Source organism: uncultured Tateyamaria sp. (assembly GCF_947494755.1).
Taxonomy (GTDB): Bacteria; Pseudomonadota; Alphaproteobacteria; order Rhodobacterales; family Rhodobacteraceae; genus Tateyamaria.
Window position 1 is genome coordinate 1 of sequence record NZ_CANLVZ010000020.1, and the last position, 57,323, is coordinate 57,323.

43 protein-coding genes and 1 pseudogene are annotated in these 57,323 nt (G+C 60.7%); 15 read left to right on the forward strand and 29 right to left on the reverse strand.

Annotated features, from left to right (window positions below; translation table 11 throughout):
• Positions 1–20: 20 nt before the first annotated feature.
• The 4 genes from Q0908_RS18495 to Q0908_RS18510 all read right to left on the reverse strand — a co-directional run bounded on the left by Q0908_RS18495 (position 21) and on the right by Q0908_RS18510 (position 5,041).
• Positions 21–1,712: a ShlB/FhaC/HecB family hemolysin secretion/activation protein gene (locus tag Q0908_RS18495; protein ID WP_299288154.1), complete on the reverse strand. Its 1,692-nt coding sequence runs from the start codon at positions 1,710–1,712 to the stop codon at positions 21–23.
• A complete protein-coding gene (locus Q0908_RS18500) occupies positions 1,709–2,236 on the reverse strand; it encodes an invasion associated locus B family protein (RefSeq protein ID WP_299288156.1) in 528 nt (175 codons plus the stop codon). The genes Q0908_RS18495 and Q0908_RS18500 overlap by 4 nt, the downstream gene beginning before the upstream one ends.
• The gene (locus tag Q0908_RS18505; RefSeq protein WP_299288158.1) at positions 2,236–3,024 is read right to left on the reverse strand and encodes a tetratricopeptide repeat protein; all 789 of its coding nucleotides are present in this window, start codon (positions 3,022–3,024) and stop codon (positions 2,236–2,238) included. The genes Q0908_RS18500 and Q0908_RS18505 overlap by 1 nt, the downstream gene beginning before the upstream one ends.
• A 409-nt stretch (positions 3,025–3,433) precedes the next feature.
• Positions 3,434–5,041: an RtcB family protein gene (locus Q0908_RS18510; RefSeq protein ID WP_299288161.1), complete on the reverse strand. Its 1,608-nt coding sequence runs from the start codon at positions 5,039–5,041 to the stop codon at positions 3,434–3,436.
• Positions 5,042–5,216: 175 nt separating this feature from the next.
• Here Q0908_RS18510 and rtcR point away from each other — a divergent pair, with 175 nt between their 5' ends.
• The 5 genes from rtcR (at position 5,217) to Q0908_RS18535 (ending at position 9,070) form a co-directional block, all read left to right on the forward strand.
• On the forward strand, positions 5,217–6,791 hold the full coding sequence (gene rtcR, locus Q0908_RS18515) for an RNA repair transcriptional activator RtcR (RefSeq protein ID WP_299288163.1): 1,575 nt from the start codon (positions 5,217–5,219) through the stop codon (positions 6,789–6,791).
• A 143-nt stretch (positions 6,792–6,934) separates the two neighbouring features.
• The gene (locus Q0908_RS18520) at positions 6,935–7,660 is read left to right on the forward strand and encodes a metallophosphoesterase (RefSeq protein ID WP_299288166.1); all 726 of its coding nucleotides are present in this window, start codon (positions 6,935–6,937) and stop codon (positions 7,658–7,660) included.
• Positions 7,661–7,787: 127 nt separating this feature from the next.
• A complete protein-coding gene (locus tag Q0908_RS18525) occupies positions 7,788–8,459 on the forward strand; it encodes a sugar transferase (protein WP_299288169.1) in 672 nt (223 codons plus the stop codon).
• An 87-nt stretch (positions 8,460–8,546) separates the two neighbouring features.
• Positions 8,547–8,777, forward strand: coding sequence for a type II toxin-antitoxin system CcdA family antitoxin (locus Q0908_RS18530; protein ID WP_299288172.1), 231 nt, complete (start codon positions 8,547–8,549; stop codon positions 8,775–8,777).
• The gene (locus Q0908_RS18535) at positions 8,777–9,070 is read left to right on the forward strand and encodes a CcdB family protein (protein ID WP_299288174.1); all 294 of its coding nucleotides are present in this window, start codon (positions 8,777–8,779) and stop codon (positions 9,068–9,070) included. Before Q0908_RS18530 ends, Q0908_RS18535 begins: the two co-directional genes overlap by 1 nt.
• Here Q0908_RS18535 and Q0908_RS18540 read toward each other — a convergent pair.
• Positions 9,067–10,164, reverse strand: coding sequence for a glycosyltransferase family 1 protein (locus tag Q0908_RS18540; RefSeq protein ID WP_299288177.1), 1,098 nt, complete (start codon positions 10,162–10,164; stop codon positions 9,067–9,069). The genes Q0908_RS18535 and Q0908_RS18540 overlap by 4 nt on opposite strands.
• Entirely contained in the window at positions 10,161–11,309 is a 1,149-nt protein-coding gene (locus tag Q0908_RS18545; protein WP_299288180.1) for a glycosyltransferase, read from the reverse strand. Before Q0908_RS18545 ends, Q0908_RS18540 begins: the two co-directional genes overlap by 4 nt.
• A 145-nt stretch (positions 11,310–11,454) precedes the next feature.
• On the opposite strand from Q0908_RS18545, the gene Q0908_RS18550 reads away from it, so the two are divergent.
• From Q0908_RS18550 to Q0908_RS18565, 4 genes are read left to right on the forward strand one after another with little or no spacing between them, the layout of a single operon-like run.
• Positions 11,455–12,150, forward strand: a complete 696-nt coding sequence (locus Q0908_RS18550) for a sulfotransferase family 2 domain-containing protein (protein WP_299288183.1) — start codon at positions 11,455–11,457, stop codon at positions 12,148–12,150.
• Positions 12,151–12,153: 3 nt separating this feature from the next.
• Positions 12,154–13,446, forward strand: a complete 1,293-nt coding sequence (locus tag Q0908_RS18555; RefSeq protein ID WP_299288186.1) for a hypothetical protein — start codon at positions 12,154–12,156, stop codon at positions 13,444–13,446.
• Complete coding sequence (locus tag Q0908_RS18560; RefSeq protein WP_299288189.1) at positions 13,443–14,459, forward strand: acyltransferase; 1,017 nt, start codon at positions 13,443–13,445, stop codon at positions 14,457–14,459. Before Q0908_RS18555 ends, Q0908_RS18560 begins: the two co-directional genes overlap by 4 nt.
• Positions 14,456–15,826, forward strand: a complete 1,371-nt coding sequence (locus Q0908_RS18565) for an oligosaccharide flippase family protein (RefSeq protein WP_299288192.1) — start codon at positions 14,456–14,458, stop codon at positions 15,824–15,826. Before Q0908_RS18560 ends, Q0908_RS18565 begins: the two co-directional genes overlap by 4 nt.
• A gap of 20 nt (positions 15,827–15,846) precedes the next feature.
• Here the strand turns inward: Q0908_RS18565 and Q0908_RS18570 are convergent, their stop codons facing one another.
• The 5 genes from Q0908_RS18570 to Q0908_RS18590 form a co-directional block, all read right to left on the reverse strand.
• The gene (locus tag Q0908_RS18570) at positions 15,847–17,187 is read right to left on the reverse strand and encodes a hypothetical protein (RefSeq protein ID WP_299288195.1); all 1,341 of its coding nucleotides are present in this window, start codon (positions 17,185–17,187) and stop codon (positions 15,847–15,849) included.
• Positions 17,187–17,456 (reverse strand): hypothetical protein, encoded by a 270-nt coding sequence (locus Q0908_RS18575; protein WP_299288198.1) that lies wholly within the window; start codon positions 17,454–17,456, stop codon positions 17,187–17,189. Before Q0908_RS18575 ends, Q0908_RS18570 begins: the two co-directional genes overlap by 1 nt.
• Positions 17,457–17,559: 103 nt before the next feature.
• Positions 17,560–18,495, reverse strand: a complete 936-nt coding sequence (locus Q0908_RS18580) for a ParB/RepB/Spo0J family partition protein (RefSeq protein ID WP_299288201.1) — start codon at positions 18,493–18,495, stop codon at positions 17,560–17,562.
• Entirely contained in the window at positions 18,495–19,790 is a 1,296-nt protein-coding gene (locus tag Q0908_RS18585; protein ID WP_299288204.1) for a ParA family protein, read from the reverse strand. The genes Q0908_RS18580 and Q0908_RS18585 overlap by 1 nt, the downstream gene beginning before the upstream one ends.
• 37 nt (positions 19,791–19,827) lie before the next feature.
• A complete protein-coding gene (locus Q0908_RS18590; RefSeq protein ID WP_299288207.1) occupies positions 19,828–20,799 on the reverse strand; it encodes a helix-turn-helix domain-containing protein in 972 nt (323 codons plus the stop codon).
• A 604-nt stretch (positions 20,800–21,403) separates the two neighbouring features.
• Between Q0908_RS18590 and Q0908_RS18595 the strand changes: the two genes are divergently transcribed.
• Positions 21,404–23,341, forward strand: a complete 1,938-nt coding sequence (locus Q0908_RS18595; protein ID WP_299288209.1) for a polysaccharide biosynthesis tyrosine autokinase — start codon at positions 21,404–21,406, stop codon at positions 23,339–23,341.
• 90 nt (positions 23,342–23,431) lie between these two features.
• Positions 23,432–25,048, forward strand: a complete 1,617-nt coding sequence (locus tag Q0908_RS18600) for an alpha-glucosidase (RefSeq protein ID WP_299288211.1) — start codon at positions 23,432–23,434, stop codon at positions 25,046–25,048.
• On the opposite strand, the gene Q0908_RS18605 is transcribed toward Q0908_RS18600, so the two are convergent.
• The 9 genes from Q0908_RS18605 to Q0908_RS18645 all read right to left on the reverse strand — a co-directional run bounded on the left by Q0908_RS18605 (position 25,045) and on the right by Q0908_RS18645 (position 41,339).
• On the reverse strand, positions 25,045–27,438 hold the full coding sequence (locus Q0908_RS18605) for a glycogen/starch/alpha-glucan phosphorylase (protein WP_299288214.1): 2,394 nt from the start codon (positions 27,436–27,438) through the stop codon (positions 25,045–25,047). The two genes, Q0908_RS18600 and Q0908_RS18605, sit on opposite strands and share 4 nt — an antisense overlap.
• A gap of 18 nt (positions 27,439–27,456) precedes the next feature.
• Positions 27,457–29,331, reverse strand: a complete 1,875-nt coding sequence (locus Q0908_RS18610; protein WP_299288217.1) for an alpha-amylase family protein — start codon at positions 29,329–29,331, stop codon at positions 27,457–27,459.
• Positions 29,332–29,335: 4 nt separating this feature from the next.
• Complete coding sequence (locus tag Q0908_RS18615; RefSeq protein ID WP_299288220.1) at positions 29,336–30,967, reverse strand: alpha-D-glucose phosphate-specific phosphoglucomutase; 1,632 nt, start codon at positions 30,965–30,967, stop codon at positions 29,336–29,338.
• A gap of 43 nt (positions 30,968–31,010) precedes the next feature.
• Positions 31,011–33,086: a glycogen debranching protein GlgX gene (gene glgX / locus Q0908_RS18620; protein ID WP_299288222.1), complete on the reverse strand. Its 2,076-nt coding sequence runs from the start codon at positions 33,084–33,086 to the stop codon at positions 31,011–31,013.
• Positions 33,083–34,516 carry a glycogen synthase GlgA gene (gene glgA / locus Q0908_RS18625; RefSeq protein ID WP_299288226.1) on the reverse strand — a complete coding sequence of 478 codons (1,434 nt, stop codon included), beginning with the start codon at positions 34,514–34,516 and terminating at the stop codon, positions 33,083–33,085. The genes glgX and glgA overlap by 4 nt, the downstream gene beginning before the upstream one ends.
• Positions 34,513–35,769 (reverse strand): glucose-1-phosphate adenylyltransferase, encoded by a 1,257-nt coding sequence (gene glgC / locus Q0908_RS18630; RefSeq protein WP_299288229.1) that lies wholly within the window; start codon positions 35,767–35,769, stop codon positions 34,513–34,515. Before glgC ends, glgA begins: the two co-directional genes overlap by 4 nt.
• 24 nt (positions 35,770–35,793) lie before the next feature.
• The gene (gene glgB / locus Q0908_RS18635; RefSeq protein WP_299288232.1) at positions 35,794–37,998 is read right to left on the reverse strand and encodes a 1,4-alpha-glucan branching protein GlgB; all 2,205 of its coding nucleotides are present in this window, start codon (positions 37,996–37,998) and stop codon (positions 35,794–35,796) included.
• A 221-nt stretch (positions 37,999–38,219) separates the two neighbouring features.
• Positions 38,220–39,644 carry a mannose-1-phosphate guanylyltransferase/mannose-6-phosphate isomerase gene (locus Q0908_RS18640; RefSeq protein WP_299288235.1) on the reverse strand — a complete coding sequence of 475 codons (1,425 nt, stop codon included), beginning with the start codon at positions 39,642–39,644 and terminating at the stop codon, positions 38,220–38,222.
• 150 nt (positions 39,645–39,794) lie between these two features.
• Positions 39,795–41,339 carry a mechanosensitive ion channel domain-containing protein gene (locus Q0908_RS18645; RefSeq protein WP_299288237.1) on the reverse strand — a complete coding sequence of 515 codons (1,545 nt, stop codon included), beginning with the start codon at positions 41,337–41,339 and terminating at the stop codon, positions 39,795–39,797.
• A 315-nt stretch (positions 41,340–41,654) separates the two neighbouring features.
• Here Q0908_RS18645 and Q0908_RS18650 point away from each other — a divergent pair, with 315 nt between their 5' ends.
• Positions 41,655–46,184, forward strand: coding sequence for a Hint domain-containing protein (locus Q0908_RS18650; protein ID WP_299288240.1), 4,530 nt, complete (start codon positions 41,655–41,657; stop codon positions 46,182–46,184).
• A 34-nt stretch (positions 46,185–46,218) separates the two neighbouring features.
• Here Q0908_RS18650 and Q0908_RS18655 read toward each other — a convergent pair whose 3' ends face one another.
• From Q0908_RS18655 to Q0908_RS18670, 4 genes are all read right to left on the reverse strand, one after another.
• Entirely contained in the window at positions 46,219–50,034 is a 3,816-nt protein-coding gene (locus Q0908_RS18655; RefSeq protein WP_299288243.1) for a hydantoinase B/oxoprolinase family protein, read from the reverse strand.
• A 328-nt stretch (positions 50,035–50,362) separates the two neighbouring features.
• A complete protein-coding gene (locus tag Q0908_RS18660; protein WP_299288246.1) occupies positions 50,363–50,554 on the reverse strand; it encodes a hypothetical protein in 192 nt (63 codons plus the stop codon).
• Between the two features lie 9 nt (positions 50,555–50,563).
• Entirely contained in the window at positions 50,564–51,181 is a 618-nt protein-coding gene (locus Q0908_RS18665) for a di-heme oxidoredictase family protein (RefSeq protein ID WP_299288249.1), read from the reverse strand.
• Positions 51,133–51,720 (reverse strand): di-heme oxidoredictase family protein, encoded by a 588-nt coding sequence (locus tag Q0908_RS18670; protein WP_299288252.1) that lies wholly within the window; start codon positions 51,718–51,720, stop codon positions 51,133–51,135. The genes Q0908_RS18665 and Q0908_RS18670 overlap by 49 nt, the downstream gene beginning before the upstream one ends.
• Positions 51,721–51,867: 147 nt before the next feature.
• Here Q0908_RS18670 and Q0908_RS18675 point away from each other — a divergent pair, with 147 nt between their 5' ends.
• Complete coding sequence (locus Q0908_RS18675) at positions 51,868–52,290, forward strand: hypothetical protein (protein WP_299288255.1); 423 nt, start codon at positions 51,868–51,870, stop codon at positions 52,288–52,290.
• 85 nt (positions 52,291–52,375) lie between these two features.
• On the opposite strand, the pseudogene Q0908_RS18680 reads toward Q0908_RS18675, so the two are convergent.
• The 4 genes and pseudogenes from Q0908_RS18680 to Q0908_RS18695 form a co-directional block, all read right to left on the reverse strand.
• Positions 52,376–52,624, reverse strand: a pseudogene (locus Q0908_RS18680) (imelysin family protein); the annotation flags it as partial.
• A 34-nt stretch (positions 52,625–52,658) separates the two neighbouring features.
• Complete coding sequence (locus tag Q0908_RS18685) at positions 52,659–53,123, reverse strand: hypothetical protein (protein WP_299288258.1); 465 nt, start codon at positions 53,121–53,123, stop codon at positions 52,659–52,661.
• On the reverse strand, positions 53,120–53,284 hold the full coding sequence (gene hemP / locus Q0908_RS18690) for a hemin uptake protein HemP (protein ID WP_299288273.1): 165 nt from the start codon (positions 53,282–53,284) through the stop codon (positions 53,120–53,122). Before hemP ends, Q0908_RS18685 begins: the two co-directional genes overlap by 4 nt.
• A gap of 328 nt (positions 53,285–53,612) precedes the next feature.
• The gene (locus tag Q0908_RS18695; RefSeq protein ID WP_299288261.1) at positions 53,613–54,632 is read right to left on the reverse strand and encodes an extracellular solute-binding protein; all 1,020 of its coding nucleotides are present in this window, start codon (positions 54,630–54,632) and stop codon (positions 53,613–53,615) included.
• Positions 54,633–54,878: 246 nt separating this feature from the next.
• Here Q0908_RS18695 and Q0908_RS18700 point away from each other — a divergent pair, with 246 nt between their 5' ends.
• Entirely contained in the window at positions 54,879–55,757 is an 879-nt protein-coding gene (locus Q0908_RS18700) for an IS1595 family transposase (protein ID WP_299288264.1), read from the forward strand.
• An 86-nt stretch (positions 55,758–55,843) separates the two neighbouring features.
• Here the strand turns inward: Q0908_RS18700 and Q0908_RS18705 are convergent, their stop codons facing one another.
• Positions 55,844–56,764 carry a hypothetical protein gene (locus Q0908_RS18705; protein WP_299288267.1) on the reverse strand — a complete coding sequence of 307 codons (921 nt, stop codon included), beginning with the start codon at positions 56,762–56,764 and terminating at the stop codon, positions 55,844–55,846.
• Between the two features lie 192 nt (positions 56,765–56,956).
• Between Q0908_RS18705 and Q0908_RS18710 the strand changes: the two genes are divergently transcribed.
• On the forward strand, positions 56,957–57,277 hold the full coding sequence (locus tag Q0908_RS18710; RefSeq protein ID WP_299288270.1) for a helix-turn-helix domain-containing protein: 321 nt from the start codon (positions 56,957–56,959) through the stop codon (positions 57,275–57,277).
• Positions 57,278–57,323: the final 46 nt, after the last annotated feature.

Genomic DNA, 57,323 nt, shown 5'->3' on the forward strand with positions numbered 1-57,323 from the left:
GAATTGCGGGTACGCATCCGTCAGAAGCTCACTTTCAAACCGATATAGCCGATGGTCTCGCTTGCCTCGAAGGCGGGCAAGGCACCTGGCGGATTGTCTTCGGGTCGGCTCAACGCCTGTGCGACCTGCACGGTGAGGGTTGCACGGTTGCGGATCGTGATGTCAGCCCCAACGCTCGCGCCAATCAGAAAATCCTGAGACCAGCTGCGCAGCTCGGAGGGCTCAACATAGCCGAAATCGAACCCGGCATTCATGCGCACCGCAATGGTCGGGTTCTCGAACGCGTCCCATTCCAGCGTGTTGCGCAGATAGAGCCCGGTATCCCCATAGATGCTGTCATCGTGAAACCCGCGCACATTGGACCAGCTGCCGATGCTCACCTGCTCCGTTCCCGGCAGGACATCGCCGGAATGCTGCGCCGAGAAAACACCCTTGTAGACCAGACCGCCTGGCCCCACCGCGCGCTGATAGTCCAGGCGGGCCTGAACCAGACGGAAAGTCGGATCAACAATGCTGGCATCCAGTACACCTGCCCCAAACGCATCCAGCCCGAACCTGCCGCCCACGGCCCACCCGAAGTATCCGGCAGGCAGATTGCGGTCGCCTCGCAATCCAAGGCTCAGCACGCTCAACCGGCGGCGCTGGCTTTCAATCTCGAACCCGTCAATGAAACTGCGTGAGCTGGACAGTTTGAGGTCTGCATAAGCCGCCAGCTTGGACACCTGACCACGCGCCAGCACCCGCTCGGCTGACAGCTGCACACTGTTGCCGCGCCCCTCGACCTCGAAGCTCTGATTGATGCCCTCCAGCGTGAACAGATACTGGCTGTAGCTGAGATCGAGACCAAAGCGCCAATAGCCAAACGGCGCTGTCCAATTGAGCGCCACCGCGTCAGAGAAGCGATCATCGCGCTGCTCAAACGGGGTCGTGACAAGGCTGAAGCGCAACTGGTCGTTGATGCCCAACGCATTGTCATACCCAAAATCAAGCGTCGCCTTTTCCTGACCCGTGCTGTCAAAGCCAAGAGTGTTGAGCGAGAATGACAGGTGCCAGGGACGCGTATCCTCAACCGCCACCTGGACAAGCGAGCCGCCAGCGGCAGCCCCGGGGATAAGTTGAAAACGCCCTCTGGCGGATTTAGGTGCGTTGATGGCCTCAAGGCCCTGCTCAAGATCGCGCAGGTTCAGCAGGCTCCCGCCGGGGCTGGGAAAGGCCGTGCTCAGACGTGCATCGGCAGGGCTGCCGTCGCCATAGACATAGCGTTCAACACGGCCAGGGACGATCGTGATGGCCAACGACCCATCCGCCACGTCCTGCTCGGGCACATAGGCGCGGGTCGTGATGTATCCCAAATCCTGATAATGCTGATTGATCCGATTGAGCGCAGCCCCGATATCCGCGGCGGTCGCACAGGTCCCCACAAGGGCCTGATATCCGGGCGGTGGCGTCTCAAACGGTTCAAACCCGCTCAACTCGACCGTTTCGATTTGAAAGCAGGGGCCACCGGCAGCGGGCGCAAACGGATCAGGTCCGGGTGGCGCCTGTTGCGGTGATACATCCGTGGGCCGCTGCTCGGCCGCGCGCTGATCGAGCCTCTCGCTTTGTTCGGCTTGCTGACGTTGAATTTCCTGCACGGCGTCCGCTGGCACATTTTGCGCCTGCGCACCCACGGCACTGCACGTCACAGCAAGGATCAGGGCGAGCGGTCTCATGGCGCGGTTTGTGCCTCGTAATGGGCCATGGCCGCACTGAACCCGCGCAACGAGACCGGAAACTCAACCGCTTTTTCCCGCCCTGTCCAAACGCGGACTTTCGCATCAAGTCCCTGGCGAAAGGCGGCAAAGACCGGACCGGCCAGCCGGAACCCGGCATAGCAGGCCCGTTGGTCGCAAATCTCGAACAGCACCTTGAAGGGTCTGCGTTCATCGACCTGAATTTCTATTCCGGGCACAAGATAGACGCCGAGAGGCACGGTGATGACCGCAAAGTCATCAGCCGCTGCGTCCGGTGTTATCGTCAGCAGAAACACATCCGCAGCCCCCGGTGCCGCTTGGGCGGCCTGCAAAAGCTGACAGGTTTTCGGGGCGTCGCCGGTCGAACAGACCACCCGCCAATCGGAAAACTGCTGCTCGTCAACAGAGGCGCTGACCGGAGTTGCCTGCGCCCAACCGCTGCCCGCACTCCCGCAGACCAGTGCCAGGGACAGGCACCACACCAAACCCTTTGAACGTGTCATTACTCTGGCTGCGCGATCTCAACTGCTGCCCAATCGCGCGCAAACCCTTGCGCTTGAGACAGGTCAGCTTCGTCCATTTGCTGCGTGAGAGCGTCGCGCAAAACGCGGGCCTCTTGCATGCCACGTGACGCGGCCAGATTTGCGTACCCATGGGCGCGCACCAAATCACGCGCCACACCGACACCGCCAGCATAGGCCTTGGCCACTTCGAGCAACCCCATCGGGTTGCCTGCCGCCGCCGTGGTCGAGAACTGTTCGAACGCCGCAACGGGGTCTTGCTCAAGACCGTCGCCCGCCTGATAGGCCAGCCCAAGATAGTTGATCGCGGCGACATGCCTGGCCTTGGCGGCTTCTTTCCAATAGCTCACCGCGCGGGGTTTTTCCTCGGTCACACCTCGGCCTTGGGCATACATCAGACCACAATTGAACTGACCATTCGGATCGCCCTGATCCGCTGCCGCACAAACAAGTTCGGCTGCGCGTTCGTAATCCTGCAATACAGTTTCGCCATTCAGGTACATCAGTCCAAGACGATTTTGCGCCAATGCGCTGTCTTTGGACACAGCCGCCGCATAAAGCTCGGTTGCGCGCCCCAAGTCCTTTTCGGTGCCCAGGCCCATTTCGAAAAGACGCCCAATATAGAATGCGCCATCCGCATCGCCTGCCGCATATGCCGCCTGAAACTCAGTCACGGCGCCAGCGACATCACCCGCTTCGAGTGTATCGATACCCTTTGCAACATCCGCCGCAGCAACACCCTGAAAACACAGATAAATACCTGCAGCCAAAACACCCCTGATAACGCGCACACTCACCTCCCGAATAAGCAATTCGCGAATACCGAGAACATTAACAACTGTAAATATATGTATCCGCAATTCAGGGTTGTGCTGTAAATGTGTGACACATCCACCGCCCTGGTGCGACATGGTGTGTCAGCTTTTGTTTTCAACTTGAGTCCGAAGCGGAAACGGCGACACACACATGACAGCGCCCTTTCGCCGCGATTACGTAGCAAAGGTGGTTCTGGCACACCAAGTTATCCCTGGCCAAACGCCTGGATGATCGCGTTGGGACTGGCTGGCAAGAATTGGAACCACGAAAGCGACGTTTCGAGAGACAAATCAGAACTATGTGTCCAAAAACACAAAACTATCTGTCATCTCACACCAAAACCCAGTATTTGGGAAACGCGCCTTACGCGCGTCTCCCTTTCTTTTTCCTGTTCCGCCAGAACGGCGGCACATCTCCGGCCATCATGCAGCCGTAAGGATCAATGTAGTCGACCACATCGGCCAACCCAAAGCTGTCTATCTGCCGCACAACCGACGCCGCGTTCTTGTAGGACGAGGGCAGTTCCGAGGCGTCAACACCTCCCGCGGGAAAGCGGATGTCGAGCCCTTTGGTTTCCGCTTCAAGCGCCTGCTCGGCGGTCATCTCACCCATCCGGCGCTTGTGTTCGGAGCGCGAAAAATTCCGCCCTGCGCCGTGCGGCGCGAACCCCAAGGCATGATCGGCGTCCCGGCCGCGCACAACCAAGACCGGTTCGGACATGTTCAGCGGGATCAAGGTAAGGCCGGTGGCATCACTTGCATAATCGCCCCAGGCCGGTGTGGCCCCTTTCCCGTGATAGAACAGATCATCCCGCTTGAAGACGAAGTTGTGCTCGTTCCAGAACCGCTCGCCCGGCGCGGCACCTGACGCTTCAACCGTCGCCTGATGAATGGCGTTGTGGTTGGCTTTGGTCCACTTGCGGATCAGTTGAAGCGCGGCCCAATACTCTTGCCCGTCCTCCGTATCCGCCGGGATCCAGGCATTCTGCTTGAGCGTGTCCGGCGAAAGCGTCTTGCGATACTTTTCAGCCACTTCCATCCCCAGCTTGTACAAGACCGCGCCCGGCCCGCGCGAGCCGTGGTGGGTCACGATGGCAGTGCGCCCGCTGGCCCGGGACGTGCCCACGAACAAAAAGTGGTTGCCGTCACCTTGGGTGCCCAAATGCTCCACGGCCATGCGCAGAATTTTGGGGTTGTTCAGAAACCGGTTGGCCCGAAACGCATCCATCAGGCTTTGCGACATGGTAAAGCGCTTGCCGTTCTGCCGACCGCCGGGGCCGAAATGTGTGACCTTCTCGGCGGCATCCAGCACCGTCTTGGGCGCAATTTCCCCCAAGTCGCTCATCATGACAGAGCAACAGATATCAGCCGAATGCATGCCGGGGTGGATCGCGTTTCTGGCCGCAACAACACCACCCACCGGGATCGTGCCCATTGGGCCCGCAGGGCAGGCATCCGGCATCACCGCCGCCGCCACGACCGTTGGGGTTCGGATCACAGCCGTCATCGTCTTGCGCACATCGGCAAGGTTGGTAATCTCGTCAGCATCGTCCGAGGCTTCAATGTTGAAGTGAAACGGCACATCGCCCGCCCGTTGCAACGCAAGCGTTGGTGGGGGTGGCGGTGGTTTCATCGCCTCCAGTTTCGCCTTGATCTGATCCTCTCCGTAGCCTGCGGTCGCAGCGGCTTGGGCGATTTCAAGCAACCGGCCAAAGTCCTTGCCGGGGACATGGCCCCAGTTCTTGAGCGTTTCGCCAGTGATTTCCATATGTTCCATCGTCATCTTCTTTACGTCTTTTGGACGGACACATTCCCCGTCCGTTTCTTGTGATAATAGGCCATCAGCCAACCGAACGGACTTCACTTCGTCATCTCCATCCATATCGGCGTAACGGTAAGCCGCTGCATGGGTCGTGTCCGAAACAGGAAGCAACCGGCCCTTGATCGGTGCAAACACGGATTTGTTTGCCATTGTCTTCATCCTTCACTTGGTTCGTGAAGACGTTTTGGCCGATATGGCGGAGATCTCACAGAAAAACTGATAATCAGGTAAATCATTGATTTTAATGCCTTAAATCGAATAGTCACCTTTGCATACTCAACTTTACGATCTTGCAATATACACTTTTATCCACTTAGATAGACGAATGAAAAAGAACGTCGTCATAGGCTTCCTTGGCACGAATCTCGACGCGGGCAAGAAGCGGCGGTGGCGCCCCTCTGTTAAGATTACGGAACATGCCGATTTTCCCATCGCGCGGCTCGAACTGATCCATTCGCGTCGGTGGAACGGGCTGGCCGCCAAGATCAAAGCCGATGTCGAAGCCATCAGCCCCGACACCGAAGTCCTGCTGCACCGCATCGAAATCGCAGACCCCTGGGATTTCGAAGAGATGTACGGCGCGCTTTATGACTTTGCGCGCGATTACGGCTTTGATGATGAGCGTGAAGAATACCACGTGCATCTCACCACCGGCACGCATGTCGCCCAGATCTGCTGGTTCCTGCTGACCGAGGCGCGGCACATCCCCGCCAAACTGCTGCAGGCCAGCCCCCCGCGCGGGGACGAACCTCATGCCGGGTCCCTTCAGGTCGTCGATCTGGACCTGTCGAAATTCAACGCTCTGCAACAGCGCTTCGATCTGGTCACGCAGGAATATAACACCCTGCTCAAGGGCGGCATCGACACGCGCAATGCCACCTTCAACGCGATGATTGACCGGATGGAGGTGGTCACCTCGAACTCCGATGCGCCCTTGCTGCTGAGCGGACCAACAGGGACCGGCAAATCCGATCTCGCGACCCGGCTCTATGAACTCAAGCTGCAACGCCGCCGCATCAAGGGGCGCCTTGTGCATGTGAACTGTTCGACCCTGCGGGGGGAACGCGCGCTTTCGACCCTGTTCGGGCATCGCAGGCAGGCGGTTGCGGGGGCTGGTGCGGACCGACACGGCCTGTTGCGCGAAGCGGACGGTGGCGTCTTGTTCCTCGATGAAATCGACGAATTGGGTCTGGATGAGCAGGCCATGATCCTGCACGCGATTGAAACGGGCAAATACTTCCCCCTTGGATCGGATTTCGAGGTCACAAGCCGGTTTCACCTGATCGCCGGCGCTGGCCGTGATCTGGCCGCCTTGGTCGCCGAGGGCCGGTTCCGCGCCGATCTCTTTGCGCGCCTCAATCTGTGGACATTCAATCTGCCCGCCTTGCGCGACAGACCCGAGGACATCGCGCCCAACATCGCATTCGAACGGGCGCGCGTCGAAAAACTGCTTGGCAGCCGGGTGACATTCAACGCCGATGCACAGGCCGCATATGAAAGGTTTGCGACCGATCCCGGCACCTTGTGGCCCGGCAACTTTCGCGATCTCGGCGCATCGGTACAGCGGATGTGCACGCTCGCCCCGCGCGGGCGGATCACGCTGCCCATGGTCGAAACCGAAATCGCAACGATCAAAGGGACGTGGGCCGCAGCCGATCGGGACCCCGATATGCAGCTTATCGCGAAATACCTTGGCGCGGAGGCCGCCCAGATTGACGAATTTGACCGCGTGCAATTGGCCGCCGTCATTCGGATCTGTCAGACAAGCGCCAGCCTCAGCGCGGCGGGGCGACGGCTGTTTGCGGCGTCGCGCGCGGCCAAGACCAGCCGCAACGATGCGGACCGGCTGCGCAAATACCTTGACCGCTTCGGGCTGGATTGGGCGACCTGCACAAATTGACGGCACCACTGCGTCAATCAGGATCGCCACAACATCGACAGCGCCGTCACACCCGCGCCACACTTCCATTCCAAAGTGACACGGCCTAAGACACGCAACAGGTGCCGCACCCCGCCGCAGCCCATCCTTTCTGAGAACCGCATATGATCAAACGCCTGTTTCAGAGATTTGTGGGCCAACCAGACATGCCGGACGTGGCCCCCGACAGCCCCTTTATCGCCGTGGGCGATATCCACGGGCGCGCAGACCTGCTGGCCCGGTTTCTGGACACGACACCGCCCCATCCGATTGTCTGCGTGGGGGATTACGTGGACCGCGGCGATAGCAGCGCCGAAGTGCTGCGGATGCTGCGCGCCCGCCCCGACATCACCTGCCTGTCGGGCAACCACGAAGTGATGCTGCTGGCCTTCCTCAAGAACCCCACCGGTGAAGGGCCGCGCTGGCTGCACAACGGGGGCTTGCAGACATTGGCAAGCTTCGGGATCGCAAGTGTCAGCCAAATCAGCGGGGCAGAGGCGCTGATGCGCGCGCGCGACCAGCTTTACGAGGCGATGGGGCCAGACCTGATCGCGTGGATCAACGGGCTGCCCGCCTATTGGCAGTCGGGCAATGTCGCGGTGGTCCATGCCGGGGCGGACCCGGTGCGCAAATTGGCGGATCAGCAGATCGACACCCTGCACTGGGGCCACCCGAACTTCATGAAAACGCCCCGCGTCGACGGCATCTGGGTCGTGCACGGCCACACCATCGTCGACGCCCCAAGCGCAACGCAGGGCCGTATCGCCATCGACACCGGGGCCTATGCCACCGGGCGGCTCACCACCGCTCTGGTTGCGCCGGGTAGGACCACGTTCACCGAGATCACCTGAGGCAGGCCGCCTCCGCCCCCTCAAATTAATTCAAAATCTCTATGTCGCGTTTACCATCTGTTAAGCGTGAAAATGCTTAAAGTTTCGTAACCGGAGTGTGGGTGGGATCACATGACGGAGCCTGCTTATGGCGCATCTTGATCTGCTGTCTGATCCACATGCCTCTACCCGTATCCTTGGCGCGCGGCGCCTCTATCGGCGGATCGGCAAACGCGCCCTCGATCTGAGCCTCGCCGTGATCCTGCTGCCTGCCCTCCTGCCCATTGTCGCGGTCCTAGTCCTGCTGGTCCGTCGCGATGGCAGCGCGGGGTTGTTCGCGCATACGCGTGTGGGCCGTCATGGCCAGACCTTTGCCTGCTGGAAAATCCGGACCATGCTGCCCGACGCCGAGGCGCGACTCGAACATCACCTGAACACCGACCCGGTCGCGCGCGCCGAATGGCACCGCACCCAAAAGCTGGAAAACGATCCGCGCATCACCCGTTTGGGTCACCTCCTGCGGCGCACCAGTCTGGATGAACTCCCCCAAATCTGGAACGTCCTGCGCGGCGACATGAGCTTTGTCGGCCCCCGCCCCGTCACCATCCCTGAACTTGAACGCTACGGGCCGCACAGCCATGTCTACCTGTCCCTGAAACCGGGGATCACCGGACTGTGGCAGGTCACGGCGCGCGCGAATGGGTGCTATACGCAACGGCTGCAACTCGACCAGACCTACGAACAGCGGATCAGTTTGTTGCAGGATTTGGGGCTGATCGCACGCACCGCTTTGGTGGTGGTGCGCCCCACAGGGCGTTAGCAGCTCAGCAACATACACAATCTATGCGCATATTTGACGCGCATAAACCTGCGCCCTATGCTATGCTCTGCTAAGAGAGGAACGCATATGCCATCCACCGTTCGCAAACCCACCAATCTCTCGCTTGATGCGTCCCTTCTGCAAGAGGCGCGCAGCCTCGACATCAATCTGTCCCGCGCCGCCGAGGACGGGGTTGCCCAAGCCGTCGCACAGGCCCGGACCGCACTTTGGAAACAGGAAAACGCAGCCGCCCTCAGCAGCTCGAACGATTGGGCCGCACGCAACGGATTACCGCTCGCCAAATACCGGAATTTCTAGTGGCACGCTTTGACGTGTTTGCCAGCGACAGCGGGCTGTTGCTGGACGTTCAGTCTGATCTGCTCGACGTGTTGACCACCCGTGTGGTGGTGCCGCTCATACCGCTTGATCAGGCCCCGACGCCCGCCCGCAGGCTCAATCCGATCTTCGACCTTGATGAAACGCAACTGCTGATGGCGACCCAGTTCATCGCAACGGTGCCCACCTCCATTCTTGGTGACAGGCACAGCAGCCTCAGCGCGGCGCAGGACGAAATCACAGCCGCCCTCGACATGCTGTTCACCGGGTTCTAGGCCGCCAGCGCCGCCTGCAATCTGACCCGTACGACAATCCCGGCCAGTCGTTGTGCACTCTGGTCCCATCGATACTGCGCGGCCATCGCCTTGCCAATCACCTGCATCGCGGTCCGCTCGGCCGGAGCCATCCGGGCAAAGCAGCGCAGGGCGCGGGCCATGTCAACAACGTCCAGCGGATCAAACCATAGCGGCGCATTGCCCAGCACTTCGGGCATCGCACCACTCTGGGCACATAAAACCGGCACACCCAACTGCATCGCCTCAAGCGGGGGAATCCCGAACCCTTCGTGCAGGGACGGAAATACAAAACCCGCCGCCCCTTCATAAAGCACGCGCAAATGACTGTCCGGCACCCGACCAAGGGCGCGCGCGCCCTGCCCCGCCTCCGCATGGGTCACACCCGGCACATCACCCCCGACCAAGACCAGCGGAGGCACTTCCGGGCCAGCAAGTTCATGGGCGGCAATCAGCGCGCCAAGGTTCTTGTTGGGACTTTGATTGCCCACACTCAGCAGGTAGCGCCCCCGTGTCAGCTCATAGGTGGCCAGCACGTCGGGGGCATGGGGCCAGCGCAAGACATGCTCGGCACTGTTGGACACGATGGTAAAGCGATCAGCAGGCACGCCCAGATGGTGGGACAAAACACCTGCAGAATGCTGGCTCACCGTCAGCAAAGCAGCGGCGCGCTGTGCAAGGGCCGGGCGCAGCAACCGATGCGCCACGCGATAGCGGCGACCAAAGGCCCGCGGGATTTCAAACAGGTTGGCATCATGCAGGCACAGGACATGGGCACGGTGGCGAAGCGGCCCGCTATTGCCCAGGCTGACCAGCACACCGTCCCTGCTGGCCTGGTACAAGGCCCCCTGCTCCCACATGTGCCCCTTGCCGCCACGCACCACGCGGACCCCAAGCGTGGACCACCCCTGCGCGGGAATGGCGCGCGGCACCAACACCTCGACCGGGCCAAGCCGCGCCTGCATGGATGGCGACGCCTCAAGGGTGGCGTCCAAGGCCCCCATCATTTCGCGCGCATAGCGCTGCACACCGGACACCGGTTGGGTCAGAAAACGGCCATTGATGTAAACAGTCATGCGACCTCCGACAGGGCCACGGGGGCCTGATACAGGACGGTGGTCCGAGCCCCCAAGTTGTCCAAAGCCCACGCGCTCAGATCCGTGGCGCGCGCACCCTGCCGCAACGCTGCCAGCCGCTCTGGGGATGCAAGGACCTCGCACAGGGTGCGCACGGCACCATCCATATCGTCCGGTGCCGCAATCACGCCATTGCGCCCATCCACAACGACCTCATCAAGGCCCGGCAGGTGCTGCACGACGGGCGGACAGCCCGCCGCGATGGACTGTACCACGACACGCGGCAGCCCCTCTCGTTCAGAGGTCAGAATGGACACATCCGCCAGCGCAAACAGCGCCTCGGGATCAGGGCGGTGACCGCAAAACACCACACGATCCCCCAAGCCCAACGCGGCCACCTCTGCGCGCACCCGCGCCTCTTCCGGGCCGCGCCCGGCCAGCAACAGTTTCAGATCTGGCAAGCGGCTCGCCACCTTGGCAAAGGCGCGCAAAAACGGGACATGGCGCTTGCGTGGCTCAAACGCGGCCATCATCAGTGCCACAGGCGGACGGGCAGCACCGGGGGGCACCCCCAACACAGCAGGCCAATCCTCAGGCAGCGGCGCGTCGCGAAACCGCGCCAGATCCATGCCCGAGTGGACACAATGCACCTGCCCGGCAATTCCCGCCTCGACATAGGCGCGGCCGACAGCCTCAGACACGGCGATGAACACATCGGTGCGGCGGGCCACCATCCGCTCTGCGGCTATATACAGCGCGCGCTTGGGATCACCGACACCCTCAAAGGGAATGATGTGGATGCCATGCGCGACAACCGCATCCGGCACCGCATCCGCCGCCAACCGGCCCAGAACACCGGCTTTGCTTTGGTGGGTATGGATCACGTCAGGGCGCAGATCACGGTAAAGCGCGCGCAGGCGGGCCACCGCGCGGGCATCCTGCACGGGACGGATGGGATGCACCATCTCGGGGACCGCAATGCGGGTCACACCACGGGGCAAATGATCATGCCAAAACGGGTCACACACATTGCCGTGGATCAGGCTGACACGATGACCTGCCGCGACCTGCCAGCGACAGGTGGCAAGTGTGTTTTCTTCGGATCCCGCACGCAAAAGGCGGGTAAGAACATGCGCGATGTGCATCAAATCTCCTTGGCCGCATCATCACCCCCATCACTGTTAAGCCCGCATTAACCATCGCGTGCGATCCTTACCAAATTCCTAATACGTGCAGAAAAAGACGGTTTTTCTCATGTGTTGACAGATGGTTAATCAGGTGGGAGCGCGCATGGGTCGCATCATCTACATTCACGTGCCCAAATGCGGCGGGTCCAGCTTTGGGGCGGCCCTGCGGTTGCGCTATTTCGCGTCGCAATCCACGATCAGCCTGGATCAGGGAGATACGACCCTGATGGGCGAGGCGCGGATCCTCAGCGACTATGCGGCGCGGCAGCGCGCGCTACACGCGCTTGTGGCCAGTGGCAAACGGATGATCGCGGGGCATGTCCAATATGATCCCGATTTCCACGACGGCCCCGCCGCTCGGTATCGCTTTGTGACCTTGCTGCGCGAGCCGGCCCTGCGGTTCGTCTCGCATTACCACTACTTGCAACGCAAACACCCCGACCCCGCCCGCGCCACCACCCTGCGCGGATTTCTGGTCAGCCCCGAGGCGCAGCGGATCGCCTCGCAATACCTGTTCTATTTTGCTGGACAGTGGCAACGACCGGGCGAGGACACCGGGCCGCTGATCCAACAGGCAATCCGCAATCTGGGGCGCTTTGACATCGTGGGCGACCTTGGGGCACCGGACGCCTTTGCCCGTGATCTGCGACGACTGACGCACACACCGCTGATCCGCTGGCACCGCAATGCTGCCCCCGTCCCCGTGACGGTGCCACCCGAGTTGCGCCCACAGATCGAGGCCCTTTGCGCGCCCGACATCGCCATCTATCAAAGCCAGTTTCTCGCGCAGGCCGCCTGAGCGATGCGGCACGCGCTTTCCCCTCTTGCGCTGGTGTTCTTATGCTGGGGGCTCACGGGCATTGGCGCGGGGTGGACGCTGGCGCAACTGGACCAGCTCGATCTGGTGCAGGCATTCATCATCCGCGAAGGGCTGCACCTGTCTGCCTTTGGTTGGGCCGGACTGTCATGGACGTTGCTCGGGCTGGTCATCTATCTGGTCGGGGACCTCTGCGCACGAATGATCCGGCACCCATTGCGGGCGCAGCCCACTGCCTTTGACCTCAGACGCATGGCGATCCTGACTGGGCTGGCCAATCTGGTCCTGCTAAGTGTGACTGCGCTGTGGATTTTTGGGGCGGCGGCCAATGCGGGCGGGCTGGTCGAGCTGGCAATGGCGGCCTATGCCGACAGCCTCACCACTCGCGACATCCTGCTCCAGAACAAACTCTTCACCGGCATGCGGCTGTTCTATGCGGCACTGCCCGCCACCGCCTGCCTTGCCGCAGCGCTTCTGGCCACAAACGCCCTGCCGCGCCAGGCCCGTCTGATGATGTGGAGCGTGCTGGCCGTGAACACCGCCGCCCTGTTCGTCCTGCCCATCGTGATGAGCCAGCGACTGCTTTTGCTGCAACTGGTGCTCAGCAGCTACATCGTTGCCTGCATCGTCAAACAACGGGTGATTGCGCTGCATTGGGTGGGGTTTGGCATCCTGCTGTTTCTGGCGCTTTGGACCGCGCGCGAGGCGATCACGAATCCGATCATCCAACGCCCCGCGCTCGATATCGCCACGCAAAAGCTGGCCTTCTATCTGGTGAACGACATGTTCAACGGCTTTGCACCCCTGTCGATCCCGATCCCGCACACATATGGCGGCGTTACGCTTGAGGGGCTGATGTTCATGACCTTCAGCGATGGCTATTTCCAAACCCTGCTTGCCAGCAAGATGCGAACGCTGGACGGGGTTCTGGGGGGCGGCGAGTTCCCATTTTTCACAGCAGGTTATGTGGATTATGGCCCCATAGGTGGGGCGATTTTCATCGCGATCTGCGCCTTTGTCTTTCGCCAGATTTTCATGCAGGCACATACATCACTTGGCTGGGCCGTGGTCTATGCACAGATCGGAGCGGCGCTGCTCTTTTCCAGCCATTCGCTCTATTTCACCCATCAGAACTTCTATTTTTCCATGGCGCTGATGGGCGGAATCATCTTCCTGTCCAGAAAACGACCAAGCGCAGAAGTAGCGCGCCCCGCCCCCCGCATCACCTTTCGCAGTCGGCGGCGCAGGCGGGCGCCCTCGTCACAGGTCCGCGCATGATCCCGGTCCGCCTACCGGGGCTGCAGGTCCTGCGCGCGTTCGCCGCCCTCATGGTCCTGATCGGACATGTGATGGCCGAGGCCGAACACTACTTTGGCCTGCCCCTGCCCGGCGACGCGGTGCCATGGACGCGTGGAGTCGACATCTTCTTCGTGATTTCGGGGTTCGTGATCACGCTGTCCGCCGGTCGGTTGATGGGCCAGCCCGGCACCTTCCTGTGGCGCAGACTGGTGCGGGTGGTGCCGCTCTACTTCCTGTTCACGACGCTGATGGTGGCGGTGCTGATCGTACTGCCCGGCGGGGCGAAGGACACCTCATTGGACCCCGCCCAGATCCTCAGCTCCTACAGCTTTATCCCCTACGAACGCAGTGACGGGCGGATTGCACCTGTGCTGTCCCTCGGCTGGACGCTGAATTACGAAATCTTCTTCTACGCGCTCGCCGCCCTCTGCCTTAGCCTGCCCCGCCCGTTTCTGGCACTGACGGCGCTGATGTGCAGCATCACGACCCTGGGCGCTTTCATCCCGTGGACCAGCGCGCCCCTGGTTTTCTGGAGCGATCCGATCATTCTTGAGTTCCTCATGGGCATCGGCCTTGCGCGGCTCTGGCAACGCGGCTGGCAGTGGCCGCACTGGGGCGGAGCGGTGACGCTCATGGCCATTGGGGCAGGCTTGCTGATCGCGCTTGATCCGACCCCCCTGCCCCGGTTCATCGCCGCAGGCGTGCCTGCCGCACTGATTGTCGCCAGTGGCACGCTGTTGTGCCCGCAACGCCACCTGCCCGGCCAGATATGGGGGGATGCGTCCTATGCGCTGTATCTGTCGCACCGCTTTGCCTTGCGGGCCGCAACGCTCCTTCTGTTGCCGCTGCTGCCCGCATCGCTCTTCGGGGCCGCGATCTATGTGATCAGCGTGTGCGCACTCGCGCTCGCTGTCGGGCTGCTGACGCATGTGTGGATCGAACGGCCCATGATGCGCACCCTGACGCCCCGTCCCAAGGCCCTGCCCGCATGACAACGCGTCTTTGGTCCTTCGCATTGCAATGGGCGCGGGTCGGCATCGCCGCTGCGGTGTTTCTCGTCGCCACCCGGTTCCTGACTCTGGCCGAGATCGGGCTTTTCGCCACCGCCATCGCACCCGTGCGACTGACCCAAGGACTGCACAAGGCAGGCATCGGCGAAGCAGTCATCATCCAAGGCAAATCCCAACGTCGCCGCGACGCGCTCTTTGCGATGGCCGTCATGTCGGGGTTGCTGCTGTCAGTACTGTTGGCCAGCGTCGGGTTCGCCTTGCAAACACACCTCTTGACCGCTCTGGCAGCCATACCAGCGCTCAACGGCTTCGCCGCTGTCTCCGAAGGGCTCCTGCGCCGCCGCCTTGCCCTGCGCGCGCTGGCGCTGCGCACGATAGCAGTGCAAACAATTGCTGCCACCATCACGCTCTGGTTGCTGATCTGCGGCGCCGGTGCATGGGCGCTGGCCAGCTTCGCGCTGCTCAACGCGGGGCTGTCTTGCGGCCTTTCGATCTGGTTGGCAGGATACCGACCCAAATCCTTACCCAACTCGCGATATCAGAGCCTACTAAGGCCACTCGTCATCCAAATCACCATCCGCGACCTGCTGACAAACGCACAATTCCCACTCGCGCAACTCGCGATCGGCCTGAGCCTGGGAATGACGGCGGCAGGGGCTTTCCAAATCGCCACACGTATGCTCAACCTGATCGAGGCGCTCACCCTCTCCCCCCTGCGCTTCATCGCCCTGCCCCAACTGCGTAGGGCAACCGATCTGCGCTGCACGCTGCGCCAACACTTACGTCTGAATGCAACGCTGGCAGCATGGATCTGGGGGGGCACGGTGGCAGCCGCCCCCAACATCCTCGCGCTGGTGGTGGGCACCGAACACGCCAGCGCAGTCAGCCCCATCCTGCGCGCCCTCGCACTCACCGGCCTCCTCGCTGCGCTCTGGATGCCAATGCTACAAGCCCTGACTGCAACCGGACACACGCGACTTGTGCTTAAGTACGCAACCGTCGGATCGACCCTCGCCGTCACGCTGGTCACACCGACACTTCTGCTCAATCCAACGCTCAGCGCGGCCAGCCTCAGCGTGGCGGCCCTGATCACCAGCCTTTGGTTTCTGCCCAACTGCCTGCGACCGCTACAGCTGACGTGCCGCAATCTCTCCCCCATCGCCGCGCCCCTCATCGCAGGGGGCCTCATGGCAGGTGGACTGCTGCTGATACCTGTGCTCAACCTCGCCACACAGGTCCTGCTTGGGACAGTCTTCTACGCAGCGGTGCTGTACGCCGGACGCAAAAAGGTCAATAAAACTGACACAACAGCACAAACAGCGCCCCGGAGACCCAGGAACGCTGTCTGACCATCCACAAGACCACCCCCTCAGAACGGGGTCACAGATCCGCCCGAATAGACCTCAATAGACCCTGATACAGGCTCAAAAACCCGGATAGAGACGGTTCCACCATTCGCCTCAATCGCGAAATTATCGGTGCCACCGGCCGCATCCGCCACACACCGCTCAAGCCACATCTGCGACGCGTTCGAACACTGATACGCCACCGAAGACCCATCCACATCCCGCGCCACAACCTGCGTGCCGGCCAGCCACCACTGCGCATCCTGAATTGAATGCAGTTCGGAGCCATTGCGCGACAACCCAAACCGACCGTTCAGCCCAATCGCACGTACCGCATCATGAACGGTAAACGCATTGACCGACGTCGCACCCAACGCGCCATTGCGCCACCCCGAGCAGTCCTGCAACAGCACATGCATGCCCTCAGCGCCATCGTCATGAAACGACCAGCCATCCTTGGCAGCAAAGCTCGCATCACAACGGAAAAAGGCGCACAACCCATCAACCCGGCGCACCCGTACCGCATCCAAGGGGGCCCCCAGATTGTAAGGTGCCGAATACCGAAAGGTGCAATCGACGCCGACGATATTACGCGTCGACAGCTTGTCGAAATGCAAAGTGCCGGTGATCCCACCCTCAAGGTCGAATCCCTCAATATAGAAATCATCGACATGCTGCATGAAGCGCGCGCCATGAAAGCCACGCATCAGCGCGATATCAGCCGGGCCCGGCGCACCGTCGACATTCACATGGACCGTGGACCCATCAAGCGCCCAACGCCCCGGTGCCGCAGCACAGGCAGCAACATCCGGCACCTGGTCAAGCTCGGAATACAAGCCCTCAGGCGTCAGCACATCGGTGCGAAACACGCGCTTGACCGCACTGGCCGACGCAGAATATGTGCCACCCGCATCATTCCAGTTCACGTCAAACGGGCCGGTGCGATACTGCACACGACCACCCCACGCGATCAGCGCAACCGGTTGATCCGGCTCGTCATTGCCGTTGCGGGTGAACTCGCTTTCCTTGTACTGACCCGCCTTCACCAACACACGATACGGCGCACCAGTGGCATTGCCAGCAACAAAAGCAGCATAAATCGTGCGCTTGGCATCGGAAAAGTCACCGTCCTGCGCGCCCAAGCCGGTGTTGGCATCACTCCCGCCCGTATCGACATGAAAGGCTGGTGCCGTCCAGATCGCCGGATCAACAAGCGCACGCGGGTCCAGATCCGTCTCGAATCGGCCACCCACCTCGGCAATCCCAAAACCAAATCGACCTTGATCCCAGTCAAACCCCGCAGGAAAGGCAACCTCCCGCCGCGCGCTGTACTGGGCGTGCAAACCGACCGCGACACCCAGCATCAAAGCAGCCCCTTGATGCCCGTCGCCGTTGTGCCGGTCGCCGCCACCTGCGCCACCCGAATGGGATAGATCATGCCCGGGGTCAGGCCCGGCAACGTGATCGTGTCACCGCTTTTCAACGTCACAGCCAGATCGCCAGCACCCGCAACCATGACGGCACGGGTGACAGATTGCAGGTCAACACCGTCCGCAGGTGTCACTTCGAACCCACCCTCGACAGGGCTGTTGAGGCCGGGTTGAAACGCGCGGAATGTATCGGAAATGGGCATCGCAGCCTCCTTGGAAAAAGACAGGCGGAAGATGCTAAAAACCGGTTAATCAAGCCCTAAGCCAGCGTGCGGTGGGGCAGGCACCGCAATTATATCCGCGGATTTAAGGTTTCTTGCGCTGATACTTCATGATCAGCTTGGCCATCTCGACCAGCATGTCATCCAGATCATCCGCATCCACGCGGGCCTTGCTGATAGCAATATCAAACCCGCCCGTGACCGGCACTGTAGCCATCGGAATGCCCCGCACATCATAGCGTTGGCGGATCGGTTTGTCATAATCCGGCACCTTCAGCCGCTCGCCCTTTTTGATCTTGGGCAGGATCGTGCGATAGGCGCGCTTGGGGGTGTCCTCGATATCCACCTGTCGCAAAATCTCGTCCCGGAATGCCAGACAGCCCTGCCCCAACGACACATCCGCCTGGCTCACGCCAATACGCTCAGCGATCTCGGTCTGCGTCATCTCGGTCATGCTTTCGGCCAGCAAACCAATCGAGATCAGCTCCTCAAACCCGTTGAGATCACGGCGCATCGTGTTCTCGTGAAACCGCTCTTCAAGGTCGGCCAGCGCCTGATCCCCCGCCTCGGTCGACACGACCGCGCGCACGGTACGGCCCAGCTTTCGGCAGGCTTCAAGACGGCGTCGCCCCGATTGAATGACAAAGCGGGCATCGGTCTCAAGCGGTGTATCTTCGTTGGGCGTCCATCCGACTTCAGCGGGGCGAACGCGAATGGGCTGCGTTTGTCCGCGGCGCTCGATATTGGCGACCAGCTTGTCAAAGTCTTCGTCCGCCACCCAGTTGGTCATACGGTCGCTGCCCAGATCATCAACGATCTGATCGGGATCAAGATCAAGGGCCATGGTCCCGGCCAGCACGGCCTCAACCAGCGATCCACGGGTCGATTCAATGCGCTGTTGCAGCATATTCATCGCCGATCCGGCCCACATGCCCCCCATCGCGCCCTTTCGAGGCGCGTCCGCCACAGCGCTCACATCCTCGTCGGGCAACGCACCGCTCAGTTTCCGTTTCTTTGCCATCAGTCCCAACGCTCCTCCATAAAGGCCTGCGCAAAATCACGAGGCGGCAGGGTGGGCCAAATCCGTTGCACCAAGGCGTCATTCACCGCATTGGCATTGTCCATAAAAGCCCGCGCAGACACACGGCGCGTCTTTGGGGGCAGGTATTCATAGATACTCTTGTACTCTTCGGCCGCATTCGCAATCGCGTCAGAGCGTGAATACCACACCTGCATCACCTCCCGCGGTGCCTTGCGATACAGGTCCACAATCTGATCCACGTCCTGATTGTTCTGCTCCTGTACGATGGTCGGCAGCACCATATGGGCCCCGGCCCCAATCTCCAGATCCGCCTCAAACCCCATGATAAACTCAAGGTATTCACCGATGTTGGACACGTAGGTCGCCAGCGTCGCCAGATCAAAACCCTTCATGGTCTGGGGGATCACCACATTGTCCGCTGCGATCAGCCCATTGAGCTGCATCAGCGTCAACGAAGGCTGCTGATCGATCACGATCACGTCCACCGTTTCATTCAACGCCTGCTCGTAGCGGGCCACATCAAAGGCACCGCTGCCATCGCGCAAATCCTCAGGGCGCGTGCGTGGCCCGTTGCCCGCATCCCACGTCGCAATCGCGTCCTTGAGCACGCGATACACCGGCACGCGACTGGATTGCGACAGGAAGAACAGGCTGATATCCCCATTCTGGATATTCGCACCACCCGGTATCAGCCGGATGCCCGGCCATGGCGTGGTATGCCAGATCGCGTCCAGGTCCTCCGCCGTGCGCGGTGTGACCGCATCCGCGCCGGGGTTATCCACCCCCATGAAATCCGCCAATGTCGCCGTCTCAGGGTCGAACAGGGGCAGCCCCTCATCGGCGAAATAAAGCGAGACGGTTGCCTGCGGATCGGCATCGATGACACCCACACGCAGCCCATAGAACAAGTTGATATACTGTGCAAAATGCGCCGCACTCAGTGACTTGCCCGTGCCACCCTTCTGCGCCCCAAAGGTCACAACCTTTACAGGCTCGCCGGGTTTGCGCCAATGCACATGATCGCGTTTGGCGCCCGGATTTGACCCTATCAAGGCTCGGATCAACATGATCTCGGAGGGCGAGAATGTTCGCTCGCGCCCGATCCGCTCACCTTCCGGGAATTGTGGTTCGTCATTGGTCAGGCGGGTCAGATAAGTCGTATCGACGGCCAGCAATTGTGCCACTTCGGTCATCGAAAACCGGCGTGCAACCCGGGTGCGCAAGGTAAGGTCCCGCTGCAGCTTTGTGTTCACGGCTCCCATGACGCGGGTCATGTTCCGTATAAATTGCTCGAACTGCCCGTACGCCATGTTAATTATATCCACGGATATATGTGGGTGTGACGGACAGGGCAGGGGGCCCAATCCGCACCGGCAACTTCTCGCAAGGCGGGGCAGGGCGCAAGGTCTTTTGCGCCAGCGCCCACCGCCGCAGGTAGCCTTCAAGCAGTTTGATCTGTGCGCGTTGAGGGGTTATGGCTGCGGATTTCAGAGTTTGATCAAGCTGTTTTGGGCTCGGAACCTTGCGCCAATGGGGTTGCCAACCCTCCCTGAGAGCCGTGCAAAACGCATCGAGTTCTGTCAGCGACAACCCTTTTTCGAAGATATGATCCACGGCCGTCGTTATCGCACCTGCATCCTTGATTAGGTTGAGCGCCGTGAAAGTGCCCTCTAAAGCGGGGCGTATATCCGCGGACATAACCTCCGCAGTGCTGGCCGTGTCTCGAACGCATCGCTCCGTCGATGCAACGAGTATCTCAGATGGCGCGTACCTCAAAGCGGGGTAGGGGGTTCCTTTGGTGCAGCCAGCCCACTCAGAGATCAATTTCGCATGAACAGACAGCCCGCAGGGTTCATGATTTATATGTATCTGTTTTTTTGAGTCCCTAAGGCGTTCACTCTTGTGAACACTGCATTCACCTTTGTGATCGACTTTTTCGACTGATGATGCGGCCACTTTGCCCGACAGCGACGCGCGCCAGGCCTTCCAGAACACCACACAATAGCGCAGGCGATAATTGTATCCATTGGCGGTGGTCTGTGTCTCGGTCGAGATCAGTTCCGCCTCTCGCAAGGCGGTCACGTAGCCCGAAATCGCCGCCTTGGACCGGCCTAACCGTTCGCCCAGTTGCCCCAGTGAAGGCCAGCAAAACCCATCCATATTTGCCATGCGGCACAGTTCGACCAGCAGCCGGAAGGCGCCGGGGGTCAGCTCCAGTTCCAGCACTTCAACCGGCAGGGCGACAAAGCCCTTGCGCCGGTCAAATTCAATTGTTTCCGACATATTTTCCTCGTTCCCGCACAGCAAAAGCTTGCGGGTTCTGCACGACGAGGCTATTCTGAATCTGCGAACAGAATGGGCCTCTTTGGTTTCATTTCACAGGGTTGGACGGTTGCCGCCGTCTGGCCCTGTTTCGTTTAGCCTTGCCTGTTTATGGATCATGCCTCCTGCCTGTGGCGGCTGCGACAGCAGATGCGCCGAGGATCCCAACGGGGATGACCCATCGTTTATGGTAGTGTATATGCATCGCCAGCCTCTGCTGCGGTCTAGTGCCGCTTACTCTTGGTATTGAGGGCAATATAGCGTTAAATACAAGGACTAAGGCAAGTAATTCTTTTGATTACGCGGGCCACATAAACTAAATGAAGCAAGCTGTTGTTTTAAGACGATAAATTAGGCTAAGTGCTGAACCGTCCTCACGGGCACAGTCGCCCCCTTCTTTGCTAAGTGGACCATGCTCATATCGATGCGGCCCGAATCTGAAACGGTTTCGGGGCTCGTTTGGCGTTAACATATCGGTAACCATGACGATGCTAGGGTTCCCTCGCACGCTTGGGTCGAGCCTGTGCGGCACCAACCCAATCGCAGGGCATCAGCAGCAAAAACCATGCAATACAGCAGACATATCTCGGCCGGTAGCATATCGCCCGCCCGATCGCAGAGCGATGGCGATGTCATCGATCTTGGCGGTCTGGCGTCGACCATTTGGCGCGGCAAATGGGTGATCTGTGCGGCGACCGCAATCGCGATCCTGCTTGGCGGTTACTACGCCTATGTGCTGGCCACGCCGATCTTTCGCTCCACGGCGGTGGTGATCCTCGAGACCAATCAGGAACAGATCATCGATCTGCAAAGCGTGGTGGGCGGCTTGTCCGGCGACACATCCGAGGTCAATTCCGAGGTCGAAGTGCTGCGCGCACGCGGCCTCATGGGCGAGGTCGTGGACCGGCTGGACCTGACCCAAGACCCTGAGTTCAATCGCGCCTTGCGCCCTGTCACGCTGTGGGCGCGCACCAAGGGGCTGGTCAAATCGGGCCTGGGTCTGGGTGGCCCCACATTTGAGCTGACCCCGCAGGAACAGACGCAACAGACCCGCGATGCGGTAATTTCGACCCTGTTGCACGCGGTTACGGTGCGAAATGTCCCGTTGAGCCTGGTGTTTCAGGTCACGGTCGAGACCGAAAATCCGCGCAAATCGGCGCGGATCGCGGACACGATTGTAGAGCTTTATATCCTCAACCAGGTCGAGGTGAAGTTCGAGACGACCCGGCAGGCGACGCTTTGGCTGGGCACGCGGGTGTCTGAGTTGCAGGCCCGGCTTGAGAGTGCGGAGGCTGATGTGTCGACCTTTCGCGGATCGACCGAGTTGGTGTCGGTGGGCGGGATGCAGGCCCTTGAGCGTCAGATCAAGGATGTGCGCGACCGCATCAGCACCGCATCCGCGAGCGGCACTGATCGGCAGGTGCAGAGCTTGCGCGCCGCGGAGCGCGATTTGAAACAGGCGCTGGATCGTCAAAGCGAAGACCTGATCACCTTGCAGCAACTGACCCGCGAGGCCGAGGCGACGCGGGTGCTTTATGAGTATTTTCTGACCCGCTTTAACGAGACCTCGGCCCAACAGGGTATTCAACAGGCCGACAGTCGCATCTTGTCGGATGCGGTTGTGCCGCTGTTTGCCTCAGAGCCCCGCAAACCGCTGATCCTGGCGATGTCCGGCGTGTTGGGGCTGATGCTGGGCACAGGCTTTGTCGTGTTGCGTGAGATGGGTCACAACGGGTTCCGCACGGCGCAGGATCTTGAGGCCTTTGCCGGTTATGCGGTGTTGGGGCAGGTGCCGGTCATGCCGGTTACCGGGCGGCGCGATGTGCTGCGCTATCTGTCGGACAAGCCGACCTCGGCGGCGGTCGAGGCGATCCGCAATCTGCGCACGTCGATCATGTTGTCCAATGTGGATACGCCACCGCAAGTGATCCTGTTCACCTCGTCCGTGCCGGGTGAGGGCAAGACCACCAATGCGCTTGCCCTTGCGCAAAACCTGTTGGGGCTGGGCAAACGTGTGCTGCTGATTGAGGGCGACATTCGGCGGCGCACCCTGCACGCGTATTTCACGGCCCTGCCGGATTACGGGATCGTGTCGGTGCTGAACGGGCAAAAGTCACTGGCAGAGGCAGTGTTTCAGAGTGAGCATTTCGGCGCGGACATATTGGCCGGAGAGGCCACGACAACCAGCGCGGCGGACCTGTTTGCCTCGGAAAGCTTCCGCACCCTGATGACCGAAGCGCGCGGCGCCTATGACGCCATCATCATCGACACGCCCCCGGTTCTGGTGGTCCCGGATGCCCGCATCATCGCCGAACAGGTCGATGCCATCATCTTTTCCGTGCAATGGGACAAGACCAACGAAACCCAGGTCGAAGAGGCGCTGCGCGTCTTTCATACGTCCGGGCAGCGCGTCACTGGGCTGGTGCTTAGTCAGATCAATCCCAAGGGCATGAAGCGCTACGGGTATGAGCTGCCCCAAACCGCGCCTTACTACCAAAGCTGAGATCGACAGGCGCCGGGTCGCGCAAGCCTGAAACCGGATTTGTCAATCACGCGACGCCTGATATGAAGCATCACCAACAAGGAGAGTTTCATGCAGGAATGGTGGCGCGACGCGGTTGTCTATCAGGTCTATCCCCGCTCATATCAGGACGACAACGGCGATGGGGTCGGCGATCTGACCGGCATCACTCGCCGTTTGCCGCATATTGCTGAGCTGGGGGCAGACTGCATCTGGCTCTCGCCCGTATTTCAGTCGCCGCAGGACGACATGGGCTATGATGTGTCGGACTATCTGGCCATCGACGCGCTGTTTGGCGATCTGGATGATTTCGACCGGTTGATAGCCACTGCGCATGATCTGGGGCTGAAGGTGATCGTGGATCAGGTGCTGTCCCACACCTCCGACAAGCATGAGTGGTTTGCCCAGTCCCGTACCAGTCGCGACAATGACAAGGCGGACTGGTACGTGTGGGCGGACCCCGAGCCCGATGGCTCCCCGCCGACCAACTGGCACAGCCATTTTGGTGGGCCTGCGTGGGAGTTCGATCCGCAGCGCGGGCAGTATTATCTGCACAACTTCCTCGCCTCGCAGCCCGACCTGAATTTTCACAACCCGGATGTGATCGACGCGATCCTTGAGACCTGCAAATTCTGGCTGGACCGGGGGTTGGATGGCTTTCGCCTCGATACGGTGAACTACTATTTCCACGATCAAAAGCTGCGTTCGAACCCGCCTGCGCAGTCCAAGCCGCAGGTGATGGCGACCGATCTTTATGGGATGCAGGACAATATCTATAACAAGACGCGACCCGAAAACCTGGCGTTTCTTGAGAAATTGCGTGCGCTGACCGACCAATATGACGAGATCATGATGGTGGGCGAAGTGGGCGAGATGGGCCGCCGGTCCATCGAGATCATGGGCGAATATACCGCCGGAACGGACCGCCTGCACATGGCCTACAGCTTTGCGATGCTGGGGCCTGATTTCTCGGCAGAGCACTTTCGCAACTGCATCGAGGGCTTTCAGCAGGGCGCGCCAGATGGGCACCCCTATTGGTCGTTCAGCAACCACGATGTGGCCCGTCAGGTCAGCCGGTGGGCGGACTATGCCGTGTCGGATGATGCGATGGCGCGTCTGACGTGCGCGATGTTGATGTCGTTTGAGGGCACAATCGGTATCTATCAGGGTGAGGAATTGGGTCAGTTAGAGACTGAAATGGTTTTCGAGGAGTTGACCGACCCGCCTGCGATCCGGTTCTGGCCTGCGGTCAAGGGCCGCGATGGCTGCCGCACGCCGATGGTGTGGGAAAAGGACGCGCCCCATGGCGGGTTTTCTGAGGTGAAGCCGTGGTTGCCGGTGAAGGCGCCGCAGCTTGCCAACGCGGTGGATCAGCAGGGCGCGGACAGCGTTCTGGCGTTCTACAAAGAGGCAATTGCGTTTCGCAAAGCCACGCCCGCACTTCGCACTGGGGCGACGACATTCCACAACCTGCCCGAGCCGCTGTTTGCGTTCACGCGCGGGGCAGGGGAGGGGGCCGTGACCTGCGTGTTCAACCTGTCAAAGACGCCACAGACGGTGGTCTTGGGCGGGGCCGCCACGCTGACGGGGGTGTATGCCGCGACGCTGGATGGCACGGCCCTTGCGCTGCCCGGCAATGGGTTTGCGTACCTGTCTCACAGTGACACGCTGACCTTGAGCGCGGATTAACTGAGGCTCTTGGCGTTCCAGATGCCGTCCATATATTCCTGAATGGTGCGGTCTGACGAGAAATAGCCCGACCCTGCGATATTGCGCAGGGCGGTGCGGGTCCAGCCGTCGGTGTCCGCGAATGCTGCGTCGACCTGTGCCTGACAGTTCATGTAGCTCGCGAAATCGGAGGTCACAAAGAACGGGTCGTCATCCCATGTGCGCGCCACAAGCCCGTGGTAGCGGTCGGGGTTGGCGCGGTTGAACCGGCCCTCGACCACCATTTGCAGGATGTCCTGCAAGGGCTGACTGGCAAGGATCGCCTGCCGCGCATGGTCGCGGTTCTGCCCGCGTGCGCGCACCTCGTCTGCGGTCATGCCGAACAGGAAAAAGTTGTCGGCGCCCACGTGTTCGCGGATTTCCACATTGGCCCCGTCCAGCGTGCCGATGGTCAGTGCGCCGTTCATGGTGAATTTCATGTTGCCGGTGCCCGACGCCTCCTTGCCGGCGGTCGAGATCTGTTCGGAGAGGTCCGCCGCCGGGATCATCCGCTGCGCCATGGACACGTTGTAATTGGCCGGATAGACCACCTTGAGCAGATCGCCCGTGACGGGATCAGTATTGATCGTGGTCGCTACATCGTTGATAAGATGCACGATTTCCTTGGCGATGACATAGCCGGGCGCGGCCTTGCCCCCAAAAATCTTGACGCGCGGTGTCCAGTTGGCTGTTGGATTGGCCCGGATCATCTGCCAGCGCGCGATGGTTTCAAAGAGGTTCATCAACTGGCGTTTGTATTCGTGGATGCGCTTGACCTGTACGTCGAACATGGCGTCGGGGTTCAGCGTCAGCCCCATATGGTCCTGCACCCAAGCGGCAAAGGCGACCTTGTTCGCGCGCTTGGCCCCGTGCAAGGCGTCGCGCAGCGCGCTGTCATCTTCGTGGTCGGACAGCGCGCTGAGCCGGTCCAGATCGCCCTCCCATCCGGCCCCGATTGTGTCGGTGAGGATGGTGGATAGCGTCGGGTTTGACAGCCGCAGCCAGCGCCGGGGCGTGACCCCGTTGGTGCGATTGAGGATGCGCCCGGGATAGAGCCGGGCGAGGTCGGCGAACACCGTTTCCTGCATCAATTCGGTGTGCAGCGCCGAGACGCCGTTCACATGCCCCGACATCACAAAGGCCAGCGTGCCCATATGGACCTGATCGTGATGCACGATGCGCAGATCGTCGGCGCAGTTGGTCGCGGCCTGATGTTCGCGGTCGATCCGTTCGATGATCTGCATGTGGCGCGGCAGCACCCGGCCCATCAGCCATGTTGACCACGATTCCAGCGCCTCGGGCAGCAGGGTATGGTTGGTGTAGTTGAGGCAGCCCACGGCGAGCGGTTTAGCGACGTCCCAGTCAAGCCCGTGCTCGTCCACCAGTAGCCGCACCAACTCGGCCCCCGCGAGCGCGGGGTGCGTATCGTTCATCTGGATCGCGACCTTGTGGGGCAGTTGGGTGAGGTCGTCATATTCCGAAAGGAACCGGCGCAGGATGTCTTGGAGAGCGGCAGAAGTGAGGAAGTATTCCTGTTTCAGCCGCAATTCCTTGCCGCCATTTGTGGTGTCATCGGGGTAAAGGACGCGCGACAGGGTGCGCGCCAGCGCCTCGGGCGCGGCGGCGGCGGTGTGATCGCCCGCGTTGAACCGTTCGAGGTCAAAAAGGTCGGTGGGATGCGCGCCCCAAAGCCGCAGCGTGTTGGCCCATTTCCCCTCCCAGCCCACCACCGGCATGTCATAGGCGCGCGCATAGACGGTTTCCGCAGGCGTCCAGATGGCAGTGCCCTGATCCATCCGGACGGTGCCTTTGAAGGGGATGGTATAGCGCGCTTCGGGCCGCTCGAACTCCCACGGGTGGGGCTGGTTCAGCCAGTCCTCGGGACGCTCAACCTGTTGTCCGGCCTCGAATTTCTGGCTGAAGAGGCCGTGTTCATAGCGGATGCCATAGCCGTAGGCGGGGCAGGCGAGGGTGGACATGCTTTCGAGAAAACAGGCGGCAAGCCGTCCCAGACCGCCGTTGCCGAGGGCCGCGTCGGGTTCATCCTCGATCAGGTCATCGAGCGCGATATCCTCATCCGCAAGCACGTCGTGCAACGTGTCGCGCAGGCCCAGATTGACCATCGCGTCCTCAAGCATCCGCCCCATGAGGAATTCGAGCGAGAGGTAATAGACCCGTTTGCCCTGCGCCTGATAGGTCTTGCGGGTGGCGGCAAACCACGGCTCGACGATCAGGTCGCGCACCGCGTAGCTGACGGCCATGCGCCAATCGTAGGTGCTGGCATGGGCCGCGTCCTTGCCAAGCGTGTAGGTCAGGTGTTGCGCGATGCGCGCGCGCAGGCCCTCGGCGGACATATCTGTCATCACATTCATCGCGCATCTCTGCCTTTGTCAGGTCAGCCAGACCCGCCCCAGAGGCGGCATGGCGAACATATCGTTTTCCAGGTCCACCGCACCGCCCGAAAGGGCGTCGTGAAAGTCGCTCACCCCGTTGTCGCGCAGCCAGTGTCCGGGCACGTGTTGCCACGTTTGGCTGAAATTAAAAAGGCAAAGAAGCGTGTTGGCGGGCGCGATGCGTTGAAATGCAAAGAGGGCGGGGTTGCCAGTATCGCGGATCCGGCAGGCATGGGCGCCGTGCAACTGTGGCGTGGCCTTGCGCCTCGCATAGATGTGGCGCGTGCCCCTCAGCACCTGACCTTCGGGGCTGTCGGGGTCGGATTGGGCGCGTTTCAAGCGGTCCCAATCCATCCGGGGGCGGTGAATCCAGCGCGAATCGTGGCTGTGTTCGGGGACGTGCAGATAGCCGTAGTCATTCGTCAGCGCGATTTCGTCGCCCATATAGATCAGTGGCACGCCGCCATAGGACGCGATCAGGGCGTTGCCGAGCAGGATGCGCTGCACCGCAGTTTCGATCTGATCGGGGTCTGCGTTGGCCTGCGCCAGTTCCAGCCCTGCGAGCGAGGCGAAGGTGCCCGAAATCCGTTTGTCCCCGGTGGCCGGATTTTCCTGAAACAGCGCACCGCGGGCAAAGCTGCCCTCGAACGTGCCTTCGTAGAAATCCGACAGGTAGGTGCGGTGGGCCGCCCCGGAAAAGCCGAGCGCGCCTGCGTCTTCGTCCGTGATCGCCCACCCGATATCGTCGTGGCAGCGGATATAGGTCGCATAGGTCGCGTTGGTCAGGTTTTCGGGGAAGTGGGTGCGCAGCACATGGGTCATCAGCCCGGTGTCGCGTGTCGCCAGCGCGCTCCAGAATTGCACCATGAGGTTGTTGTGATAGGCCAGATTGCCCTCGCGCCCGTCATGTTCGCCGCGCCCGAAATAGGTGAGCATTTCGGCGGGGCCGACGATGGCTTCCTCGAGATGCAGGACGCTGGCCGCACAGATGCGCGTGACGGCCCGCAGCGCGCGCAGGATCATGTGGACTTCGGGTTCGGACTGGCAGCGCGTGCCCATCCGTTTCCACATGAACGCAACAGCATCGAGCCGCAGCACATCGACGCCCTTGTTGGCCAGAAACAGCATGATCCGCGCGATTTCGACAAAGACGCGTGGGTTGGCCCAGTTCAGATCCCACTGGTGTTCGTTGAAGGTGGTCCAGACCCATTTGCCGATGTCCGGGTAATGCGTGAAACTGCCGGGTGCGTTGTCGGGGAAGATCTCGATCAGGGTCTGTTCATAGGCTTTGGGCAGGGTGTCATCGTCAAAGAACAGGTACATGTCGCGGTGCGCGGCGTCCCCTGCGCGCGCCTTTTTGGCCCAGGCATGTTCCTTGGCGGTGTGGTTCAGCACCATGTCGATGCACAGCGACATGCCCCGTTTGCGCAAGGCCTTGGACAGGGTTTGCAGATCGCCCATGGTGCCGTAGGCCGGATTGATCCGCCGGTAATCCATCACCGAATAGCCCCCGTCGCTGTCGCCGGGACGCGGCTTGAGGCAGGGCATCAGGTGAACGTAAGTCACCCCAAGGCTTTCGAGATAGTCGAGTTTGTCATGCACCCCCGCAAGGTTGCCTGCGAAGCGGTCAATGTAGAACACGTAGCCGAGCATGTCGGGCCGCTGGAACCAGTCTGGTTCGAGATCGCGTTGCAGATCGAGGGTTTTGAGGTCGGCGGGCCGCGCCTTCCACGCGGCACGCATATCCGCCAGCAGTGTGTCGCGCAGGCTCGGGTAGTCGGGGTGATCCCCGTACAGCTGCGCCAGCATCGGCCAGAGGTCGGGCGCGCTGCGCGCCAGGCGCAAATCAAAAATTTCCCGTGTGTCGGTCATGGCGTCAGGTGATGACGTCCGGGGCGTCCCGCCCGGTCATGGCGACAAGGTCCGAGACCTCGAGGGCGGCGGCGCGGATGTCGCTGAGCGCGTCCTGGGGGGGCAGGTCCAGCTTGGTCGGGTCGGTCTCAAGCTGTTCGAGGTAGACCCGGATGGTGGAGCCTGCGGTGCCGGTGCCCGAGAGCCGGAAGATGGCGCGGGCGTCGTTGTCAATGATCAGCCGGAGGCCTTGGTTGGTGGAGCGGGAGCCATCGACCGGATCGTCATAGGCAAACTCGTCCGCCATTTCGACGGTCAGCCCCTTGATCGTAGTGCCGGGCAGGTCTGCGAGTTTGTCGCGCAGCGCGTTAATCATTGCGTTTGCTTTGTCGCTGTCCACGTCCTCGTAGTCGAGCCGGGAGTAGTAGTAGCGCCCGTGCGTTTGCCACAGCTCCTCCATCAGGGCGGCCACGGATTGCCCGGTGTCGGCGAGGATATTAAGCCACAGCAGCACCGCCCAAAGCCCATCCTTTTCGCGTACATGGTCCGATCCGGTGCCCGCGCTTTCCTCGCCACACAACGTTGCCTTGCCCGCATCGAGCAGGTTGCCAAAGAACTTCCAGCCCGTTGGCGTCTCATAGCAGTCGATGCCGAGACTGGCCGCGACCCGATCCGCCGCGCGCGAGGTCGGCATGGAGCGCGCGACGCCCGCCAGGCCGTCCTTGTAGCCCGGTGCCAGATGCGCCTTGGCCACCAGCAGCGCGAGGCTGTCGGAGGGCGTGACATAGGCGTGCCGCCCGACAATCATGTTGCGGTCCCCATCCCCGTCCGAGGCCGCACCGAAGTCGGGCGCATTGTCGGCATACATGATGTCCATCAATTCCTTGGCCCAGATCGGGTTGGGGTCGGGATGCCCGCCGCCGAAATCAGGCGAGGGGGTGCCGTTGATGACGGTGCCTTTGGGTGCGCCCAGGATGTCCTCGAGAATGGCGTGGGCGTAGGGGCCTGTGACCGCGTGCATGGCGTCGAACCGCATGGTGAAGCCACGCGCGAACAGGGCCTTGATCTTGTCGAAGTCGAACAGCTTTTCCATTGCCGTGACATAGGCGGCAATGGGGTCGATCACCTCGACTGACATACTGTTGAGATCATATGTCCCTTGGTCAGCGATGTTGACGTCTTGCGCGGCGCAGATGCGGTAACATTCGATATTCTGGGTCCGCTCATAGATTTTGTCGGTCACGCTTTCTGTGGCGGGACCGCCATTGGGGCCGTTGTATTTCAGCCCGAAATCCGCGTCCGGCCCGCCGGGATTGTGGCTGGCGGACAGGATCAGCCCCCCATCGGCCCCGCGCGTGCGGATTAGGTTCGAGGCGGCGGGGGTGGACAGGATACCGCCTTGGCCAACGATGCAATGGGCGGCCTCGTTCGCGGCGGCCATGCGCAGGATCACCTGGATGGCGCGGTCGTTGAAGTATCGCCCGTCGCCCCCGATCACGAGAGTCTTGCCCGCCACGCCGCCGATGCCGTCGAACGTCGCCTGCACGTAATTTTCCAGAAAATGCGGTCGCATAAAGATCGCGGTTTTCTTGCGCAAGCCGCTGGTGCCGGGCTTTTGGCCGTCGATTGGATGGGTTCTGACTGTTTGCATTGGCATGGTCGGTTGCTCCCTTTTTCTTCGTGCCCTTTTGGGCGGCCCCTTAGGTTTGTTGTTCGTGCGAGAAGACGACGACCGCGTTGGCCGCCACCTTCATTCCTGGTGTGACGGCGATGGCGTCGTCCTGGCTGGTATCGAAACGCCGCACCCACGCATCGCCGTCCGGCAATTCGGGTGGATGGATCGTGACCGCATCACCGCTGTTGAGCACGATCAGCAACACGCCCTCCCGCCGCACATATTCGGGTGTGCCCGAGGCCATGCGCATTTCGGCGACGATCACCTTGAGGTCCGGGTTGTCCCAGTCGCCTTGTTCCATCGGTTCGCCGTCGGGGCGGCGCCAGAACAGGTCGGGTTCGCCGTCGGTCAGCCGCTGGCGGGAATGCAGGAACCGGTGCTGGCGCAAAAGCGGGTGCATCCGCCGGAATGCGATGGCCTGCTGGCAGAAGGTAAAGAAGGGATCGCCCTTTTCCGGCCAGTTGACCCAGCCCACCTCATTGTCCTGACAATAGGCATTGTTGTTGCCGTTCTGGCTGTTGCTGACCTCGTCTCCCGCCAGCATCATCGGGGTGCCTTGAGACAGCATTAGAGTCGCGATCATGTTGCGCTTGCGCCGTGTACGCGCCGCGACGATGTCAGGGTCGTTTGTCGGCCCCTCATGGCCCATGTTGTCGCTGTGATTGTCGGAATGGCCGTCGCGGTTTTCCTCGCCGTTGTTGAGGTTGTGTTTCTGGTTGTAGCTGACCGTGTCGTGCAGGGTGAAGCCGTCATGGGCGGTCAGGAAGTTCAGCGACGAGGTGGCGTGCCGTCCGTCATGGTCGAAGAATTGCGCCGAGCCCGACAGCCGTGCGGCCACCGCCGCGACCTTGCCGGGATCGCCCCGCCAAAAGGCGCGCACGTCGTCGCGGTACTGGTCGTTCCATTCGGCAAAGGGGGCGGGATAGGCCCCAAGCTGATAGCCGCCGGGGCCGATGTCCCAAGGCTCTGCGATGAGTTTCACGCGGTTGAGCACGGGGTCCTGCCCGATGGCGCGGAAGAAGGGGCCGTTGCGGTCAAACCCCTCGCGGGTGCGCCCAAGGGCCGAGCAGAGATCAAAGCGGAACCCGTCCACGTGCATGACCTCGACCCAATAGCGCAAGCTGTCCATGACCAGCCGGATCACCGCCGGGTTTTCGAAGTCGAGCGTGTTGCCGCAGCCCGCATCGTCGATATAGAACCGCTTGTTGTCGGCCAGCCGGTAGTAGCTGGCATTGTCCAGCCCGCGAAACATCAGCGTCGGCCCGAGTTCGGAGCCTTCGGCGGTGTGGTTGTAGACAACGTCAAGGATCACCTCGATCCCGGCAGTGTGAAAGCGCGCCACCATCTGCTGAAATTCCGCGATGTCGGTCCCGCGCATGTATCGCGGGTCGGGGGCAAAGAACCCGTAGGTCATGTAGCCCCAATAATTTGTAAGCCCTCGGTCCAGCAGGAATTTCTCATTGAGAAAGGCCTGGACGGGCAGTAGTTCGATGGAGGTGATGCCAAGGTTGCTGAGGTGTTCCAGCATGGGAGGCGAGGCCATGGCGAGGTAGGTGCCCGGGTTCGCCACATCGCTGCGCCCGGCGGTCAGCCCTTTGACATGGGCCTCGTAAATCACCGTATCCTCATAGCTGTGGTGCGGACGCGGGGTTTTGCCCCAGTCAAAGCTGGGGTCCACCACAATCGAGCGCGGCATGTAGGGTGCGCTGTCGGTCTTGGAAAAGCTGCGGTCCTTGGTCTTGTGTCCCGGCACATAGCCGAACAGCGCGTCATTCCAGATCGGGTGGCCGGTGAGCTGCTTGGCATAGGGGTCGATCAGCAGTTTGAACGGGTTGAAGCGGTGCCCTTCTTCAGGCGCATAGGGGCCATCCATCCGGTAGCCGTACTGCTGGCCCGGGCGCATGCCGGTGAAATAGCCGTGCCAGATGTGGCCCTCACGCTCGGGCAGGATGATCTCTTGGGTGGCGGTGCCGGTTTCGTCGAACAGGCAGAGGATCACTTTGGTTGCGTGTTTGGAATAGACGGCGAAATTCACACCTTCGCCGTCGAAGCTGGCCCCGAGAGGCGCCGGAAGGCCGGGCCGAATTCCGAAATTGGTCACTGTGCGCTGCCTGCCTCGACAAGGGTTGCGTAGATGTCGCGATAGGCGGCGGCGGAGGTTTCCCAGTCGACCTTCTGTTTCATCGCATTGCGCTGCATCTGTTTCCAGAGTTTGGGCTGGGCATAAAGGTCATGCAGCCGCGTGAAGCCATTAGACAGCGCCGGGGCGGTGACGGGGAAGAACTGGATGCCGGTCGCGACCCCAGCTGACAGTGCGGCGGGTGAGGCATTGATGACCGTATCGGCCAGGCCCCCCGTCAGCGCGACCAGTGGCAGCGCGCCATAGCGCAGCCCGTAAAGCTGGGTCAGCCCGCAGGGTTCGAACCGCGACGGCACGAGGATCGCGTCGCCCCCGGCCACCATCTGATGCGAGAGTGGCTCGTCATAGCCGATCTTGACGGCGATATTTTTGTGGGTTGCGGCGGCCTCGAGCAGGGCGACTTCGAGCCGTGGATCGCCCGAGCCGAGCAGGGCGAGTTGCCCACCTTGGTCAAGCAGCGCGGGCAGGGCGTCGATCAGCAGGTCGATGCCCTTTTGTTCGGTCAGTCGTGAGATCAGGACGCAGAGCGGGCCGTCGGACGGGGCGAGGCCAAAAGTCTTTTGCAGCGCCTTTTTGTTGGCGGCTTTGCCAGCGGGGGATTTGAAGGGTTTGATGTTCGGATCGGTCTGGGGGTCCCAGGCGGCGGTGTCGATCCCGTTGACGATGCCGGTGAGGTCCGCCTTGCGTCGCGCCAGCACCCCGTCGAGCCCCATGCCAAACTCGGGCGTCAGCAATTCCTCGGCATAAGTGCGCGAGACGGTGTTGATCTTGGCCGCGCCCATCAGCCCGGCCTTGAGCGCGGAAATCTGGCCCCAGAATTCGAAGTGATCGACATCGAAGCGGGCGGGGTCAAGCCGCAGATCGCCGAGTTTCTCGCCGCCGCAATTGCCGTGAAAGGCGATGTTGTGGATGGTGAAGACGAAGGGTGTCTGCACCTCCGCATTGTGCAGGTATTCTGGTGTCAGACCCGCCTGCCAGTCGTGCCCGTGCAGGATGTCCGGCGACCAGTCGAGCATGCCGCCCGCGATCTCGGCGGCGACGAAAGACAGCGCCGCGAAGCGTTCGGGGTTGTCGGGCCAGTCCTGACCGGTAGCGTCGATGTAAATGCCGCCATCACGGTCGAACAGGTGGGGCGCGTCCAGCACCAGCAGGTCGAGGCCCGCCACCTTGCAGGCCAACAGCGTTGCCTTGCCGCCGAACAGATCCTTGAACGTCGCGACCTTTTTCGTCTGCCCGAGCTTGCCCATGATCGCGCGATAGCCCGGCAGCAGCGTGCGCATCTCGCAGCCCTGATCGGCCGCCGCGAGGGGCAGTGCCCCCGCCACGTCCGCCAGTCCGCCCGTCTTGATCAGGGGCGCGCATTCGGACGTGATGGACAGCACCTTGATCATGTGGCGGCGGCGCGCGCGTCGAGCATATCTTGGGTGATGAGGGTCGTGCCGCGATCCGTCACCCGGAACCACTTGGCGTCCTCGGTCGGATCCTCGCCGACCACCAGCCCCTCCGGGATGACGACGCCGCCGTCAATCACCACCTGCCGCAAACGGGCCGAGCGGTGCACGACCACATCCGGCAGGACAACCGCGTGATCGAGTACAGCGTAGGAATTGGTGTGGACATTGGTGAATAGGACCGAATTGCGCACCTCGGTGCCCGAAACGATACAGCCGCCCGACACCATGGACGAAATCGCGATGCCGCGCCGGTCCCGTTCGTCATGGATGAATTTGGCGGGCGGCACGCTGGCGTTGTAGGTCCAGATCGGCCAGTCGCGATCCCAGAGGTCCAGTTCGGGCGTGAAGTTGGTCAAATCGATATGGGCCTGCCAGAACGCATCGACGGTGCCGACGTCCTTCCAATAGGCCGGCGCCCCTTCGGCGCGCACGCAACTGTCATCGAACCTGTGCGCCATCGCCTTGCCGTTGGCCACGATGTCGGGGATCAGGTCGTTGCCGAAATCGTTCGAAGACTCCGGGTTTTCCGCATCCTTGAGCAGCCATTCGCGCAGGAATTTCCAGTCGAACACGTAGATCCCCATGGAGGCGAGCGCCTTTTCGGGGTCCTCGGGCGTGCCGGGCGGGTCGGCTGGTTTTTCGAGGAAGCTGGTGATTTGCCCCTCTTTGTTGGTGGCCATGACGCCAAAGGCGGTCGCCTCCATCCGCGGCACGGTCAGGCAGCCAACCGTCACATCAGCGGCGGATTCCACGTGCTGGCGCAGCATGATTTCGTAGTCCATCTTGTAGATGTGATCGCCCGCCAGGATCACCACGTAATCCACGCCGTAGCTGTCCACGATGTCGATGTTCTGGGTGACCGCATCGGCGGTGCCTTTGTACCAGCTTTCGGTGCCGCCGCGCTGCGAGGCAGGCAGGACGTCGATGAATTCGTTGCGCTCGGCCCCGAGGAAATTCCAGCCCCGTTGCACGTGCCGGATCAGACTGTGAGCCTTGTATTGCGTCGCAATCGCCATCTTGCGAATGCCTGAGTTCATCGCGTTCGACAGCGCAAAGTCGATGATCCGCGCCTTGCCCCCAAAGGGCACAGCCGGTTTCACCCGGCGGTCGGTCAATTCCTTGAGGCGACTTCCACGACCCCCGGCCAGCACAAAAACCATGGAGCGTTGTGTAAGGCGTTTCGTCTTCATATGAATATCTCCTCCCAAAGAATATCAGTCCCGCGTGTGGCGCAGCGCGATCACAGAGAGCGGCGGCAAGGTCAGCGTGATCGACTGATCCTGCCCGTCGCGGGGATCGCCTGCCGTGGTGACGCCGCCGAGATTGCCTCGATTGCCGCCGCCGTAGGCGCTTGCGTCGGTGTTGAGCACTTCGGCCCAATGCCCCGACGCCGGGACGCCGATTTGGAACCCAACGCGCTCGACGGGCGTAAAGTTGCACACGACCACAACGGGCGCGTCCCCGTCTGCGCCAAAGCGGGCGAAAGCGATGGTCGATTGCGCGGGATCATTGCCAAGCCAGCCGAAGCCGCGCGCTTCGCAGTCATAAGCAAAGAGGGCAGGGGTGGCGCGGTAAAGCGCGTTGAGGTCCTGCACCAGTTTTTGCACCCCTTTGTGGGCGGTGTGTTCGGCGGCGGCCCAGTCAAGCTCGCCGTCATGGCTCCATTCAGCCGGTTGGGCGAATTCGCAGCCCATGAACAGCAGCTTTTTGCCCGGGAACATCCACATATAGGCATAGTAAGCACGCAGGTTCGCGAACTTTTCCCAATCGTTGCCCGGCATCTTGGACAGCATCGACCCTTTGCCGTGCACCACTTCGTCATGGCTGATCGGCAGGATGAAATTTTCGGAAAACGCCCAGTCGATGGGGAAGGTCATCAGGTGATGATCGTATTGGCGATAAACGGGATCTTTTTCCATGTAGCGCAGGGTGTCGTTCATCCACCCCATGTTCCATTTGTACCCGAACCCGAGGCCGCCCGAATGCACAGGCTGGGACACGCCGGGAAAGGATGTGCTTTCCTCGGCCACGGTCATGACGCCCGCGTCGGCACCGTAGACGGCCACGTTCATTTCCTTGAGGAAGTCGATGGCCTCGTAATTCTCGCGGCCCCCATCCCTGTTGGGCACCCACTGCCCATCCTCGCGCGAATAGTCGCGGTAGAGCATTGAGGCCACCGCATCCACGCGCAAACCATCCAGATGATATTCCTCCATCCAGTAGAGCGCGTTGGCGACGAGGTAGTTTTTCACCTCGACCCGCCCGTAATTGTAGATCAGCGTGTTCCAATCCTGATGAAAGCCCTCGCGCGGGTCTGCATGTTCGTAAAGGGCGGTGCCGTCGAATTTCGCCAGCCCATGATCGTCGGTGGGGAAATGCCCCGGCACCCAGTCGAGCAGCACGCCGATCTCGCTGGCGTGCGCGGCCTCGATCAGGTCGCGGAATTCATGCGGCGGGCCAAAGCGGATCGTGGGGGCGTAGATGCCCACGGGCTGATAGCCCCAGGAGCCGTCAAAGGGAAATTCCGACACCGGCATGAGTTCGATATGGGTAAAGCCCATATGTTTGACATAGCCGATCAGGTCGCGCGCGAGTTCCTTGTAGCTGAGCGGGCGGCCCCCGTCGTCATAGCGCCGCCGCCACGATCCCAAGTGCACCTCGTAAATCGAAATTGGCTGGCCGCGATCCGACCGCGCGGCGCGCGATTTCATCCATGCCGCATCTTTCCAGCCATAGCCTGCGATGTCGCGTACGATGGACGCCTTTTCCGGCGGGTGCTGCGAGCCAAAGCCGACCGGGTCGGCCTTGAAGGCGGTGCCCGCCGCGCCGGTGATTTCGTATTTGTAGAGCGCGTCGTCGCCGACACCCGGCAGGAACGTCTCCCACACGCCGGTGCTGCCGGCGGGGCGCAACGGGTGCTGCCGCCCGTCCCAGGCGTTGAAATCGCCTACCACGCTGACCTTGCGCGCGTTCGGGGCCCATACGGCGAAGTGGGTGCCCTGCACGCCCTGATGGGACATGACGTGCGCGCCCAGAACGCGCCAGAGTTCCTTGTGGGTGCCTTCGCCGACGAGATATTTGTCGAAATCCGTCAGCACGGGGTCACAGGCAAAAGGGTCCGCAGCCGTATGGCTGGCACCGTCTGCATACTGCGCGGTGAGCGTGTAGGATTTGCCGGGCACGGGGGCGGCGAACACGTCGCCGTCCAGACGTTGCAACGCGGTCTCCTTGTCCCCGACATGGGCGGTGACTGACACGGCACCGGGTTTCAGCGCGACGATCCAGCGCCGGTTCTTGCTTTTGTGGGGGCCCAGTACGTCGAACGGGGCGGGGTGGTCGCCTTTGTTCAAGGTTGCGATGTCATCTGCTGTCAAGAATGTGGGGCGCGGTGCCTGGTCGGTGTGAGATTGTGCGGCCATATGTGCGGCATACCTTTTCGCTGACGGGTTCGCGCTGTGCCGGGGACCGGCCAGGATCGTGGGTGCCTGTGATACAGACAAGGGCAAACACCCCCGCATGGCTTCAGGTTCCAACCTCAGACGGGGGTTTGCCGGGCATTGGGCGTCCAGACTAAGCGTTTTGGCGTCGTTGTGAAAGTGGGCTTTGATTTGGCGGGATATTTGCGCCGATGCGGGCGGTCTTAGCCTTTGGCCCCGGCGCCGCGCGCATAGACGTCTTCGTAGCGGATGATGTCGTCCTCACCCAGATAGGACCCAGTCTGCACTTCGATCAGGACCATGGGCATCTTGCCGGGATTTTCCATCCGGTGCACCGCCCCGAGCGGGATATAGACGGATTGGTTTTCGCTGATCAGCTTGACCTCGTCGTCGATGGTGACCTTGGCGGTGCCTTCGACGACGATCCAGTGTTCGGCGCGGTGATGGTGGCTTTGCAGGCTGAGTGCGGCGCCGGGATGCACGACGATCCGTTTGACCTGAAAGCGGTTGCCGATCACGAGGCTTTCGAACCAGCCCCATGGCCGGTGATCCTTGGGGAACTGTTCGGCCTGCACCGCCCCTTGCGCCTTGAGCGATTGGACCGCCAACTTGACGTCCTGCCCGCGTGCGGCGTCGGCGATCAGGACAGCGTCGTTCATCGCCACCGCCACGATGTTCTTGAGGCCGATGCCGACGAGGGCCATCTCGTCGCTTTCCGAACGCAACAGGGCGTTGTCGCAGTCGATGGCTGTCGCCGTCCCGTGGGTGGCTACACCCCTGTCGTCGCGCGGACTTTCGCGCCAGACCGCGTCCCATCCACCAAGGTCGGACCATGCGTGGCTATAGGGCACGACCGACAGATTGTCGGCACGCTCCATCACTGCGTAGTCGATCGAGATATTGTCGGCCTGCGCCCATGGGGCGGGCGCGAGGCGCAGGAACCCAAGATCGGGTTCGGCCGCCTCAAGCGAGGCTGATACCGGGTCCATCAGAGTCGGGGCGTGGGCCTTGAATGCCTCGATGATGGCGGCGGCGCGGAACATGAAAATGCCCGCGTTCCACATGTGTTTGCCCGAGGCGAGAAGTGTTGCCGCCGTCGTCGCATCCGGCTTTTCCACAAAGCGCTTCAGGGGGGCCGGGCCGCCTTGGGGTGCCTCGGCAAGTTCGAGATATCCGTACCCGGTTTCGGGATGGGTTGGCGTGATCCCGAAGGTCACGAGCTGCCCTTGTTCGGCGACGTCCTGCGCGATGTGCGCAGCGTCGAGAAACTGGGCGGTGTCGGGGATCAGATGGTCGGAGGGGCAAACCAGCATGATCGCGTCCGCATCACGTGCATGCAGGTAAAGTGCTGAGACCAGAACCGCGGGCGCGGTGTTGCGCCCTTCGGGTTCAAGCAGAATGGCACCGGGGTCGATGCCAATGGCGGCCAGTTGTTCGGTCACAATGAACCGGAAGTCCGAAGCGGTCACGATCAACGGGTTCTGGAACGACTGGAGGCGATTGGCGGAGGCCTGAAACAGTGTCTCTTCGCCAAGCAGGGGCACGAATTGTTTGGGATAGCTTTTGCGCGACAAGGGCCACAGGCGCGACCCGGCGCCGCCACACAGAAGAACGGGTGTTATGGACATCTCTGAATCGCTTTCCCGTATTTGGTGTGCTGCACTCGGTGCAGTATTGACCCATGACGGCTATGATTGCGAGGGGGGAGGGGCCGATCTTGGACGCGGTTGTTGTGGAATGAACACGGCAGCAGCAGGGGCCACGGTGTTGCAGGGCGATCAGCGTGTTCCGCCCCGGAATACCCGGTCTACACGGCGCACAAGATCCTGAAAGGTGACGGCCTGCCCGCTGTCCTGCACGTAGGTTTTAGCGTCTTCGGCGCGTTGGCGGCGGTGTTGGACTAGCTGCGCAAACTGTTCGGTGATCCCGTCGCGGCCCGACACGACCTTGCGCAGACAATCGACGTTTACGCGGATGATCGACACGTCCGTGCTGGCCAGATATTGCATGGCAGCCGGTTCGTTTGTCAGCATTGCGGCGAGACCGAAATACTGGCCCGGGTGCAATTCGTCGACATAATGCCGCCGCCCTGCATTCGATGACACGCTGACCTCGACCACGCCGGTCGAGATGATCTGGATACGGTCCGCCTGTTCGCCTTCCTTGAGGATCACGCTGCCCGCCTCATAGAACGCTCGCTCGCTCATCGAGGCAATTTCGCCCAGGTCTTCTTCGGTGAGGAAGGCGGCAAAATCCAATGATTTGAGGGCCATCAGGACGTTCGGCGGCTCCATTGGGTTGTGGGTGGCACGGGCATAGCGGACCTCTTGCATGTCGACGGCGACTTGCAGTCCGGCGTCTTTCAGGGCGTTGTGGATTTCGCGAAACAGCTCTTCGCGCCCGGCGAACATAGCCTGGTAGTTGGGGAAATGCACCCACACCATGTAGGAGTAGGGCGATTGCGTCGCATCCGTCAGGCGGATCGTGGGCAAGGCCCCCGGCACCGACCGCTTACAGCGCAACGCCGCCTCGAGCAGCAGAACCTTGATCGCGCGCGGGTCGTAATCGGCCGAGATGCGGATCATGTACCATGGCGAATATTTGTGGTTGCGGTCGTGCAGGTTGCGGATGCGCGTCTTGGCCAGCACGCTGTTGGGTACCACAAGCGTGGCATTGTCCCATTGCCGCAGCCGGGTGGTGCGCCAGTTGATGTCGATCACGCGGCCCTCGGTGCCATCCTCGAGCATGATCCAGTCTTCGAGTTTGAAGGGGCTTTCGAGGCTTAGCGTCAGCCCTGCGAAAAAGTCACCAAGGGTTTGTTGCGTCGCAAAGGCAAGGATCGCAGCCAATACGCCGGTCGACAGGTAAAGCTCGGTCGGGCGATAGCCATTCATCGTCAAAAAGACCGCAAGCCCGCCGATCACGCAGAGCCCGTAGAGGATAAGTCGCAAAAGCTGGGGCAGGTGCCCGTCACTGACGTCATCTGCGTGGGCGACGCTGATCCAGACTTCGGCGATGCGCCCGAGCCCGACGAAGATGGTCACATAGAGCGCCAATTGCGTGATTGTGACCGTCAGGTTCGCAAGCTCTGCAAATTGCAGCAGGTCAAACAGCCGGGCCAGAAACCGCCCGACCCCAAAGATCGTCAGCGGAATGATCACGAAGTTTGCGGCCGTATCGATCCACATGTAGCGCGACAGCACCCGCCTGCCCAAAGTCGTGCGCCGGAAGATGAACCAGACCAGCGCCAAAATGACCGACCCACCCGCCAGCATCAGGCCGTCCCTTACGGGCGCATCCATCGCGATTTCGGTGCTGAACATGGCTGGTTTCTTCTACTTGGGGCGTTGTGTTGAGCGACCATAGTGCGAGGTCTTACCGAAAGGTAAATGACCTTCACGTGTCTGAGCGGGACATTTTCCTAAAGTCTTTTCAAAACAGGAGGATAAAGTCGCCCAGCACGGTTGTGATTTGAGCCGCTGTTACGCTGCTGAAATAGAGAAAAATGAGACAAATTTTTTCATAAATCTTTCATAAGTCATCACCGCGCCGCGCCCATGCCCAAATTCGAGGTCAAAGGAGGGCCTACCAAAAAGCCGCCGGGACGAGTGGTTTGGGTACGACGAAGGCAACGAGCAATGGCAACAATCAACGGTGACGGGTCAGACAACACCCTAACCGGCACGGCAGATGCTGATGACATCACAGGCGGCGCGGGCAATGACACGATCAATGCCGGCGGCGGGAATGATGTCGTTGATGGCGGCTCTTCTACCCTTACCAATACCGACCTGTTTCTGGACTGGACCGATCAGGGCGTCGATGGCGACAGTATTGCCACCGGCTTTACCCAGGATACGGGTGGCATCAACGTCGCCGTCAGCTTCAACAATGGGGGTGTCGGGACGACGGCTACCGTCGAACAGAACGCCCATTACGTCGATACGGGCGAGCCCTTTGATCCAAACTCGGGCCTTGGCCTGCGTGGCAATGGCAACGGAACGGCGTGGACGACCGAGCTCGACTTTTCGGCGGTCGGCGGGTCCGGCCTGGCTGACACGGTCGAGAATGTATCATTTCGTTTGCAGGATGTTGATCGTGGAGGCTGGCAGGATGTTCTGACCATCAACGCCTTTGATGCGGATGGAAATCCGGTTTCTGTCATCCTGACCCCGGCGGGTGATGACACCGTCAGCGGCAATACGGTCACAGCCGGTCCGACCTCGACCGGTGCGACTGATCCGCAAGGCTCCGTTCTGGTTAGCATCCCGGGCCCGGTGGCCCGGATCGAGATTGTCTATGCCAATGCCGGGACTGGCGGGCAGCTTTTGTATGTCAGCGATGTGCATTTTGATGCTGTGCCCACCGATGATGATACCATTTTTGGCGAGGCCGGGAATGACACGCTGTCGGGTGGGTTCGGCAACGACGTCCTTGATGGTGGCGACAACAATGATGTGATTGATGGCGGGTCGGGCAATGACACGCTGATCGGTGGTGCCGGGGCCGACGTGTTGACCGGTGGCACGGGGAATGATGACCTTTCCGGGGACGCCGGGCGCGACACGCTGGACGGGGGCGAAGGCAACGACGTTTTGTCCGGTGGCGCGGGCGCGGATGTGTTGAGCGGTGGCACCGGCAATGACAACATTTCAGGCGGCAGTGGCTTTGACCAGCTAACAGGCGGAGAAGGGGCCGACACCCTTGATGGCGGTGCGGGCAACGACACGATCTTTGCAAATGGCGGCGATGTTGTCATCGGTGGCGAGACCGGCACTGACACAAACGATGTGCTGATTGTTGATGACGTCGCCTTTGTCACCTTTGACCCGACCGACGGCGAAAACGGTACGATCACCTTCAACGATGGCACAACGGCCACCTTTACCGGGATTGAGACGCTGACCGTCAATGGCGGCCCGGATGGGATCGTTGCAGGCACCGGTGGGGCGGACCTGATTGACGGTGCCTTTGTCGATGAAAACCTTGAGCAGGTGGACGCCGATGACGGCACACTGGGCACCATCGGTGATCAGGATAACATCCGGGCGGGTCTGGGCAATGACACGGTCTATGCCGGAGAAGGCGATGATACTGTCCTTGGCGGCCCGGCCACGCTGACCTCGGCGGCCGAGAACCTGAGTTGGGTAGCAGAAGGCGGCGCAACGGATGTGTCGGGTGGGTTCACCCAAGACACCGGCATTGCCAATATTACCGTCGAGATCACCGATAACGGTGCGCTGAACCAGGCGGATATCGACACTTCGGGCCAGTTCGTGAACACGGACGAGCCCTTTGCCACCAACTCGGCCCTTGTTCTTGGGGGCAATGGTGGTCCGGATGTCGCCACCGTTTCATTCTCCTCTGATGTGCCGCTTGAGACCGTCAGTTTCCGCATCAACGATCTGGACAGCGACACGTGGCAAGACATCGTCACCGTCAATGCCTTTGATGCACAGGGCAATCCGGTTGCGGTCACGCTGACGGCGGCGGGCAATGAAACGATTGCGGGGCAGACGGCTACGGGCGGGGCCGGGAACGACAGTCAGGCGGATGCAAACGGGTCCGTCCTTGTCGAGATTGCGGGCCCTGCCGCCAGTTTTGAGATTGTATACGAAAACGGATCGACCGAGGGGCAGGTCGCCTACATCACGGATGTCCACTTTACCGCCTTTGAGATCGACGACGACACGATCCATGGCGATCAGGGCGATGACAGCCTTGATGGGGCTGCGGGCGATGATGTGATCTTTGGCGATCAGCTTGCCATTGATCCGGCCGATTTTGCATCCGGTGGTGTTGGCGCGATTACCAATGTCACCTTTGACAACCAGTCTCCTTTTGCGGTTGAGCTGGCGCAGATCGACACGAGCGGCGCGATTTCTCCGGTTCTGACCATACCGGCAGGGTCGGATTTCAGTGCGATATCGCGTACGGATACCAATTGGGTCCTTCTCGATCCCGAGACGGGTGACATCCTCCAGCTTTATCAGGCACCGGCGGATGGCGACACGCTGATCTTTTCCAGCGCGGGTCAGGATACGCTGGCCGGCGGGGCGGGTGATGACACGCTGTCAGGCGATTTTGGCAATGATTCCATCGAGGGCGGCGACGGTGCGGATTCGATCCGTGGCGGATCGGGCGACGACACGATCACGGGCGGGGCCGGAGCGGACACGCTGGCCGGAGACGCAGGCGATGATGTCATTATCGCCGCTGACGATGCCACCGGGGGTGCAGCGGGTTCGGCTGATCCGAGCCTTGGCGATGTGATCACGGGCGGCACCGGCGACGATGTGATCTTTGCCAATGGTTCGGATACGGTCGATGGCGGCGAGGATCTGGATGGCAGTGACATTGATACGCTCAATGTTCGAGATGTCGCCTCGATCCAGTATCAGGACGCGGGCGGGTCCGACGTTGCCTTTGTTACCGAACAGGGGATTGTTACCTTCAATGACGGCTCGACGCTTGCCTTTTCCAACATCGAAAATGTCGTTGATCTGGACCTGGATGGCTATGTCGAAGGCACGACAGGCGATGACCTCATCGACGCGAGCTATGCCGGTGACCCCGAGGATGACCGTGTCGACAACAACGATGCGATCCTTGCGGGCGAGGCGTCTCAGGACGATATCATCCTGGCGGGGGACGGCGACGATACCATTGCGGGTGGGGCCGGAAACGACGAAATCTATGGTGACACGGCAGCCCTGCCATCCAACCCCGATGGGTCGGGCGGGTCGAGCACGGACCCATGGCTATACGAATATTACGACCTCGATCCGACGGGTGCCCCGTCAAACCTGGCCGATGCCGGGTTCACCGCAAACGGAGGGCGCGACAATACCGCGACACCGACCACCACCGGCGTTGCCAGTTCGATCACCCCGACTGATTACGACACGGGCGATGACTTTGCGCTGAAGTTCACCAGCACCCTGACTGTGACCACGGGTGGCACCTACACGTTCTCGACCGCGTCGGATGACGGGTCCAAGGTGTTCATCAACGGCGTCGAAGTTGTCGACAATGATGGGCTGCACGCCACGGTGAGCGCGTTTGGCACCATCACCTTGCCCCCCGGCGAGCATCTGATCGAAATCATCTATTTCGAGAATGATGGGGGCAACACGCTCAGCGGGACGATTTCTGGCCCCGACACGGGCAATGCCCCGGTTGATCTGGCCTCGTACCCGCCGCTGATGCGCCCCGGCCTAAACGATGGGGTTGGCAACGACGTCATTGATGGGGGCGCGGGCGACGATGTCATCTTTGGTGAAGGTGGCAATGATGCGATCACCGGGGGCACCGGTGCCGACACCATCGAAGGGGGCACGGGCCAGGACACGATTGACGGCGGCGAAGGTGCGGATGTCATCAACGCAGGCGATGATGCTGATGTGATCCGCGCGGGATCGGGCGATGTCATTGATGGCGGCGAAGGGGGCGACGACAACGACACGCTGATCCTTGGCGACTTTGGCGCGACGGTCGTCTTTGATCCGGGCAATTCCGAAAATGGCACCGTTACCTTCAGCGATAACACCACTGCCACCTTTACCAATATCGAAAATGTGGTGCCCTGTTTCACGCCGGGCAGTCGGGCGATGACCCCTGACGGCCCCGTCGCGGTCGAGGATCTGCGGGTCGGCGATCTGGTCGATACCCGCGACAATGGCCCGCAGGAAATCCGCTGGATTGGTCGCAAATTCGTCACCGCCGGGATGCTGGAGCGTGCACCGTATTTGCAGCCCATCCTGATCCAAAAGGACAGCATGGCCCCGGCCATCCCTGACCGCGACATGCACGTGTCCCCTCAGCACCGGATGCTGGTTGCAAACAGTGCGACGCAGTTATGGCTGGGCGAGGACGAGGTTTTGGTCAAGGCCAAGGATATGACCCATAAGCCGGGCATTGATGTGGATACGGAAGGCGAAGGAGTAACCTATATCCACATCATGTTCGATCAGCATGAGATCGTGTTGGTTGACAATGCCTGGACCGAAAGTTTCCAGCCCGGCGATATGCTGTCATCCGATGCCGCAGATGAGGTGTTCAAAGAATTGCTGGAGCTGTTTCCCGAACTTGCCCATACCGGCGGCCGCCAAAGCTACTGTGCCGCGCGGCTGTCCGCCAAACGGCACGAGGCGCTTTTGATTGCCTGAATCGCCGGTCGGGGCAGGGTGCGCGTGGTTTGGCCTATCGGTCAGTGTTGCGCAGCTTTTGCGTGGCGTCGGCATTCACAGACCCATCATCCCGCAATACGACACCGTACAGGGCGCGGGCAGCGTCACGCGTCACAAGCCCCTGCCGCACGTCCCGTGCCACCAGCACCGGATCGCGCTTGAACGGGTCGCCATAGCCTGCCCCTCCGGGCGCGCGCCAGTACAAGAGATCACCCGCCGGGATTGTCTGTTCGCCCTTGCACTTCAGCACAGGGCCAGAGCGGAGTTGGATATGTCCCGCCGCACCCTGCAATCCGCCATCGCGGCCATTGGCGGGGAACTTGACCCGCTCGACGCCCGCCAACAGCAGGATATCCGCGTTCTCGCTGCTTTCCATTTCGATGATCTGGCCAAGTCCGCCCCGGAACGTGCCGGCCCCCCCGCTGTCGGGAATCAACTCGCGCCGCAGATAGCGGATCGGGGCGGTGCTTTCGGCGATTTCAGTCTGGGTGCCGAACACGCCGCTTGGGAAGGCGGTGGCCGAAAGCCCGTCCTTGGTGGGCCGCGCGCCGGTGCCTCCGGAATGAGTGAACTCGGTGGCAAAAGCGGTCGCCGCATTGCCCTCGCGGGCGGCAGAGGGGACACTGCGGATCGGTAGATCCCAAAGGCACGTGGCCCCTTCGGCGGGGGCCAGCCCCGGCACCGCCTCATGCAGCGCCCCGAACACCAGATCGGCCACCATTTGACCGGTGGCATGGCGCATGGCCACGGGGGCTGGGGGTTGGGCGTTCAGGATGCAGTCCTTGGGCGCGACAAAGACGAAGGGCGCAAGCGAAGCCGCGTTGTTTGGCACTTCGGGTCCGATCAGGCACCGCATGGCAAAGACACCATAGGCGGCGGTGTAGTTGATCGGGCAGTTGATCCCCAATGCCGAATGCCCGGAGGTCCCTGACAGATCGATGGTGATGCTGTCATCGAAAATCGTCATCGCAGCACAAAGTTTTATCTCGAAATCGTAGCCGTCGATGTCGAGCGCGCTGTGATATGTGCCGCAGGGCAAGGCGCGAATGGCCGCCTCGGTCGCCGTTTTCGAGCTATGCAGGATGTGCGCGCCCAACGCATCCAGATTGGGCATGCCAAATTCCTGCATCATCTCGACCACACGGTCGGCGGCCACGTCGCAGCACGCGATCAGCGCGTAAATGTCTCCCTCGTTCGAGATCGGAGAGCGCGAGTTGGCCTTGATGAAATCAACCACCAGTCGGTTGACGTCGCCGCAATCCACCAGTTTGCAGACCGGAATGAACAGCCCTTCGTCAAAGACGTCCGTGCCGTCCGGGCCCATGCCCCGTCCCCCAAGATCATAGACATGAGAGGTGCAGGCGGTGAAGGCGACCAGCGCGCCGCCGAAGAAAATGGGCGCAACCAAGGCGATGTCGTTCAGATGCCCGGCCCCGATCCACGGATCGTTGGTGCAATAGACATCGCCCGGGCGCATTGCGGTCACATCCAGATGAGGCAGCATCAGTTTGACGGTTTCCGCCATCGTGTTGATATGGCCCGGCGTGCCGGTCACGGCTTGCGCCAACATATCGCCGCTTGGGTCAAAAATGCCTGCCGAGATGTCGCCGCATTCCCGCACAATGGGGCTGAAGGCGGTGCGGATCAGGACCTGTCCCTGTTCCTCGACCGCGGCCAGCAACCGATCCCACATCACTTGCATGTCGAGGGTTGAGCGTGCCTGCCCATCGCGGCCTGCCTCGACCTCATTGCGTTGCATTACGATGTTAAGGGCGGCGTCGATTTCGATGTCAAACAGGGGCGAGACATAGGTGGTTGTCTGCGGCTCGGTGATCAGGGCGGGGCCGCTGAGCGATTGACCTGCCGACAGGGCAGCACGCTGATAGACGGGCACATCGACGGCCTGTGCGTTCGGTCCGATCTTGAGTTGCCGGGTGGTGGTCGGCTTGGCCTGTACGCTTTCGCCGGGTGTCGCACCCACCGGCGTCGGGCGCGGCGGATCGTTTGAGGCGGTCACGGACCAGTTGATGAATTCCACCTCCATTCCCGGCACGATGCGGCTGAACTGGCGTTGATACTCTACCTCGAATGCAGCGATCAGCGCCCTTAGGACCTCGTTGTCGACCGGCCCTTGTGGAATGTCGATCTCGATTTCCTGACCCTGACCGGCATAGCGCGCAAATGCGACGCGCCTCACATGGACATCGCGCCCTTGCGCGCCCGCCTTGACGATTTGGGTCGCGTGCTCGGACATCTCGTTGAGCAGCGCGTTCACCTCAGCCATCGGAAACGCCGAGGATTGGGCCGGAAAGGTGCGCACCGTTTCAAAGGACACCGGCGCAAAGAGGAAGCCGATGGCTGAGCCGACACTGGGATTGGGCGGCACGATGATCGTGCGCACGCCTGTCCGCTCGGCGATGCGCGTGGCATGCAGGGGGCCGTTGCCGCCAAAGGCCACCATGGTGCAGCCGGTCAGGTCCTTGCCTTGCTCGACCGCGTGCATGCGCGCTGCATTGGCCATCGCCTCGTCCACGGTCCGGGAAATGGCGTCAGCGGCCTCGGTCACGGACAAGTCCAGTGCTTGGCCGATCCCGCCCGCAATTGCGCTGTCTGACAGGTCGGGTTGCAGGTTCAGACGCCCCTCGGCAAAGGCGGCAGGATCAATATAGCCAATGGACACATCCGCATCCGTCACCGTCGCATCCTGACCGCCCTTGCCATAGCAGGCCGGGCCCGGATCGGAGGACGCGCTTTTGGGGCCGACGCGCAAACGGCCCATTCCGTCGATGCGCGCGATGGATCCGCCGCCGGCTCCGATTTCGATCATTTCGATGACGGGGATGCGAACCGGAATGCCGCTACCCTTGATAAATCGCTCGGTCCGGTCGATTTCAAACGCGCGGGAGGACTTGGGCACCTGATCCTCGATCAGGGTGATCTTGGCCGTGGTGCCGCCCATATCGAAGGAGACAACCTTGTCGATCTCGCGTTCCTGCGCGATCTTTGCGGCCATGATCGCACCCCCACTGGGGCCGGATTCCACAAGGCGAATGGGGAAGTCGATGGCCGTGTTCAGGTCCGTCATCCCGCCGCCCGAGGTCATGATGAACAGCGGGCAATCAAACCCCGCCGCCTCGAGGCGGGTTCTGAGTTCGGACAGATATCCGGCCATCAAGGGTTTGATGTAGGCGTTGCACACGGTCGTACAAAGCCGGTCAAACTCGCGGATTTCCGGGGACACTTCGCAAGATAAAGTCACCGACAGTTCGGGTGCGATGCGTGCTGCGACATCCCGGATTGCGAATTCGTGGGCGCGGTTCGTGTAGCTGTGCAACAGGCAGACGGCCAGACTGTCGGCACCGGTATCGCGCGCCTCAAGAATCTGCGCCTCAACAGCTGCGAGGTCGAGCGGGCGCAACACCGTGCCCGAAATACCGACCCGTTCGGGCACGGTGAACACCATATCGCGGGGCACGATCAGATCCTGTTTTTCGATATTGATGTCATACTGGTCAAAGCGGCGCTCATACCCGATTTCGAGAATGTCGCGGAACCCCTCGGTCGTGATCACGGCGACCGATGCCCCGCGCCGCTCGATCAGCGCATTGGTGGCCAGTGTGGTGCCGTGAATGATCGATCCGAATTCGGCCGGGGCCAGCCCTGCTTCATCAAGCGCGTAGCGGATGCCTTGCAGCACCCCCCGGACCGGATCGTCATGGGACGTGAGCGTTTTGGCCGTGTCGATCCTGCCGCCATGTTCGATGGCGATGTCCGTAAAGGTGCCGCCGATATCGACAGCCAGACGGGGGGCGGAATACGTGTTGTTCATGTGTTGATCCGGTGCGAGATGCGAATGTGGCTGGGCTGATGCCTTCGGGCATCCAGGGCGCGGGGCCACAGTCCAATTGCTGGAAAACGGAGTGTCGCGTGGCTGGTCGCCTTGAGGTCGGACGGTGCAGGAAAATCAGGTTTGGGATTTGTCCGGTATCGTCAATGCCGCTGCCAGTCGCAGGTCACTTGCGTGTTGTGCCGTACCTTCAACAGCAGACCAGATTGGACTTGTCCAACCGTCTGATGCAACAGGGTGCGCTGTGGTTTTCCATTGAGCCAATGCAATCGATGTCGATACCAAAGCAGAGCATCGACCCGTGAAGCTGTCAAACGAAATCGGCGATGGCGCTATTTGCCGGTGCCGCCTGCGGTGTGCAGTCGGTTTGCGCGGTGTCAGCCAATGCCTGCGTTGCGATCACCAACTCCGCGTGAGCGGGCAGGATATGGGTGTCGAGCGCGCGGTCGACATCCGCAAAAGCGCGCGGGGCGCAAAAGGGCAAGATCAGGACCAGACGCATCAAAGGCTTTCAAGGAACTCCAATAGGCCGCCCATCCAGCCGGTGGGTCGCATGTTTGGGCGTGTGGCAGGCAATCCAGCCGGTTTCGTAGAACACCTGTTTGCCGCGCAGAAGCTGTGGGGCGCTCACATCCCGTCGTGCAGGCACACCGAGGTTGGCAGAATAAAGGGACACGAGCTCAGGCCCCATATCCCCGATCTCTACATTGTCCTTGTCTGGGGTATTGTCGTTGGGGGCGGTGCGGCACTTGGTCTGAGCCTGCGCACAATCACCGAACCCTGCGGGGGGCAGCGTGGTCGAGATACCGACATCACCCGCAAAGGCGCTGGCGGACTGTTCCCAGATCGAGGGCTGCCCTGCCTTCAAGCCAAAGCGGCCCAACTTGGGCACACTATACTCCGACGACATCACGATCGGGGCGCGGCCCGCGATGCCGTCACCATCTGCATCATCGGGGTCGACGCCCGCCAGAATATCCGCTGCCGGGATCGCATCAAGCAAGCCCAGGCCGATCATCTGTGGCGCAACGCGTGGGCTGAGCATCATTTCGGGGTGCAGATCGCCATAACCAAGGTTGGTCAGTGTGTAGTACGGACGGCGCAGTGTCGCTGTTTCACCACCTGACAATGCGATTGTCTCTTCCGTGTATGTGATCTCGATTTTGGCCTCGGTCGGGATGCCCCCACCGAAGCGTCCTGAATTTGCCCGCCATGGTTTGGCCGGGGCTGGTTCGTGGTATAGTCGACGATGTCCTGGGGCGCGACACCGCCGCGGATCGAAATACGGATCAACATGGATGTCGCAGAATCGTCTGGACCATCGGGCGGATGCCCGCGCCCGTCCTTGAAATGGCAACGCTGGCAGCACCGCGCATTGAACAGCCGGCCAAGTCCGTCAGAGGCCAACGTGGACGAGAGCGCAGACACCCACAGCTTTTTGAAAAGGCCGTTACCGACTTTGAAATCCAGCTGGTTTTCGAAGCTGATATTGGCGGAGGGAGATGAGAACGCATCGGAGCTGTCAATGACCCGTACGGTCGCGGAACCGGTTGAATTGCCTTCTAATTGCTCGGCTTTGTTGAAGTTTGTCGTTGGGGTGATGATCTTGAGGATCCGTTCAGCCTCGGCGTCGGTCCACGGGATCACGGGCAGGTGCAGATCTGCCAATTCAGCGGATGCGACCACTGGAATTGAAAGGCTTATGGCAACGAGCGCCAGCTTAGCGGTTGTGATCTGCTTGATAACTTATAAATATACTCAGGAATATGCGTCGGCGAATGATTCATGCCTGCCTCATACAGAAGGACCTGTGACGTGGTGCCTCTACGTTTGAATGTATCTGGTAAATCCCGGCCCGCCACCCCACTTGCGCCGCAGGCTTTCGACTATCTTAATCAGCTGCGTTTCAAGGCGATGGAATGTCGGGCCAAACCGCGGGCCGACCTGTTCGAAGCCTGCGCGTTGTTGCAAGTCACGCGCTCTGACAGCAAAGAGGCGCACGCCGAGGCATTGATGCGCTGTCTGGCCGAGGCTTTGGGGAAATCCCCTCGTCTGCACGCGCCCGGCACGCTCGAGATCAGCTTTGACGAAGCGTGGCTGGTGGAATTGGGCAAGGCCCATGCGCGCGGCGACAGGGCCAGCATGGATTTTCTGTTGGGCTCTCGCGTGCTGCCACAGCACCGCCGGTTGGTTCACTATCTTATTGGTCATATTGCGGACTATACGCCCCTTGCCTGACGGCCCGCTCGATGGACCGGGTCTGATCGACAAGGGCGTTCACCTTGCCCTCCCGGTCATCGACGATGGCATAGCCAAAGCGTTAGACCTCGGTTTGCTGATAAGGGACACGTGCGGCAAGCCACGCATCCTTGGCGGTTTTTGACGCTTCGGCAGATGGGTTTTCAGCCAGATCGTTAACCGCTGCCAGAAGTGTCTGACCCGCTGTCAGGCTGTCGGCGTATTTGGCCAATGCAATATCGGCGTAATTGTCCAGAACCGCAGCCGTGTCCGCAAAAGCGGGGGCGGCTGCCAAAAGCACTGAGCCCAGTGCAATCGTAAATATTAAAGTCAGGGGTGGCTGTCCCTTGTTGATCTGTTCAGTGGGCTTAGTGAAGGCGCACCACGTTGGGTGCGGCGGCGGGTGATTGCGAATTGCGTTTGGCGTGAAAGGTGCGCGCGATGCTGCCGACTTCGCCGGCAAGGATCGCGATATGTTCGGCCCCGGTCAGCACTGTGGCGATCAGGGCGGCATCATTCAGATGCCCGTCAGAGGCGGTGCGGATCAGGTGCACAAAGACGCACTCGTCCGAGCCCACGCAATTGCAGCCAAGCGCGTGACGGACGAGGGGGTGGTTTGCCGTCCCGACGATCTTGATCACCAGGGTTTCGAACATGTACCACGCGCGGTCCGCTTCCGTATCGGGGAGGAGGTTGTGATAGGCGTGGCGGGCTTGGGCCTGACCATGCGGCCCATCGCACCAAAGGCGCAGGTTCAGGTCGGTTTCCCAAGCGTCCATATTCGTCAGGGCGGCGATGGCGGAACCGCTGCGAGCGTGATGCGGAGGTGTCATTTTGTGAGGATCAACTTTCCAGCGTGTGTGATGCGCAGGTAATAGACCTGCGCGTCCAGAACGATCGAGGCTTGCACGCCATCCTTGATCAATGCACGCGCGTCATAGGTGTCGATCGTTTGATGGGTCGGGGCGGTGTTGGTGTCGGGAATTTGGCTCATGGCGTTCATGAGGTCCGCTCCAGATGATGAGCATGTGTTCAAGGCACTGGTCCGCGGGCACCGCCCCCATCATCGCCTCTTGCAACACCTCGTCGCGCCAGTCTCTTTCGCCGCGTTTGGGTGTGGTGGTGCCGTTACGTCTTTGGGTCTTGGCCATGTCTCAGCTCCTGTCAGATCGGGGCGTCCGGGCTCTCCAGTATCGGGTGGCTGAGACTCACTGTAGATATGTTGACTGTTTTAGTCAGGTACGTCAATCCAGAGTATTACAGTCAGAAAAGAAAAAGGCGCGGGTTTCCGCCGCGCCTTTCGCCTGATGGTGTTATGTGGATTATTCCCAGCCCACGTCGTTAAAGATCTTCTGTGCGACGGGCACGTTTTTTGCCACTTTGCTCAGATCTACGGCGTCTGGACGGAACAGCCCAAGGCTCGCCACGGAGGGGCTGAGGCCCACGCCGGGCACGGCAGGGTATTCATCGTTACCGGCCGAGAAATACTGCTGCGCCTGATCGCTTGCCAGATACTCCATGAACTTGATCGCGTTATCCTTGTTCGGCGCATTGGCTGCAACTCCGCCACCCGACAGGTTCATATGCGCCCCTTCACCGTTTTGGGCAGGAAAGATCCAACCGATATCGGCGCGTGCATCCTCAGGCAGACCATCAACCTCTTTGCGCACGGCACGGGCGAAATAATAGGTGTTCGAGACCGAGATATCGCATTCACCCGACACAAGGCCACGCAGTTGATCGGTGTCACCGCCCTGAGGCGCGCGGGCAAAGTTGCTAACGACACCCTGCGCCCACGTCTTGGCGGCCTCTTCGCCGTGGTTTTCGATCACGGCAGCCAGAAGCGTTTGGGAATACACATTCGAGGACGAGCGGTGGCACACCTGACCCGCATAGGCGGGGTCGGCCAGATCAACATAGGTCTGGGGCGGGTTGGTCACATCGTTCTTGTCGTAGAAAATAATCCGTGCGCGCTGCGAAAAACCGAACCACTGGTTGTCGGCATCTTGCAGGCTGGCCGGGATACGCCCCTCGAGCACGTCGCTGTCTATGGATTGCAGAACGCCCGCATCCTTGGCACGCTCCAGCCGCGATGTATCGACGGTCAGCAGGATGTCGGCGGGGGAGTTCGCACCCTCGGCCTTCATCCGCTCGATCAGTTCGTCGGCCTTGCCTTCGATACGATTGATGGTGATTCCAGTCGCTTCGGTGAAGTCGGAATACAGCCGTTCGTCTGTATCGTAGTGGCGCGAAGAATAGAGGTTCAACGCGCCTTCAGCCACAGCGCTGGTGGCTGTGATTGTCAGTGTGACCAGCGTTACGAATGTCGTTTTGGTTGTCATGGAAGCTCTCCCAGTTCCCGGAGTATTAACCTTACAGAAATAGTCAATTACAGGGTTTGGCGGGCGATGCAATACTTTCTGATTAAAATAGTCAGGAATATTTTGCGCGAAGTTGCTACGATGTATGCTCTTGGCAGCGGGCCTGTAGCTTGGCTGTCATGTAGACCGAGGACTAGGACATCACTCCCGTACCGTAAAGGGGTGTATCCCTTTGACATACGGTAGGCCAAAGCCTATCTATAGTGCATGAAACAGACCAATGTACGCCAATTCTTCCAGCAGTTCCCAACAGATGAGGCTTGCCTAGAGCATCTCTTCAACGTGCGCTTCGGTCAGGGCCATACCTGCCCTAAATGTGAGCGTGAGGCGAAATGGTATCGTTTGACCAATGAGCAGGCTTTTTCCTGCCAGTGGTGCGGCCATCACATTCACCCGATGGTCGGAAGCATCTTTGAAAAGAGCCGCACACCTTTGCAGCTTTGGTTCTATGCAATCTTTCTGTTCACCACGTCTAAGCATGGCGTGAGCGGCAAGGAATTGGAACGCCAGCTTGGCGTGACGTACAAGACCGCATGGCGCATGGCAAAGCTGATCCGTGAGCACATGGCAGATGTTGACGGTGAAGCCCCTCTGGGCGGCACTGGTAAGGTCGTAGAAGTCGATGAAACCTTTGTTGGCGGCAAGACAACTGGCATGGACTGGCGCAAGCGTAAGACCGTTGTGATGGGCATGATGGAGCGCGACGGTGACGTGATGCTGAAAGTGGTGGCAGACCAGACACGCGGCTCTCTGATGCCTCATATCCACGACAACATTGTGGATGGCACAGAGGTGCACACCGATGAATTGCGCACCTACAACAAGGCCATTCCGGTTGATCGTTTCACCCACAAGACTGTGAACCATTCCGAAGGTGAATATGTTGGGCCAAACGGTGAAACCACCAACTCAATCGAGAACTTCTTTGGGCACCTCAAGCGCTCATTGAAGGGCACACACAACAACGTGTCACCTAAATATCTTGAGGCCTATGTCAAAGAGTTTGAGTACCGATTCAATCGTCGGACGACGCCTGAGGTGATGCTGGGCGAGTTGCTTTCCCGCTTCCCTGAGTTGGGCGCTTAATCAGCGCGTCCAGCTTGTCGAGGTCGCCTTCGGGATCGGCTTCATGTTCCTTGATGAATTCTTCAAGCCCTTGTTTTCTTGCATCTTTAAGAGTCGCCATCGAACAAATCTCCTTGATCGTATGAGTCTTCTAAAACCTCAATCACCTCGGTTATCACATATATTTCTGATATCATTTCATTATCAAAACCATAACGCATTTCAACAGAAACCATGCACCGTAACGCATCGCCCGGCCTCACATCCTGCCTGCGACCTTGGAATTCCGCCAAAAAATCATTGTGCTCAATGCGCGCTGAAATCGGGCGCTTACCCAAACGAAAATCCCACTTCGACGCTCCAAGATAGTCAGGCTTTTTAACAGCCAAGATCATCTGGGCAGGAGGCATAGTAATCGTTTCTTTCGTCGCCATATCCGCCAGTTGGTCCGGATCAAGACGCACATTGATATCTATCTCAAGACGTTGATCACCCGCCTCCAGGAACGCCCTGTCGCTAGGCGATAAAATATCTTTTGCGGTCTGAATGCGTTGGGCCGCGTCTACTAGGGCAGAAGGGTCAGGTGGCGAGTAATCCGGCAGGCGGCGAACGTCTGTTTCGCTGGCAAGTTTTTGCAAGTCTTTCCGAAGGTCAGGCAAGCTGCGCGGGGTCGTGTCGTCGTCAATCCAAGACATGACCATGTACTTGGCGCGCACAAGATATTTGCCGACCGCCGGTTTCCAGTCCAAATCTTTTAATGCCTGATCATCTGTCGAAGTCAGGGCGTTTCTCAGCCAAATTTTTAGAGAGCCAACTTCGACATCTTCTAACATCATTACAGGTGAGATGTTGTTGTCCACAGATCGCACTAGCACCTTATCAATAGCTTGAAAGGCCTCAATAAGATCTGTTGCGGCGCTGAACACACGAGTAGGCGAGCCTTCACCTTTCTTGAAATCAATAATGATTGCAAAATCCGCGTCCTGAGGCGGCTCAGGTTTTTGATCTGTCATCTTAATATTTGCCATAGTGCACTCTCTTGGACTGTCGCACTATGCCCAGCAAAAGTGAATCGACAATAAACGTATGCTGAGGGGATACACCCCACCGTAAATACCATAATTCCAATTATAAGCGGTCTACATGTAACCGGGGTGCGCGCTACCCGCGACTGCGACTCTTGTTAGAAAATAATGTGTTATCTGACGAGAGGCATCGACATGGGAGCTGTTTACAGCCAACTAAGCTTACAAGAACGCCGCAGGATCGAAGATTGGTGGCTGGCAAAGGTCCCTGTTGGCGAGATGCCACGCGTTCTCAAGCGCCATAAATCGACGATCTTCCGTGAGATCAAACGCAACTTCTGGGCCGATGATGCTGTCCCAAAGAAGTACGCTGGTTACTTCGGGATGGCCGCGCACCAGCGCACGCTGCAACGCCGATCGGTGCAGCGCAAGCTGATCCGTCACCCAGAGCTTTGCAAGGCGGTGATCGCGCGGATCAACAAGGCTGGACGCCTGAGCAGATCGGCAACCGAATGATCCATGAAGGTGCTGCGCTGCGCGTCTGCCAGGAGACGATCTACCG

What these genes read in the sequence shown, in the direction of transcription:
- Q0908_RS18580 (WP_299288201.1), bottom strand. Translation starts at nt 18,495, where the DNA reads ATGGCAAAGAAACGGAAACTGAGCGGTGCGTTGCCCGACGAGGATGTG.
- Q0908_RS18495 (WP_299288154.1), bottom strand. Translation starts at nt 1,712, where the DNA reads ATGAGACCGCTCGCCCTGATCCTTGCTGTGACGTGCAGTGCCGTGGGT.
- Q0908_RS18525 (WP_299288169.1), top strand. Translation starts at nt 7,788, where the DNA reads ATGGCGCATCTTGATCTGCTGTCTGATCCACATGCCTCTACCCGTATC.
- Q0908_RS18530 (WP_299288172.1), top strand. Translation starts at nt 8,547, where the DNA reads ATGCCATCCACCGTTCGCAAACCCACCAATCTCTCGCTTGATGCGTCC.
- Q0908_RS18575 (WP_299288198.1), bottom strand. Translation starts at nt 17,456, where the DNA reads ATGCCCATTTCCGATACATTCCGCGCGTTTCAACCCGGCCTCAACAGC.
- hemP (WP_299288273.1), bottom strand. Translation starts at nt 53,284, where the DNA reads ATGAGCCAAATTCCCGACACCAACACCGCCCCGACCCATCAAACGATC.
- Q0908_RS18705 (WP_299288267.1), bottom strand. Translation starts at nt 56,764, where the DNA reads ATGGCAAATATTAAGATGACAGATCAAAAACCTGAGCCGCCTCAGGAC.
- glgB (WP_299288232.1), bottom strand. Translation starts at nt 37,998, where the DNA reads ATGGCCGCACAATCTCACACCGACCAGGCACCGCGCCCCACATTCTTG.
- Q0908_RS18685 (WP_299288258.1), bottom strand. Translation starts at nt 53,123, where the DNA reads ATGACACCTCCGCATCACGCTCGCAGCGGTTCCGCCATCGCCGCCCTG.
- Q0908_RS18640 (WP_299288235.1), bottom strand. Translation starts at nt 39,644, where the DNA reads ATGTCCATAACACCCGTTCTTCTGTGTGGCGGCGCCGGGTCGCGCCTG.
- Q0908_RS18615 (WP_299288220.1), bottom strand. Translation starts at nt 30,967, where the DNA reads ATGCCAATGCAAACAGTCAGAACCCATCCAATCGACGGCCAAAAGCCC.
- Q0908_RS18595 (WP_299288209.1), top strand. Translation starts at nt 21,404, where the DNA reads ATGCAATACAGCAGACATATCTCGGCCGGTAGCATATCGCCCGCCCGA.
- Q0908_RS18585 (WP_299288204.1), bottom strand. Translation starts at nt 19,790, where the DNA reads ATGACCCGCGTCATGGGAGCCGTGAACACAAAGCTGCAGCGGGACCTT.
- Q0908_RS18545 (WP_299288180.1), bottom strand. Translation starts at nt 11,309, where the DNA reads ATGCACATCGCGCATGTTCTTACCCGCCTTTTGCGTGCGGGATCCGAA.
- Q0908_RS18650 (WP_299288240.1), top strand. Translation starts at nt 41,655, where the DNA reads ATGGCAACAATCAACGGTGACGGGTCAGACAACACCCTAACCGGCACG.
- Q0908_RS18565 (WP_299288192.1), top strand. Translation starts at nt 14,456, where the DNA reads ATGACAACGCGTCTTTGGTCCTTCGCATTGCAATGGGCGCGGGTCGGC.
- Q0908_RS18520 (WP_299288166.1), top strand. Translation starts at nt 6,935, where the DNA reads ATGATCAAACGCCTGTTTCAGAGATTTGTGGGCCAACCAGACATGCCG.
- Q0908_RS18645 (WP_299288237.1), bottom strand. Translation starts at nt 41,339, where the DNA reads ATGTTCAGCACCGAAATCGCGATGGATGCGCCCGTAAGGGACGGCCTG.
- glgC (WP_299288229.1), bottom strand. Translation starts at nt 35,769, where the DNA reads ATGAAGACGAAACGCCTTACACAACGCTCCATGGTTTTTGTGCTGGCC.
- Q0908_RS18610 (WP_299288217.1), bottom strand. Translation starts at nt 29,331, where the DNA reads ATGACCGACACACGGGAAATTTTTGATTTGCGCCTGGCGCGCAGCGCG.
- Q0908_RS18605 (WP_299288214.1), bottom strand. Translation starts at nt 27,438, where the DNA reads ATGAATGTGATGACAGATATGTCCGCCGAGGGCCTGCGCGCGCGCATC.
- Q0908_RS18660 (WP_299288246.1), bottom strand. Translation starts at nt 50,554, where the DNA reads ATGCGTCTGGTCCTGATCTTGCCCTTTTGCGCCCCGCGCGCTTTTGCG.
- Q0908_RS18655 (WP_299288243.1), bottom strand. Translation starts at nt 50,034, where the DNA reads ATGAACAACACGTATTCCGCCCCCCGTCTGGCTGTCGATATCGGCGGC.
- Q0908_RS18555 (WP_299288186.1), top strand. Translation starts at nt 12,154, where the DNA reads ATGCGGCACGCGCTTTCCCCTCTTGCGCTGGTGTTCTTATGCTGGGGG.
- glgA (WP_299288226.1), bottom strand. Translation starts at nt 34,516, where the DNA reads ATGATCAAGGTGCTGTCCATCACGTCCGAATGCGCGCCCCTGATCAAG.
- Q0908_RS18540 (WP_299288177.1), bottom strand. Translation starts at nt 10,164, where the DNA reads ATGACTGTTTACATCAATGGCCGTTTTCTGACCCAACCGGTGTCCGGT.
- Q0908_RS18510 (WP_299288161.1), bottom strand. Translation starts at nt 5,041, where the DNA reads ATGGCAAACAAATCCGTGTTTGCACCGATCAAGGGCCGGTTGCTTCCT.
- Q0908_RS18560 (WP_299288189.1), top strand. Translation starts at nt 13,443, where the DNA reads ATGATCCCGGTCCGCCTACCGGGGCTGCAGGTCCTGCGCGCGTTCGCC.
- Q0908_RS18710 (WP_299288270.1), top strand. Translation starts at nt 56,957, where the DNA reads ATGGGAGCTGTTTACAGCCAACTAAGCTTACAAGAACGCCGCAGGATC.
- Q0908_RS18600 (WP_299288211.1), top strand. Translation starts at nt 23,432, where the DNA reads ATGCAGGAATGGTGGCGCGACGCGGTTGTCTATCAGGTCTATCCCCGC.
- Q0908_RS18500 (WP_299288156.1), bottom strand. Translation starts at nt 2,236, where the DNA reads ATGACACGTTCAAAGGGTTTGGTGTGGTGCCTGTCCCTGGCACTGGTC.
- Q0908_RS18700 (WP_299288264.1), top strand. Translation starts at nt 54,879, where the DNA reads ATGAAACAGACCAATGTACGCCAATTCTTCCAGCAGTTCCCAACAGAT.
- Q0908_RS18590 (WP_299288207.1), bottom strand. Translation starts at nt 20,799, where the DNA reads ATGTCGGAAACAATTGAATTTGACCGGCGCAAGGGCTTTGTCGCCCTG.
- Q0908_RS18570 (WP_299288195.1), bottom strand. Translation starts at nt 17,187, where the DNA reads ATGCTGGGTGTCGCGGTCGGTTTGCACGCCCAGTACAGCGCGCGGCGG.
- Q0908_RS18550 (WP_299288183.1), top strand. Translation starts at nt 11,455, where the DNA reads ATGGGTCGCATCATCTACATTCACGTGCCCAAATGCGGCGGGTCCAGC.
- Q0908_RS18695 (WP_299288261.1), bottom strand. Translation starts at nt 54,632, where the DNA reads ATGACAACCAAAACGACATTCGTAACGCTGGTCACACTGACAATCACA.
- rtcR (WP_299288163.1), top strand. Translation starts at nt 5,217, where the DNA reads ATGAAAAAGAACGTCGTCATAGGCTTCCTTGGCACGAATCTCGACGCG.